This window comes from Pseudomonas sp. zfem001, from assembly GCF_032621725.1.
GTDB classification, from domain to species: Bacteria; Pseudomonadota; Gammaproteobacteria; order Pseudomonadales; family Pseudomonadaceae; genus Aquipseudomonas; species Aquipseudomonas sediminis.
Genome location: NZ_JAVYJI010000001.1, coordinates 1,631,127 through 1,687,460, shown reverse-complemented (window position 1 = coordinate 1,687,460; position 56,334 = coordinate 1,631,127). Strand labels below are relative to the sequence as shown.

Here is a 56,334-nt window from a genome sequence, read left to right as displayed (position 1 = left end):
CTGCATGCGGTGGTGGCATTCGAACCCAAGCCCGACAGCGAATGGCTGCAACTGACTTTCCGATTCGTCGACCGTGACCCGCAAAAACTCGATTACCTCTCGCGGCTGATCGCCCGCGGCACTGCGCAGAAGCATTTCAGCCCCGGCGCGTAGCCGTATGCAATCCGCGGCGCTGTGCCGACCAATGGCGGTGAGCCGGTTCACAGCCTGACGGTCGGTGTCTCGCGCGCTCCGTGCTGCGCTGCTAGTCTTGCTAACCCGGATATCAAAAAGCCATAAGATCCGAGTCGTTATGCTAGGGCGTCTGATTATTCTCTGCAGTCTGCTGGCCTGTTGCAGCCAGGCCGCTGCGCTGACCATCTACAAGTACGTCGACAAGAACGGCGTGGTTACCTATAGCGATCAGGCTGCGCCTGGCGCGCAGGTGTTCGTGTTCAACGATCGCATGGTCGAGCGCTTGGACAACCAGGTGAAACTGGAAACCAAGAAGCACGAAGCCGGTGAAACCCTGCTGATTCGCAATGACCTGTACGCCCCGGTGGAAATCGAACTGAAGCTGGAGCAGGTACAGAACGCCATCGGCGCGCCGGACAAACCGATTCGCTGGGTGTTGCCACCGCGCAGCAATATCCGTCTCGCCACCCTCACCGCGCAGGATGCATCGAAGCCGCTGCGCTACAAACCCAGGTTGCGCTATGCCCTCGGTGATCCGCGTCTGCAGCCGAGCATCCATCGCTATCCGCTGCCCTGGCGTGGCGGTCCGTTCCGTCAGACCCAGGGCGCCAACGGCACCTACAGCCACTTCACGGCCAAGGGCCGCTATGCGGTGGATATCGCCATGCCTGAAGGCACGCCCATCGTCGCTGCACGCGCTGGCATGGTGGTGAAGACCGAGAACCAGCAGAGCGGCCGTGGCAACAACCCGGCCGGCAACTTCGTGCGCATTCTGCATGACGACGGCACCATGGGTGTTTACCTGCACCTGATGAAGGGTTCGGTCGGTGTGCGTGAAGGCCAGCGGGTAGAAACCGGCAGCCTGTTGGCGCGCTCCGGCAACACCGGCAACAGCACCGGCCCGCACCTGCATTTCGTGGTGCAGCGCAACGTGGGTCTGGCGGTCGAGTCCATTCCCTTCAACTTCCGTCAGCCGGTCAACAGCCTGCCGAATTTCGCCGTCGGCGGCGAATAGTTCGACAAGGCCTGTCGGCTACGTTCTTTCCCCGGATATCGTCCCAGCGTTTTTGCGCGCCCCCACATTCCTGGGGGCTTCTTCTGCTGCGCGATGCCGCCGTTGCGCATCGCGCACCCTACGGTACGTGCGTGTACCGCGGACGGGGCTGGTGCCATCGGTAGGGTGCGCTGCGTGCACCGCGTCACCGCTGATGCTGTGGTTTGCCCGCTCTCTGCGGCGTTTTCCTTAAGTCACCCCTCTGTGCTGTCGCCTGTGTAATCGGTACGTCCGCCATCTGCGCGACGCAGGCGGAAGTTGGCCTTCCGCTCGTCGTTCAGCAGTCTGCAAGCGGAAAGGATCTTTCACCTGGCGGAGCGCCTAAAGCCCTCTAGATCAAGGGTTTCAGCTGTTGGCACCGCTATTGCTATCTCACAGGAAAACGGGTGTCCGACTATGGCTATCGATTCAGATTACGTTCAAAGCATGGCGACCCAACTGGCCCAATACGAAATTCAGGGCCAGTTGGCCAAGGCCAATCGCAACCAGGCCGCCTACAAGGCGCAGCTCGGTGCGTTGACCAGCCTGGATACCGCGCTGAAAACCTTCAAGACGGCTGCCAGCGGTCTCAAGCTGGCCGGCAGCAGCATGCTGGTCAACAGCGCCAGCTTCAGCCAGGAGGGTTATGCCAGTGCCACGGTGGGCACCAAGGCCGTGGCCGGCAGTTACGACTTTTTCGTCCAGCAATTAGCCAGCAAGAGCCAGGTTGCCCTGCAAGGGCTGCAGGACGGCGACCTCGGTAGTGGCAGCCTGACCATCGGCAAGGGCGGTGAGGCGTTCAACATCGACCTCGGTGCCGTGGCCACGCTCGACGAGCTGGCCGCAGCCATCAACGGCGCGAGCGACAACAATGGCGTCAAGGCGACCCTGGTTCGCAGCAATGGCCAGGTCAACCTGGTGCTGACCAGTGAGAAGACCGGCGCCGACCAGGCCATCAGCCTGAGTGCCACTGGCAATTCTGCGGTTGCAGGCGCGGTGAGCGGCAGGCAGGAGCTGTCCGTGGCCAAGGATGCCATCGTGCGCCTGGGTGGCGAGACCGGCATTGAACTGAGCAGTACCAGCAACACCTTCGACAACATCATCGATGGCGTCAGCCTGACCTTCAACAAGGCGCACAAGAGCGGTGATACGCCGCTGACCATGGAGGTCGGTCAGGACCAGAAGGCCACCAAGGAGAAGGCGCAAACCTTCGTCAGTGCCTTCAATGCCCTGATGATCAGCTTCGACTCGCTCACCTCCAGCGGTGGCGAGAGTGGCGGTCGTGGACCTCTGGCTGGCGATGCCAGCGTGCGCGCCATCGAGACCATGCTCAACCAGTTGGTACGCACCTCGTTTGGGGGGGTGAGCCTCACCGAGTTCGGCATCGTTGCCGACCGAAACGGCAAGCTGACCATCGACAACGCCCGCTTCGAAAAGGCCGTGGCAGCAAACCCGGAAGGCTTCGAGAAGCTGTTCACCGACAAGGGCAACCTGCTCGATACCCTGGACAAGAACCTGGCGGTCTACACCAGCAGTGCTGGCGGCCTGCTGACCAATCGCAAGGACACCCTCAACACCCAGCTGCGCCGTGTCGATCAGCAGTTCGACACGATCCAGAAGCAGTACGACTCCTACTACAGCCGCTATCTCCGTCAGTACACCGGTCTTATGCAGACCATGGCGGCGATGGAGCAGACCTACGGAATGTTCTGATGAGTGCCTACAACCTCAACGAAAGTTACGACAGCTATCGCACCGTGGACCTTGAGGCGCGTGCTGCTTCGGCCTCGCCCTATGAGCTAGTGCTGGTGCTGTTCGACGGCCTCCTCGACGAGCTGGCGCGTGCCCGTGGCCATATCGAGGCCAAGCGTTACCAGCAGAAGGGCCAATCCCTGGAGAAATGCCTGAACATCCTCGGCGGTCTCAATGGTGCCCTCGACTACGAGAACGGCGGTGAGTTGGTGCAGGGGTTGGCGCGACTCTACGACTACTGCATCTACCGCCTCTCCGATGTCAGCGTCAGCCTGTCGCTGGAGGGGTTGGACGAAGTGGTCGGCTTGCTCGGTGTGTTGCGCGAAGGTTGGGAAGGCGTGAATGCAACGCGCAAGTGAACTGCGCGCGCTGCAGCAACTGCACGCGCAGTTGGCGCAGGCGCTAGAACAGGCTGACTGGACGCGCATCGGTGAGATCGATGCGCTGATCCGTTCCTGCCTGCAGTTACTGGCCGGGCTACCGACGCTGAGCGACGAAGTGCGCGAGGCCAGGCGGCATCTGCAGCAGTTGCACGGACAGGCGCGTATCGCCTGCGCCGAAGAGTGCGAACGGGTGCGTCGGTTGTTGCTGACGCACCTGGAATACGCCGAAGGGCGCAGCGCTTACATGCGCGTCGATCTGTATCAGGGTGGGAGATAAAACGTGCTGCAACTGATCAATGCCAATGCCCAGGTGAGTCTGACGGACTCCGCCGCGCAAACCCTGCCGGCCGGTTTTGCCCAGGCTCGGAGCGCTGGTGGTGAGACGCCGCCGTTCGATCTGCACATGGCCGTACAGGGCTTCACCACCGAGCTGGGGGCACCGCTGAGCGAGGATGCCACTCCCATCAAGGTCACCCTCAGCGAAGCGGATGCCGAGCAGTGGCTGGCCAGCGTGCTGGACCAGCAGGCCGTGCGTATCGAAGCGCGTGAAGCACCCGAGCAGGCGCTGCACGAACCGTTGTCTCAGGACGACCCGGAGCAGATCGAACAGGCTGCCATGTTGCCTGCCGAGCTCCCTGGCCAGGCCCGGATACAGCCGCAGCCGCGTGAGCCGTTGCCCGCTCAGTCACCATACAGCGCCAGTGCTTCAGCGCTCAGCCAGCAATCGTTGTCACCCCAGGTCGCGGCGCCAATACCGCAGATGGCAGTCGAGATAGCGATACAGACAGCGGCGCCGGCAGTGGCGACTGAGGTCATCGAGACGAGCGATCTCGAACGCCTGCCGAGCATCAGCACGGATGCCGACAAATCCATCCCCGCCAGCGCAACCTCCGCCGCCGCGACTACTACGCCGCTGACTGCCGAGCGTCCGCTCAAGCTGCATGCGCCTCAGGCGCAGTGGGGCGAGCAGATGCTGGCCAGCCTGCGCGAGCAGGTGGACGTGCAGATCAACCAGCGCATACAGAACGCCACCATCCGTCTCGACCCGCCGGAGCTGGGCAGCCTGGAAATCTTCCTCAGCCATGAGTCTGGCCGTCTCAGCGTGCAGCTCTCGGCTGCCAATGCCGATGTCGCCCGTCTGCTGCAGCAGACCAGCGAGCGTCTGCGTCAGGAGCTGGTCGGCCAGAACTTCGTGCAGGTCAACGTGCAGGTCTCCGCCGATGCTCAGGGCGGTCGTCAGCAGCAACAGGCGCAAGCGCAGCGCTGGCTCGCCGAGGATGAGGTGGCCGCTGCCGTCGCGCTGCCCGCTGGCGGCGAGCGCAACGCTGGGCTATCGACCAGCGACGTGCTGGTCACCGTTTAATTTCCCGTTAGTGAATCGAGATAAGTCATGACAATGCCGCGCGTCCTCCTGCTGCTGGTTATCTTCAACACCCTGGTGGTGGTTGGCGGCACCATCTTCAATTACGCCACGCTCAATTCCATGCAGACCGGCCAGGCCGTGCTCGGCATTTCTGCTGGCAACGCCGGCAGCGAGGAGCAGGAAGCCAACAGCGAGTACCGCTTCTTTCCGATCGAGAAGGTGATCGTCAGCCTGAAGGGGAAAAGCCGCGAGCATTACTTCGTGCTCGATCTGGTGCTGCAGACCGACCTCGAAACCGATCCGAAGAAGCTCGAGCAAATCGATCCGATGGTGCGCAATTCGGTGGTCGCCCACCTGTCTGCCATGACCTTCGAGACGCTGCGCGGCATGCCCATTCCAGAGCTGCAGAGCACGCTGGAAAGCGCGCTGTTCGATGACTTCGCCAGCAAGAAGCTGGCGATGCCGTTCGCCAACGTGCTGGTCAGCAAACTGATCGTCCAGTAGGTACCGTCGCCATGAACGCCAACTGCGCCATTGACTATCGCTACGCCGCCGAACAGGGCGGGGCTGCGCTGTTCGCCCCAGGGGCCGAGCAGAAGTGGCTGTTGCAGTACCTGCCACTGGTCAAGCGCATCGTCAGTCAGCTGGCGTTGCAGGCCAATCAGGTGCTCGACCGCGAAGACATGGAACAGATCGGCCTGATGGGTTTGCTCGAATGCCTGCGTCGCTATGGCACGCCGGACGAGCAGTTCGGTCGTTTCGCCGCGCTGCGCATCCGTGGTGCGATTCTCGATGAGTTGCGCCGCCAGGACTGGCGCCCGCGCCAGGTGCGTCAGCAGACCCACAAGATTCGCGACGCCATTCGCCAGTTGGCGCGGCAACTGGGTCGTGTGCCGCAGGAGGAAGAGATTCTTCAGGCGGCCGGCATAAACGCCAAGGAATACCAGGAGTTTCTCCAGGCCGATGCCTGTGAGGCCATCGAAAGTCTCGATGAGTTGCTGCAGAACGGTCACGAGGGGTTCGCCTGTGGCAGCAGTGCGGTCGAGGACCGTGTGCTCAAGGAGCGCCTGCTGACTCAGGCGCTGAGCCAGCTCAGCGAGCGTGAACGACTGGTGCTGACCCTTTACTACCAACATGAGCTGAGCCTCAAGGAAATCGCCCTGGTGCTGGAGCTGAGCGACGCGCGCGTCTGCCAGTTGAGCAAGCAGGCGATCGCCAAGGCCAGTCGCTACCTGAACGAGAGAGGCTAGGGTGCAGAAGTTATTAGGTGCATTGATCATCGTCGCCTGCGTGCTCGGTGGCTACGTCATGGCCCATGGCGAACTGGCCATGCTCTGGCAACCGGCCGAGGTGATCATCATCGTCGGGGCGGGCTTTGGTGCTCTGGTAGTGGCCAACCCCAAGGACGTGTTGATCGAGATGCTGCATCAGATCAAAGGCGTGTTCGTCTACAAGAAGCGTGGCGAGGAATTCCAGCGCCAGTTGTTGATGCTGCTTTATGAGCTGCTGGAGATGGTCGATGTCGGCGGCCTCAAGGTGCTCGACGCGCATATCGAGGAGCCGGAGCAGAGCGAACTGTTCGCCAAGTACCCGCTGATCCGTCAGGAGAAGAACCTGATGGCCTTCATCGCCGACAACTTCCGCCTGATGGCCATGGGCAAGATCAGCGCCCACGAACTCGAAGGCTTCCTCGAGCAGGAGCTGGAGGCGATGGAGCATGTGCTGATGCAGCCGTCGCGCTCGCTGCACAAGATCGGCGAAGCCATGCCGGGCTTCGGTATCCTCGCGGCGATCCTCGGCATCGTCATCACCATGGGCAATATCGGCGGCTCGGTAGCCGAGATCGGCGCTCACGTCGCCGCAGCGCTGGTGGGCACCTTCCTTGGCATCTTCATGTGCTATTGCGTGATGGAGCCCTTGTCGAGTGCGATGGGCCAGCGCATCAAAACCGAGATGTCGGCGCTCGAGTGCGTGCGCACCACCCTCGTCGCCCACGTTGCCGGCAAGCCCACGCTGCTGGCGGTGGACGCCGGGCGCAAGCTGATCGAGCAGGACGTCAAGCCGGCGTTCAAGCAGCTGGAGATCTGGGTCAACCGTTACGAAGATGAAAGGGACGCGGCATGAAACCGCGTGCCGGTGAAGGCCATGAAATCATCATCAAACGTCGTGGCAAGAAGGGCGGCCACGACGAGCATGGCGGTGCCTGGAAGGTAGCCTTCGCCGACTTCACCATGGCCATGATGGCGCTGTTCATGGTGCTGTGGATCATCCAGCCACAGACCCAGGACGCCAGCCGCGCCAATGCCGACATGCTGAACAATCCGCTGGTCGACGGCGGTGCCGGCATCTTCGATGGCACCAGTACCACGCCGCTGGACCTCGATGGGGTGCCGGTGCAGGTCAGCCCGCGTCAGGATCGGGAAAATCAGGCGCGTACACCCGAGGAAGATCCCGGCGCTGAACAGGGCGATGGCCAGCCGGGGCCCGCCCGCCGGCCACACTATGCCGAATCGCAGCAGATGCAGGATTTGGCCAAGCTGATGGAGGCGCTGGCGCTGCAACTGGACGCCGAGGCCAACATCGAAGTGCAGGTGGTACCGCAGGGCTTGCGCGTCCTGATCAAGGACGATGCGCAGCGCTTCATGTTCAACCGCGGCAGTTCCCACCTGAATCCGCACTTCGAAAAGCTGCTGCAGCGTCTGGCTGGGATTCTGGCGCGGGTGGAAAACCATCTGATCATCAGCGGCCACACCGATTCCATGCCCTATCGCGGCGTGGTTGGTGGTTACAACAACTGGAACCTCTCCGGCGACCGTGCGCTGCGTGCACGCAACGTGATGGTCGAGGCCGGGCTGCCGCCCAGCACGGTGCTGCAAGTCACCGCTCAAGCAGATGGCATGCCCTTGTTACCGAGTGATCCAGAGAACGGCGCCAATCGCCGCATCGAGCTGCTGTTGCTGACCAGCCAGGCCGAAGGCCTGTACCGCGAGTTGTTCGGCGATACCCAGGTGCGGGTGGAGTACCGTGCCGAGGGTGCTCAGCTCAGCGCACCGGAGTCCTGACCCATGACTTGTTGCGCTCTACAGATTGCGCGCCGGGCAATAGATTTGCCGAGTTTCCAGCGCATAGAGACAGCCATCGACGCTGGTCAGGCGAATGGTCGAGCCCTTATGGCGGCCATAAAGCAGGTTGAACACCAGTTCGTCGTCGATTTCGCTGGCCAGCCCGGTGACCTGACCGTCTTCGACGCGCAGCCGGTAGTTACCGAGAAAGCCGTACTCCACCACGCCCGACGTCTCTAGGATGCTGTCGCCCTGCCGGGTCATGGCATAGAACCGACCATTGTTGACCTGCAGGCTGTGGCTGATTGCCAACACCTGACCGTTGCTCAGGTGGACTTGACCGGTGGACTGATAACGACCGTCGAGCTCGTTGCTGGAGATGAAATTCAGCCACAGCACGAGCATGCTCAACAACATCGCCAAGGCCGTGGCGAGCATGGTCAGCAACCAGCCGCGGCTGATGCCGCACTGCGTTCCCTGGCTCATGGCAGGCACCTGCTCAGTTGGGCATCGGCGACCTGATTCAGCTGGCTTTCGTGCAACATCAGCGAGCGTGCACCACCATTGCTCTGCAGGCACAGCAGTTCGTAGAAACCACCGCGCAGGCTCAGTACCAGGTTGGCCGGTTTGCTGGCCAGTACGGCAAGCCGGCTGGTCAGGCCGTGAGTCTGCAGAATTAGCTGCTGCAGCCTTTGCGGGTCCTGATCGATGTAGCGCACGTGCAGTGAGCCCAGATTCATTTCGCTGCTGTGCAGGTCTTTGGGTTGGCTGATCGTGTACAACGCCATGAACAAGGCGATGCCGATGATGCTGAACAGGCTCAGCAGAATCAGCCAGGATGCCCGCTGACGGCTGTGGCGGCGCAGAAACGCTGGCTGTGGCGTCGGCGTATCGAGTGTTTCGCTGACCGCGCCGATGTCATCGATGCTCGGCGGATAGACCAGATAGTTGGGGTTCAGCAGATAGCCGCGGCGCGGCAGGGTCTGGATGATCTCGCGACTCTTCTCGTCGCCCAGTACCTGGCGCAGGGTATAGATCTGCTGGTTGAGGCTGCCCTGGCCGACAACCCGGTCGGCCCAGGCGTGGCTCATCAATTCCTCGCGCGAAACCACATCGCCAGGCTCGCGCAGCAAGCGCTCGAGCAGGCGGCTGCCGGAATAGCCCAGATCGATCTTCTCTTCGATGCCGCTCTTTACCAGGGTCAGCTGATACAGCGCCGGGTAGAAATGCGCGAAACAATCGCTGCGCCCGGTCCTGATGATCAGGCACGCAATGTTGCTTTCCGGCTCGGCTAGCGGCGTTTCTGGGCTGGTGTTCATGCGGTCCTTGAGGCGAGCGGCAATTCCATGCGGGAAATTTCCCGGCGACAGACGGTCAGCATTCTGGCGTCAGGGAATTGCACTGGCAAGTCTTGTGCCAGCCGCCTACTGCTGGAAGCCATTTGCCGTTCGCTGGGGATGCTTACCCAATACTAGCCAGTCTATGGGTGAAGTCGACGATATCGCCGAGATTCGTCGGCACCGTATCGATCATGTCTCGGTTTGATGACAGCTGATCAACATGCCTGATAAGGCAGGGTGGGGCGGTGGCCGCAGGCCATGAGAAACGCCCCGCAGAGGCGGGGCGTTGGGGGGGGCGGCGCAATCCGTTGCGCCTGGATGACGCGGGATCAGCCCAGCAGGGACATGACCATGCCCGGCATCTGGCCGGCTTGTTTGAGCATGGAGATGCCCGACTGCATCAGCATGGAGTTCTTGCTCATGTTGGCGCTTTCCTTGGCGAAGTCGGCATCCATGATGCGACCTTTGGCCATGTCGGTGTTGTCCTTCATGTTGTTCAGGTTGTTGGCGGTGTGGTTCAGGCGGTTGATGTTGGCGCCGAACTGGGCGCGCAGTTCACCGATGCTGTCCAGGGCGTCGGCCAGGGTGTCGATCATGCCGTTGGCAGCGCTACCGTCGGCGCCAGCGATCTCGGCACCCGGCGTGGTGCTGTCCGGGGTGGCGTACTGAGCGGACAGGCCGTCCAGAGCGGTAGCCAGGTCGCCCAGCGGAGTGCTGACGTCCAGGGTCAGGGTTTCGGCGGCGCTGGCGCCAATCTGGAAGTCCATGCCAGCGCCGAACTTGCCAGCGGTACCGTCGGTGGTGGTGCCGTCGCTGAACAGGTTCTCGCCTGCGTACTTGGTGTTCTTGACGATATTGCCCAGTTCCTGACCCAGTTGGTCGTATTCGGCCTGCAGCGCGTCGCGGTCCTTCTCACTGGCAGTGGCGTTGGCAGCCTGGGTGGCCAGGTCTTTCATGCGCTGGACGATGTCGGTCATCTCGGTCAGCGCGCCTTCGGCGGTCTGCAGCAGGGAGATGGAGTCACCGGTGTTGCGGATGGCGACGTCCATACCACGCGACTGGGCGTTCAGACGGGTAGCGATCTGCAGGCCGGCGGCGTCGTCGGCAGCGGAGTTGATGCGAAAGCCAGTGCCCAGACGCTGCTGGTTGGTGCCCAGGGCGTTGTTGGTCTTGGACAGGTTGGTCTGGGTGATCAGCGAGGAGTAGTTGGTATGAATCGACAGAGCCATGATGGTATTCCTTCAGTTGAGTGAAGCTGGCTGTGATTGCCTGCTGTAAGTGAAGGGCGACCGGCTCTTGGTAGCGATTAAATGGCGCTGGCAGAATTTTTTCTGCATATGCGGCGACGGCGCACCCTACGGGGCGTCACGCGAAACACACCAAACAAAAACGGCGACCCGAGGGTCGCCGTTTTGTGAAAACCAGGCGTGATCAGCCGATTTCGATCATCTCGAAATCCATCTTGCCGACGCCGCAGTCAGGGCATAGCCAGTCTTCCGGCACGTCTTCCCAGCGGGTGCCGGGAGCGATGCCGTCATCCGGCCAGCCCTGGCTCTCGTCGTAAATCAGTCCACAGACCACGCATTGCCACTTTTTCATAAAAACCTCAGGCCAATCTCACGGTGTTGCGCGACGCAAGCTACCGCAATTGCACTGACGCGCCAAGCTGGCTGGCGGCAATCGCCGCCAGCCAGCGACCAACCAAAGTCGGGTCGTGCAGTGCACGGCCCTCCATCAGTCAGCGAGCGGTCATCAGCGGATCGGTCAGTGCCATGCCATACATCGCCACCACCGCGATCAGACCAGCTGCAGCGAGGTAGTAGAGCGTCGGCAGGATGGTCTTGCGCAGGGTGATGCCTTCGCGTCCGAGCAGACCAACGGTAGCCGAGGCCGCCACCACGTTGTGGATGGCAATCATGTTGCCCGCCGCCGCACCCACCGACTGCACAGCGACCATCATCGCCCCGGATACGCCGATCAGCTCGGCAGCATTGAGCTGGAACTGCGACAGCATCAGGTTGGACACGGTGTTGGAGCCGGCGATGAAGGCGCCCAGTGCGCCGACCGCTGGGGCGAAGAACGGATACACGCCGCCAACGCTGTCGGCCACCAGTTGCGCCATGGCCACCGGCATCGACACCAGGTCGCTGCCGTTGACGCCCGAGTTGATCAGAATACGCACCATGGGAATGGTGAAGATCAACACGAAACCAGCACCGAGCAGGGTCTTGCTCGACTCGCTTACCGCCGCCTTGAGCTCGGAGAAGCGCATGCGATGGAGGAAGAAGGTCACCAGTACCACCATGCACAAGATGCCACCCGGCAGGTACAGCGGCTCGATGGTGCCGGACACGCCGGTCTCACCGAGGATGTCCTTCCAGCCGAAGCTCAGGCCCAGCATCGCCGCCTTGAGCTCAGGGAAGGTGCGCGACACCACCAGGAACACCGCCAGCAGCAGGTAGGGCGCCCAGGCCATGGGCACGGAGATTGGTGCCTTGCCGGCCACCTCGTCCAGCTTCATCTCGATCTTGCCCATCCAGTCGGACGGCCAGTCCTTCGGATCAGCGAAGTCCCAGGTGTCCTTCGGCAGCAGGAAGCCGGCCTTGGCGGCCGGTACCACGATGGCCAGGCCGACCAGGGCGCCGATCATCGAGGGGAATTCCGGGCCGAGGAATACGCCGGCTGCCATGTACGGCAGGGAGAAGGCGAAGGCGGTGAAGATGGCGAACGGCGCGACGGCCAGGCCTTCCTTCCAACTCTGATTCTTGCCGAAGAAGCGCGTCATGATCATCACCATGATCAGCGGCATCAGCAGGCCGATAAGGCCGTGGGTGATGGCTACCCGCGAGTAGATCAGGTGGAAGAAGGCTTCCCAGCTGCTGCCGGTGGCAACCAGTTGCTCGGTGATGCCGGTTCTGTCCAGGCCCGAACCGACACCCACCAGGATTGGCGTACCCACTGCGCCGAAGGATACCGGCGTCGATTGCACCATCATGCCCAGCACCACCGCGGCCAGAGCCGGGAAGCCCAGGGCGACCAGCAACGGCGCGGCCACGGCAGCCGGGGTGCCGAAACCGGAGGCGCCCTCGATAAAGCAGCCGAACAGCCAGGCGACGATCAGCGCCTGCACGCGGCGATCCGGACTGATGTTGGAGAAGCCCCGGCGAATTGCCGCGATACCTCCCGAGTGCTTGAGGGTGTTCAGCAGCAGGATCGCGCCGAAGATGATCCACAGGATCGCGGCCGTGAGTATCAGCCCCTGGAGGCTGGAGGCGATGACCCGGTTGAGGGACATGTCCCAGGCCAGCAGGCCGATCAGGGCGGTGAGGACGAACACCAGCGGCATCGCGTACTTGGCCGGCCAGCGAAAGCCGATCAGCAGTACACCCGCTAGCACCAGTGGTACGAAGGCCAGGATGGACAGCAGCGTTTGACTCATGGGTTGGTTCCTTCTTTTTCTTGTGAACCACAGTTTTCCGGGGATACCCGGCGCCACGCATCTGGAAGGGCCGGGCACCACGGCACCGGCCTTTCCGCGAGCCGCGACGGCAGGGATCACCCATCGTCGCGCTCATGCTCGAAAGCCCCGACGGTCAGAAACCGTCAGGGCTTGTTACTGCTCCGTGGAGGCTTTCAGGCCATCCACGGCTGCGAACTCGTTTTGTGTGGGAACGGCTGGGCGGTATCCCGCTTCAGCCGCGACAAGCAAGCGATAGACTGCTCGCGGCTGAAGCCCCTCCCACAGTCGCTCAAACCTCCTCTTTGAAACGCAGCCGCCAGGCATGCAGCAGCGGCTCGGTGTAGCCGGACGGCTGCTCGCGGCCCTTGAACACCAGGTCACTGGCGGCGCGGAAGGCGTGGGATTGCTCGAAGTTCGGCGCCATCGGGCGGTAGGCCGGATCGCCGGCGTTCTGCCCGTCGACCACCTGCGCCATGCGCTGCAGGGTCTCGCGCACCTGGGCCTCGTTGACCACACCGTGGTGCAGCCAGTTGGCGATGTGTTGGGCCGAAATGCGCAGGGTGGCGCGGTCTTCCATCAGGCCGACGTTGTGGATATCCGGCACCTTGGAGCAGCCGACGCCCTGCTCGACCCAGCGCACCACGTAACCGAGGATGCCCTGGCAGTTGTTGTCCAGCTCCTGCTGGATATCGCTGGCGCTCCACGGCCGCTCGGCGCTGACCGGCACGCTGAGCAGATCGTTCAGCAGACTGTCGCGCTGGCTGGCCAGGTCGATCAGTTCCAGCTCGCTCTGCACCGCCTGCACGTCGATCTGGTGATAGTGCAGGGCGTGCAGCACGGCAGCGGTTGGCGACGGCACCCAGGCGGTGTTGGCGCCGGCTTTCGGGTGGCCGATCTTCTGTTCGAGCATGGCGGCCATCAGGTCGGGCATGGCCCACATGCCCTTGCCGATCTGCGCCTTGCCGCGCAGCCCGCAGGCCAGGCCGACCAGCACGTTGTTGCGCTCGTAGGCCTGAATCCAGGCGCTGGATTTCATGTCGCCCTTGCGCAGCATCGCGCCAGCTTCCATGGCGGTGTGCATCTCGTCGCCAGTGCGATCGAGGAAGCCGGTGTTGATGAAGGCCACGCGCGCGCTGGCCGCCTCGATGCAGGCCTTGAGGTTGACGCTGGTACGTCGCTCCTCGTCCATGATGCCCATCTTCAGGGCGTTCGCGGGCATGCCCAGCAGCTGTTCGACACGACCGAACAGCTCGTTGGCGAAGGCCACTTCGAACGGCCCGTGCATCTTCGGTTTGACGATATAGACGCTACCGGTGCGCGAGTTGCCGCGACGCTTGAGGTCGTGCAGGGCGATCAGGCTGGTCACCACCGCATCGAGGATGCCCTCGGGAATTTCACGACCTTCGCCATCGAGAATCGCCGGGTTGCTCATCAGGTGGCCGACGTTGCGGATGAACAGCAATGAACGACCGTGCAGGGTCAGTTCACTGCCATCGGCGGCGGTATAGACACGATCCGCATTGAGGCGGCGGGTGATGCGCTTGCCGCCCTTGTCCAGCTCCTCGGCCAGGTCACCCTTCATCAGGCCCAGCCAGTTGCGGTAGACCACCACCTTGTCGGCGGCGTCGACTGCAGCCACGGAGTCCTCGCAGTCCATGATGGTCGACAGCGCCGCTTCCATCAGCACGTCCTTCACGCCGGCGGCGTCGGTGCGGCCGATGGGGCTACCCGCGTCGATCTGGATCTCGAAGTGCAGGCCGTTGTTCTTCAGCAGCACGGCGCTCGGCGTGGCAGCGTCGCCCTGGAAACCGACGAACTTCTCTGGTTGCGCCAGGGAGGTCTGTGCACCGCCGCTCAGGGTCACCTGTAGCTCGCCGGCGACCACGGCATAGGCACTGGCATCGGCGTGCGAGCCCTTGGCCAGCGGCGCGGCCTGGTCGAGGAAGGCGCGGGCGAAGGCGATCACCTTGGCGCCGCGTACTTCGTTATAGCCGGGACCTTTGCTGGCGCCGCCTTCTTCACTGATCGCGTCGGTGCCATACAGGGCGTCGTACAGCGAGCCCCAGCGGGCGTTGGCGGCGTTGAGCGCGTAACGTGCATTCATCACCGGCACCACCAACTGCGGGCCGGCCTGGGTGGCGATCTCGCTGTCGACATTGGCAGTGGTCGCCTTGACCTGCTTCGGCTGCGGCAGCAAATAGCCGATGGAGCCGAGGAAGGTGCGGTAGGCATTCATGTCACGGATCGGGCCGGGGTTGGTGCGATGCCAGGCATCCAGCTCGGTCTGCAGACGATCGCGCTCGGCCAGCAGGGCGCGGTTGCGCGGCGCCAGGTCGTGCACCAGCGCGTCGAAACCGCTCCAGAAAGCCGCCGCCTCGATACCGCTGCCAGGCAGCACTTCGCTTTCGATGAATTGCTTGAGCTCGGCGGCTACTTGCAGGCGCTGACATTGCACGCGTTCGGTCATGTTGCTGTTCTCCTGTCTGCTTCCGCCCATGGTGGTGCGGGTCAATCAATGTGTTGTAGGAGCCCCGCCCCGGGGCGAAGCTCTTCAGATCCATTTAGCCGCGAGGCGTGGGCGACATCGCTTACAGCGCCGCAATACCTGCTTTGGCCACCTGCGCATCCTGCTCGGCCTTGACCCCGGACACGCCCACGGCGCCGACCACCTGGCCGTCCACCAGCACCGGCACGCCACCCTCCAATGAAGTAATCAGCGGTGCGCTGAGGAAGGCACTGCGGCCGCCGTTGACCATGTCTTCGTAGCCCTTGGTTTCGCGGCGGCCGATGGCGGCGCTGCGCGCCTTCTCGGTGGCGATGTAGGCGCCGATCGGCGCGCAGCCGTCGAGGCGCTCCAAGGCCAGTGGATGACCGCCGTCGTCGACCACGGCGATGGCCACGGCCCAGCCCTGTTGCTGCGCTTCGCTGCGGGCTGCCTGGAGGATCTGGCTGACTTCGCTTTGGCTGAGTACGGCTTTATGTTGCATGGCATACCTCGTGTTCGTGACTTCGTGATCAGTTGTAGGGTGGATGTCGCTTTTCACATCCACCGCTCTGGTGGTCAGGGCCACGCCCTGACCGAGCTGCGTGCTAATCCGTAGGAGCGAGCTCTGCTCGCGAACCATGGCTAACGGCAAAAGCTTCGCGAGCAGAGCTCGCTCCTACCTGTGCAAGACCATTCGAGGTTTGCACCAGGTTACGGGTGATCATTCCATCGCTTCCTCGACGATTTCGATCCAGTGCCGCACCGGCGTACGCCCGGCACCGTCCAGGTGGGTCTGGCAGCCGATATTGGCGGTGACGATGGCGTCCGGTTTGCCTCTTTCCAGGGCGTTCAACTTGTTGTCGCGAAGCTGCCGCGACAACTCCGGCTGGGTCAGCGAATAGGTGCCGGCCGAGCCGCAGCACAGGTGGTTATCCGGTACCGCCGTCAGGCCGAAGCCGAGGCGTGTGAGCACGCCTTCAACCGCGCCGCCGAGCTTCTGCGCATGCTGCAGGGTGCAAGGGCAATGGAAGGCCAGGCGTTGTTCGGCACGTACCTGCAACTGTTCCAGCGCCTCGCCCTGCAGCACCTCGACCAGATCCTTGGCCAGGGCGCTGACCCGCGCTGCCTTGCTTGCATAAGCGGGGTCACCTGCGAGCAGGTGGCCATAGTCCTTGACGAAGGCACCACAGCCGCTGGCGGTCTGCACGATGGCTTCAGTACCGGCTTCGATGGCAGGCCACCAGGCGTCGATGTTCTGCCGCGCGCGTTGCAGCCCTGCTTCTTGGGCGTTGAGGTGATAGTCGACGGCGCCGCAGCAGCCGGCTTCGTGGATCGGCGTGACGCTGATGCCGAGGCGATCGAGCACGCGTGCGGTGGCGGCATTGGTGTTGGGCGACAGCCCCGGCTGCACACAGCCTTCGAGCATCAGCACGCGGCGCGCATGTTGCTCGGTCGGCCGTGGCTTGGCCGGGCGAATTTCACGCGGCAGTTTGGCTTTGAGCGCGGCTGGCAGCAGCGGACGCAGAGCAAGACCGGCCTGGGTCAGCGTCTTGAACAGCGCGGGTCGCGGTACCACGGCGCGCAGGCCCTGGCGCAACAGGCGTTCGTTCAGCGGTCGCGGCACAGCCTGTTCGACCACTTCACGGCCGATATCCAGCAGGTTGTGATACTGCACGCCGGACGGGCAGGTGGTTTCGCAGTTGCGGCAGGTCAGGCAGCGATCCAGATGCTGTTGGGTCTTGGCCGTGACCTCGTTGCCTTCGAGCATCTGCTTGATCAGATAGATGCGCCCGCGCGGGCCGTCCAGCTCGTCGCCGAGCAGCTGATAGGTCGGGCAGGTGGCGTTGCAGAAGCCGCAGTGCACGCAGGAGCGCAGGATGCGTTCGGCTTCTTCGGCGCGCGGCAGGCGTTTGGCCTGTTCACTCAAATTGGTCTGCACGTCTTATACCTCAGCGTACATGCGGCCAGGGTTGAAAATACCCTGGGGGTCGAGCTGGTTCTTCAACTGGCGCTGGTAGCGCAGCAGCGGGGCTGCCAGCGGCTGGAAAGGTTGCGCCTGGCCGGCGGCGAAGCAGGTGGCGTGGCCGCCGAGCTTGGCCGTCACGCGCTGGATCAGCTCGCCGTTGGCGTCGGTCTTCAGCCAGCGCTGTGCGCCGCCCCAGTCGATCATCTGGCGACCGGGCAGGTCGAGCAGACCGCTGTTGGCCGGCAGCGACAGGCGCCACAGCGTGCCGCTGGCGCTGAAGAACGGCAGGCGCTGTTCGCGTAGCTCATGCCAGTAAGCGTTGTCGATCTCTTCGCCACCCAGGCGCTGGCGCGCGGCCAGAACCGAGCCCTCGCCACCTTCCAGGCGCAGGTGCAGCGCGGCACCGTCGTGGCTGGCGGCGCTGATCGGCAGCGGCTGCTGGCCCCATTCGGCGAGCTTGTTCAGGGCGTGCAGGGCGTCCACCTCCAGGCGCAGGCTGAGCACCTGGCGCGGTTTGGGCAGCACCTTGATCGACACCTCGGTGAGCAGGCCGAGGCAGCCGAAGCTGCCGGCCATCAGGCGCGACAGGTCGTAGCCGGCGACGTTCTTCATTACCTCGCCGCCGAAGCGCAGCAGCTTGCCCTGGCCGGTGATCACGCGGGTGCCGAGCACTTGGTCACGCACCGAGCCGGCCCAGGGGCGGCGCGGGCCGGACAGCCCGGCGGCGACCATGCCGCCGAGGGTGGCGCCATCGCCCAGGTGCGGCGGCTCGCACGGCAGCATCTGGTCGTTGGCCTCCAGCGCCGCCTCGATCTCGGCCAGCGGCGTACCGGCGCGGGCACTGAGTACCAGCTCGGTGGGGTCGTAGCTGACGATCCCGCGATGCATGCGGGTGTCCAGCACCTCGCCGGTGCTGGCGCGGCCCAGATGAGCCTTGCTGCCGCTGCCCTGGATGCGCAGCGGTGTGGCGCTGTTCAGCGCGTGGTTGACCTGTTCCAGCAGCGCGGCGCTGGCGTCGAAATCATGCGCCATCAGAAACGCTCCAGTTCCGGGAAGGGCAGTTGGCCGTGATGCACATGCATGGCGCCGAACTCGGCGCAGCGGTGCAGGGTGGGGATGTTCTTACCCGGATTGAGCAGGCCGCTGGGGTCGAACGCCGCCTTCACCGCGTGGAACAGGGTGATCTCGTCGCTGTTGAACTGCGCGCACATCTGGTTGATCTTCTCGCGGCCAACGCCGTGCTCGCCGGTGATGCTGCCGCCGACCTTGACGCAGAGTTCGAGGATCTTGCCGCCGATGGCCTCGGCGCGCTCCAGCTCACCAGGCACGTTGGCATCGAACAGGATCAGCGGGTGCATGTTGCCGTCGCCGGCATGGAACACGTTGGCCACGCGCAGGCCGTACTCCTCGGACAGCTCGGAGATGCCGCGCAGCACGCCTGGCAGCTCACGACGCGGGATGGTGCCGTCCATGCAGTAGTAGTCCGGCGAGATGCGACCGACCGCGGGGAAGGCGTTCTTGCGCCCGGCCCAGAACTTCACCCGCTCGGCTTCGTCGCGCGCCAGGCGTACTTCGGTGGCGCCGGCTTTCTCCAGCACCTCTCGCACGCGCTCGCAGTCGTCGGCGACGTCGGCCTCCACGCCGTCCAGCTCGCAGAGCAGGATGGCTTCGGCCTCCACCGGGTAGCCGGCGTGGATGAAATCTTCGGCGGCGCGAATGGCCAGGCTATCCATCATCTCCAGGCCGCCAGGGATGATGCCGGCGGCGATGATGTCACCCACGGCGCGGCCGGCCTTTTCCACCGAGTCGAAGGCCGCCAGCAGCACCTTGGCCACTTGCGGCTTGGGCAGCAGCTTGACCGTCACCTCGGTGACGATGCCGAGCATGCCTTCGGAGCCGGTGAACAGCGCCAGCAGGTCGAAACCCGGCGCATCGAGGGCATCACTGCCGAGAGTCATGAACTCGCCTTCGACGGTGAGAATGTCGACCTTGAGCAGGTTGTGCACGGTCAGGCCGTACTTCAGGCAATGCACGCCGCCGGCGTTCTCGGCGACGTTGCCGCCGATGGAGCAGGCGATCTGCGAGGACGGATCGGGGGCGTAATACAGGTCGAACGGCGCGGCGGCCTGAGAGATCGCCAGGTTGCGCACACCGGGCTGGACGCGGGCGAAGCGACCTTCGCGGTTGATCTCGAGAATCTGGTTGAAGCGCGCCATCACCAGCAGGATGCCCTTTTCCAGCGGCAGCGCGCCGCCGGACAGGCCGGTGCCGGCGCCGCGTGCTACCACCGGTACGCCACGGGCGTGGCAGAGCTTGAGCAACTGCTGCACCTGCTCGATGCGCTCGGGCAGCACCACCAGCATGGGCGTGGTGCGATAGGCGGAAAGCCCGTCGCACTCATAGGGTTTGAGGTCTTCCTGAGTGTGCAGGATGTCGAGATCGGGCAGGCTCTGGCGCAACTCGGCCAGTAGGGCGGTCTTGTCGACCGCGGGTAGCGCGCCGTCGACGCGCTCGTCGTACAGAATGCTCATGGCAGGCTCAATCTTGGACGTTGTTGTTATTGGCGGTCATGCCGCGACCTTGGCCGCATGTTTAGGCTGCCTGCTTCTTTACGTCCATTCTCTTTAGCGCTGGTAGGACCAGTTTCTTTCATCAGGCTTTCGCCATGGATTGGCCTAAGGTCTCATACACTGTGGCTTGCCTGCCGTAAGGTGCGCGATCTAAGGTGGCCCTTAAAAATTGGTACGACCAGTGCTGTGGAGGTGGCGAATGGACGGGCAACAGGGTGTCGCACGGCGGCAGGTAAGCGATGTGGTGGCCGAGCGCATCGAGCGGCTGATCGTCGACGGCGTGCTCAAGGTCGGGCAGCCACTGCCGTCGGAACGACGCCTGTGCGAAAAACTGGGCATCTCCCGTTCGGCCTTGCGTGAAGGGCTCAAAGTGCTGCGCGGTCGCGGCATCATCGACACCGCGCAGGGACGTGATTCACGGGTGGCCAAGCTCAGTGGTGAGCGCGACGCCAGCCCGCTGATGCATCTGTTCAACTCGCAACCACGCACCCTGTATGACCTGCTGGAGGTGCGCGGCCTGCTTGAAGGCGAGTCGGCGCGCCTGGCGGCGCTGCGCGGTACCGAGGCGGACTTCGTCCTGCTGACCCGGCGTTACGAAGAGATGCTGGCGGCCCATGCGCAGGAAAATCCGGTGGACCCGCGTGAGCATGCGCGCCTCGACCATGCCTTTCACCTGGCTATCTGCGAGGCCTCGCACAACCCGGTGCTGGTGCACACCCTGCAGTCGCTGACGGACCTGATGCTTAGCACCGTGTTCGCCTCGGTGAACAACCTCTACCACCGCCCGGCGCAGAAGCGGCAGATCGACCGTCAGCATTCGCGCCTCTACCACGCGGTGATCGAACGCCTGCCGGAGCAGGCCCAGCGCGCCGCGCGCGATCACATCAACAGCATTCGCGACAACCTGCAGGAGATCGAGCAGGAAGAGCAGCGCCTGGTGCGCGCCACCATGCGCTTGGAGGGTTGGGCGTAGGGCGGGTGAAACCCGCCTGATGACGGTGGCGGGTTGCACCCGCCCTAAATATTTGTGGGAGGGGCTTTAGCCGCGACCCGCTAGACCCGCTCGCCGCTGAAGCGCCTCCCACGTGGCATGACTCCCTACCTGAAGGTGCTGGTCACCACCCCTTCTTCCACCACCTGCGCCTCGATCACCTTCTGGCTGCCGAGGTTGCGCACGCGGATCACCTCGCCTTCACGGCCATTGGCCATGGCTTCGCCGGTGGCCGATGCGGAGATGCCGTCCTGGCTGGCGATGATGGTCACTTGCTGGCCACGACGGATCAGCAGTGGCGCGGCGAGCAGGTTCGGCGCGATCAGCTGGCCGGCACGTACGCGGCGCTTGGCGCCCTGGCCGACCACTTCGTCGAGGTTGTTATAGAAGCCTCGCGTTGCTCTACCAACGTTCACCTCCTGCAGTTGCAGCTGTTCGGCGGCGATGGTCTGGCCGCGTTCGATCACTCGCGCGGCATGCACGGCCGGCAGGAACACGCCGGCCTGCACCAGGGCTGTGACGCTCCAGCCGGGCGTATCTGCGCAGCTCAGGTCCAGGCGTTGCCGTGACAGGGGTGAAGGATCGTCGCTGGCGACCGTCACGCTCAGCGCCTGGGCACAGGCCGGCAGGCGTTCGGCGCTATTGAGCAGGGTGATATTGAGGCTGTGACGCATGCCCTTCCAGGCCTGACGCTCGGCCTCCTCGGCCAGCTTCTGCTGCATATGTGCGGTCACGGCCTGATCGATCTGGCTGGCGGCATCGGTCTCCGCACGCGCAGCGCTCAGCGGCAGCAGGGCAAGGAGGAAAAGCGTCGACGCCCAGGCGGAAAAAGCCTTTCCGCTTTTCCTCCAGGCCGCGCTTCTATGCGGAAGGAGGGCGACGCGGAAGGCGCCTGTCGATCTTGTGAATTCCTTGTAAATCAATGTGATACGGGTCTCTTGGGGGTTGGGCACGCTTTGTGCTGAAGGCACATGGGCACAACCTTGGGTTAAGGGTACCGAGAAATGAGTATACGGATTGATGACGTGGTGGGCGTGCATTCGCGAGCACTCGAGCTGCGCATGCAGCGCAGCGAAATTCTCGCTGCCAACCTCGCCAACGAAGACACGCCAGGCTTTCTCGCCCGTGACATCGATTTCGCTGGCGAGATGCAGCGAGTCGATCCGCAGCAGGCCTTCGCCGCCAGCAGTGCGGATCTCAAGTATCGCGTACCGACCCAGCCGTCGCAGGACGGCAACAGCGTCGAGCTGAGTGTGGAGCAGGCGGCGTTCTCCAAGAACAGCATGGACTTCCAGACCAGCCTGACCTTTCTCAGCATGAAATTTCGCGGCCTGAAACAGGCCATCGAGGGACGCTGATCATGGCTTTCGATTCCATCTACCGCATCGCCGGCTCGTCGATGAACGCGCAGACCGTGCGTCTCAACACCGTGGCCAGCAACCTGGCCAACGCCGATTCGGCTGCGGCCAGCGCCGAGGACGTGTATCAGGCACGCAAGCCGGTCTTCGCTGCCGTCTACAACAACGACCAGCTGACCCGCAGCGTGGGCATGGGCGGCGCCCATGTACAGGTGCTCGATGTGGTCACCGCCGGTCGCGAACCGGTGCGCCGCTACGAGCCGGACAATCCCCTGGCCGACGACCAGGGTTACGTGTTCTACGCCGACATCGATCAGATCGAAGAAATGACCGACATGATGTCGGCCACCCGCAGCTTCGAGACCAGCGTCGAAGTGCTCAATCGCCTGAAGAGCATGCAGCAGGGTCTGCTCAAGCTCGGAGAATCCTGATGGCCACGGTCAGCAATAACAGCCAGAACAATCCCGCCTACAGCATCGACGATGCGGTGAAGCAGTCGGTCAACGTCAGCGACGCGACCCAGCTGGAAAACAACTTCCTCACCCTGATGGTCGCGCAGATCCAGAATCAGGACCCGACCAAACCGGTGGACAGTACCGAGTTCCTCAATCAGTTCGCCGCCATGAGTCAGGTCAAGAGCCTGGAAAACATGGCCTCGCTGAGCAAGAGCAACCTGGTGTTGTTGGACAACCTGCAGACCCTCACCGCTGCCGGCCTGGTCGGCCAGGAAGTGAAGGTGGCGACCGAGCAGCTCGAGCTGGGCGTGGACAAGGTGCGCGGCGAGATCAACCTGGAGCATGCCGCCGGCAAGCTGGCGTTGGTGGTGACCGACAGCAATGGCGTGAAGAAGGAAATCGACCTCGGCTCCCAGGCGCCGGGGCGCGTGCCCTTCGAGCTCGACCCCAAGGCCCTGGGCCTGGCGCCGGGCAGCTACAAGGTCGAGGTCAAAAGCGACAGCGGCGAGTACCCCAAGGTCGAGGTGGCCGGTCGCGTCACCCAGGTGCGTGTCAGCGCCGAGGGGCCAGTGCTGGAAGTCATCGGCGTCGGCTCCGTGCCCTTCTACAACATCACCGAATTCGGCCAGACGCAGACCGCCGGTCTGCTCTGAACCTTCCCATTCGCTCAATTCAAAGGTCCAGTCGCCATGAGTTTCAATATCGCCATGACCGGCCTCAGCGCCGTCAACGAACAGCTCAACACCATCAGCCACAACATCGCCAACGCCGGCACCACCGGCTTCAAGTCCTCGCGTACCGAGTTCGGCAGCATCTACGCCGACAGTCAGGCGATGGGCGTGGAGGTGCTGGCCACCACCCAGAGCATCAGCCAGGGCGGCTCCCTGGTGACCACCGGGCGCAGCCTGGATCTGGCCATCTCCGGCGGCGGTTTCTTCGTCACCCGTGATACCAATGGCGACCTGAGCTACACCCGCGCCGGCGTGTTCGGCGCCGACAAGAACAACAACATCGTCAACGCCGCCGGGCAGACCCTGCAGGGCTATCCAGTGGACGCCGCCGGCAACCTGCTGGTCGGCGCCATGGGCGACCTGCAACTGCAGAACGCCAACCTGCCGGCTCGCGCCACCGACACTCTGGCCTTCGTCATGAACCTGGACTCCAACCAGACCGTGCCGACCACCGCGCCGTTCGACCCGGCGGACGTGAACACCTACAACTCCACCTACACCACCAAGGTGTTCGACTCCCAGGGCAAGGAACACACCCTGACCCAGTACTTCGTCAAGACCGGCGACAACACCTGGGATGCCTATTACTACCAGGGCAACACCGCCGTCGGCGGTCCGCAGGCACTGACCTTCGGCACCAACGGCACGCTCACCGCGCCGGTTGGCCCGGTCAACGTCGGCTTCGCCCTGCCGGGCGTCGACCCGATGGCCGTCGCCATCGACTACAGCAACTCCAGCCAGTACGGCTCCGACTTCGTCGTCACCACCAACCGCGCCAGCGGCTATGCAGCGGGTGAGCAGACCGGCCTGTCGGTGGAGAAGGACGGCATGGTCTACGCCAACTACAGCAACGGCCAGCGCATGCTGCAGGGCCAGGTGGCGCTGGCTACCTTCGCCAACGCCGGCGGCCTGAAGAACATCAGCGGCACCGCCTGGGTGGAAACCGCCGACTCCGGCGCCGCGCTGATCGGTGTGCCCGGTGTCGGCCCGTTCGGCGAGCTGGTAGCCGGTTCGCTGGAGAACTCCAACGTCGACCTGACCCAGCAACTGGTCGGCCTGATGGAGGGCCAGCGAAACTACCAGGCCAACACCAAGGTGCTGACCACCAACAAGGAACTCACCCAAGTGCTGTTCGGCGCGATCTGAGGCTGACCCATGGACCGTCTCGGTTACACCGCAATGACCGCCGCCAGCCGCACCATGAGCTCGCTAACCGTGCGTGCCAACAACCTGGCCAACGTCAACACTCCCGGCTTTCGCGCCGACCTGGAGCAAGCCCAGGCCGTCACCGTGGAAGGTTATGGCTACGACAGCCGGCACCTGGCGCGGGTGAAGAACAACGGCGTCAACCTGGCACCCGGCGCGCTGATGGCCACCGGCCGTGATCTCGACGTGGCGATACAGGGTCGCGGCCTGTTCACCGTCGAAGGTGATGGCGGCGCCGAGCGCTACACGCGCAACGGCGCGCTGCAGGTCGATGCCGAGTTGCGGCTTACACTCAATGGTCGCGCCGTGATGGGCGAGGGTGGCCCCATCGTGCTGCCCGAGTACGACAGCCTGCACATCGGTCGCGACGGCACCGTGTCGGTGATCCCGCGTGGCGACTTCGTCACCGCCGAGGTCGACCGCATCCGCGTGGTGGATGTCGACGCCGCCGATCTGAGCAAGGATGCCAGCGGTCTGCTGGCGCGCACCGACGGCCAACCGGCCGAAGACATGGAAGCGCCGGTACTGGTCTCCGGCTACCTGGAGGCGAGCAACGTCGGCGCCATCGATCAGCTGGTGGCGACCATGAGCTTGAACCGCCTGTTCGAGACCCAGGTGAAGATGATGAAGGCCGCCGAGGATCTGTCCGAAGCCGGCAACCGGATGATTCGCGGTAGTTGAGCAGGAAAGCCGGCGGCCGTGTAGGAGCGAGCTCTGCTCGCGAATCGAGTTTCGCCAGACACAGCTTCGCGAGCAGAGCTCGCTCCCACGAAACACAGGCGCACGTCGTTGATACGGCGTTCGCCACAGCGAAGAGGTAACGCACATGAGTTCCGCACTTTGGGTCAGCAAGACCGGCCTGGCCGCTCAGGACAAGGCCATGAGCGCTGTGGCCAACAACCTGGCCAACGTCAACACCAACGGCTTCAAAAGCGACCGCGTGGTGTTCGAGGACCTGTTTTACGCCATCGAATTGCAGCCGGGTGCGCAGGCCGATGAGGTCAATACCGTGCCGTCGGGCATCCAGCTTGGCAGCGGTGTACGCGTGGCCGGCACGCAGAAGGTATTCACCGAAGGCAGCATCCAGACCACCGGCCAGCCGATGGACCTGGCCATCATCGGAGCCGGCTTCTTCCAGGTGGAAGCGCCCAACGGCGACATCTACTACACCGAGAACGGCCAACTGCAGCTCAATGCCGAAGGCATGATCGTCAATTCCCAGGGCCTGCCACTGACACCGGCCATCGAAGTGCCAGCCGGTAGCAGCCGCTTCACCGTGGGCAGCGATGGCATCGTCACTGCCGTGCTGGCCGGCGATAGCCTGCCCTCGGAGCTGGGCCAGATCACCCTGGTCAACTTCACCAACCCGGGCGGTCTTGAAGCGCTTGGCGGCAACCTCTACCGTGAAACCGTGGCCAGCGGCGAGCCGGTCGAAGGCGTGCCGGGTGAAGAGGGCCTGGGCAATCTCAAGCAAGGCGTGCTGGAAGGCTCCAACGTGCAGGTGGTCGAGGCCATGGTGGCGATGATCTCCATCCAGCGTGCCTACGAGGCCAACGCCAAGGTGCTCGACGCTGCGTCGGGCATGCAGCAGTTCCTCAACCAGACCGTGTGATTGCCATGAAGCGCCTGATCCCGCTCGCTCTGCTGCTGACCCTGGGTGGTTGCGCCAGCTTCAACGAGATGCTGCCCGACGAGGACTCCAGCCACTACGAGCCGCTGGCGCTGGACTACAGCGTGCCGCCGACCACTGGCGGTGGGTTGTTTCGCAGTGGCTACAGCGGCTCGTTGATCGGTGACAAGCGAGCGGTGCGGGTCGGCGACATCCTCACCGTGGTGCTCGACGAGTCCACTCAGTCGAGCAAGAGCGCCGGCACCAGCTTCGGCAAGAGCTCAGGCGTGTCTGTCGGTATTCCCACGGTGCTGGGCAAGACCTACGACCGCCTGGAAAGCTCCGCCGAAGCCGAGCGTGATTTCAACGGCTCGGCGCGCAGTTCGCAGCAGAACACCCTGCGCGGCTCCATCGCCGTGACCGTGCATCAGGTGTTGCCCAACGGCACGCTGCTGATCAAGGGCGAGAAGGCCCTGCGTCTGAATCAGGGCGATGAATACATCCGCCTGGTCGGCTTGGTGCGCATGGACGACATCAACCGCGCCAACCAGGTGTCCTCGCAGAACGTGGCCAACGCGCGCATCTCCTATGCCGGCCGCGGCGTGCTCAGCGACAGCAACTCGGCGGGTTGGCTGACGCGCTTCTTCACCAGCCCGCTGTTCCCGCTCTGAGGCCCAGACCATGATCAAACGTATGCTCGTCGCCTGTGTTCTGGGCTGGCCACTGTCGACCAAGGCCGTGCCACTGATGGACCTGGTGGACATCGAAGGCATTCGCGGTAACCAGCTGATCGGCTACGGCCTCGTGGTCGGCCTCGACGGTACCGGCGACAAGAATCAGGTGCGCTTCACCAGCCAATCGGTGGCGAACATGATCAAGCAGTTCGGCATCAACCTGCCGCCGAACGTCGACCCCAAGCTGAAGAACGTCGCGGCGGTGACCGTGACCGCAGAAATTCCGCCGTCCTACAGCCCGGGACAAACCGTGGATATCACCGTCGCCTCGCTGGGCGATGCCAAGAGCCTGCGCGGCGGCCAACTGCTGCTGACCCCGCTGCAGGGTGTCGATGGCGAGACCTATGCCCTGGCCCAGGGGGCCGTCGTCGTTGGTGGCCTCAATGCCACCGGGCAGAGCGGCTCCAGCGTGGCGATAAACTCTGCCAACAGCGGTCGCGTGCCCAATGGCGCCACCGTCGAACGGATGATCCCCAGCGATTTCAGTACCCGTGACGAGGTCATGCTCAACCTGCGCCAGCCCAGTTTCCAGACTGCTGCCAAGGTGGTCGAGGCGGTCAACGGCCGCTTCGGCAGCGGCACCGCCAGTGCCCTGAACTCAACCAAGATTTCCATTCGCGCGCCCATCACCAGCACCCAGCGCATCGGCTTCATGGCCATGCTCGAGGGCCTCGACGTGGAGGAAGGTCGTGAGCGACCGCGTGTGGTGTTCAACAGCCGCACCGGTACCGTGGTGGTTGGCCAGGGCGTACGCGTCAAGGCCGCTGCCGTGGCCCATGGCACGCTCACCGTGACCATCAGCGAGAACCCGCAGGTCAGCCAGCCCAACGCTTTCTCCGGCGGCCAGACCGCCGTGGTACCGCGCTCCGACGTTGCTGTCAGCCAGGACAAGAACGCCATGTTCAAGTGGCCCGATGGCGCCAGCCTGGACAGCATCATCAACACCGTGAACAGCCTCGGCGCCACCCCGGACGATGTCATGAGCATCCTTCAGGCGCTGGAACAGGCCGGTGCCCTCAACGCTGAACTGATCGTGATCTGAGCCATGAGCATCGTTTCCCTCGCCCAACACATGAACAGCCACCGCGGCAGCGCCGACGGTATCGGTACTGCTCGTGAGCAGCAGTTACAGGCCGCCGCCGAGCAGTTCGAGGCGCTGTTTTTGCAGCAGATCCTCAAGCAGATGCGCAAGGCCAGCGACGTGCTCGCCGAAGGCAATCCGATGCGCAGCCGCGAGATGGACACCATGCGCGACTTCTACGATGAGGTGCTGGCCGAGACCCTGGCCGGGCGCAAGCAGACCGGCATCGCCGACATGCTGGTCAAGCAACTGTCCGGCAGTGGCGATAGCACAGTGGATCCGGATGCGGCCGCAGCTGCTGCCCGCTCGGCCGAGCTGCCACAGCGTTCCGGCAGCAGCCTGCTGGAGCCGCTGCGGGCGACCTGGCAGCGTGGTGTCGACGGGCTGGGCAAGGTCTGGGACAAGGGCTCGGCGGGCTTTCTCGCCCTGGTCGACAAGGTCATCCAGCAGGAGTCGGCCGGGCGTGTCGACGCCGTATCGCCCAAGGGCGCACGTGGCCTGATGCAGCTGATGCCGGACACCGCGCGGGAGATGGCCGCCGAACTCGGTCTGCCGTTCGATGAGGCGCGCCTGACCAGCGATGCCAGTTACAACAAGCGTCTCGGCAGCGCCTATCTGGACAAGATGCTGCAACGTTACGACGGCCATCAGGCGCTGGCGCTGGCCGCCTACAACGCCGGCCCCGGCCGAGTCGATGAGTGGCTCAAGGTCAATGGCGACCCGCGCAGTGGCGAGATCGGCACGGGGGCCTGGATCGAGCGCATCCCCTTCCAGGAGACCCGCGACTACACGCGCAAGATTCTCGGCGACCTGGCCAGCCGCGAGGCGCCGGCCAAGGCCGAAGTGCAGCAGACCTCGCTCAGCGCGCAGACCCGCCAGCAACTGGCCAGCGCCCTGAGTGCCGATAGTGGTCTGCTGCTCGGTGCCGTTGCCGGCAAACAGGTCATGCAACGCGATGAATTTAAGTCCGCCGCTGATTCCGTCGCCCTGTCTTCAGTAACAGCCCAATTCGCTGCCGACGACGCCCGAGCGCCGCGTCTGGCGGCCTTCGCTCAGCCGATGCGCTTCGAGCGTCAGGAGTCCTAAGCCGTGACCATCCTCAACCAGATCGCCTACAGCGGTGTGCGTGCCAGCCAGGTGGCCCTGGCCACTACCGGGCAGAACATTGCCAACGTCAATACGCCCGGTTTCAGCCGTCTGCAGACCATCACCGGCTCGCTGGCCGGGCAGGGCGGCCTGAGCGTCGGCGGCGGCGTCGAGGTGATCAGCATTCGCCGCATGACCAACGAATTCCATAACCAGCAGCTATGGCGCGCGACCACCGAGCAGAATTTCTACGGCGCCTCGCAGCAGTACCTGACCGCGCTGGAAGCGTTGATGTCCGGCACCGGTTCGAGCATCAGTGCTGGCCTCGACCAGTTCTTCGCCGCGCTCAGCGAAGCCAGCGCCACGCCCGGATCGATCGCTCTGCGTCAGCAGATCATCAGCGAGGCCGGCAACCTGGCGCAGCGTTTCAATGGCCTGAGCAGCAACATCGATGCGCAGGTCAAGGCGCTGCAGGAGCAGCGCACGGCCATGGCCACCGAAATCAACGGTCTGACCGAAAACATCGCGCTGCTCAACAAGAAGATCGTCGAGACCGAATCGGTCAAGGGTGACAGCACCGCGTTGCGCGATCACCGTGAAAGTCTGATCGGCCAGCTCAGCCAGTTCGCCAAACTGCGCATCAACGAAGTGCCGGATGGCTCGGTCAGCGTCGCCCTGGCCAACGGTCAGCCACTGGTAGCCGGCCCTACTGCCGGTCAGTTGAAGGTGGCGATGACTGCGACGGGGGAGCAAGAAGTCAGCCTGGCCTTCGCCGGCACCAGCTTCCCGCTGCGTCAGGACGGCTTCGGTGGCGCCTTCGGCGGTCTTTACGATGTCGAGTACAACAGCCTGCGACCAAACCTGGAGGCCCTGCACGACATGGCCGGTCAGCTGGCGCAGATGGTCAACGACGTGTTGGCTACCGGCTTCGACCTCGATGGCAACCCGGGGCAGCCGCTGTTCGCCTACGACCCCACCAGTACCACCGCACTGCTGCGTATCGAGCCGCTGAGCGCCGAGCAGTTGGCGTTCTCCTCGACGGCTGGCGAGACCGGTAACAACGAGGTGCTGCTGGACCTGCTCGGTCTGAAGAACCAGACCATCACCCTGGGTGGCAGCCAGGTCACCCTCAATGATGCCTATGCCGGCTTGCTTGGCCAGGTGGCCAGCGACAGTCGGCAGAACCAGGCTGACTTCAAGTCCGCCACCGCCGTGACCCAGCAGGCGCAGTCGCAGCGCGACAGCGTCAGCGCCGTGAGCCTGGATGAGGAGGCGGTCAACCTGATGACCTACCAGCAGGCCTACCAGGCCAACATGAAGGTGATCAGTACCGCCAACCAGTTGTTCGACGAAATGCTTGCCGCGTTCTGACGCGGCTTCTAGAGAGACTCAGCCATGATGCGCATCACCAACTCGCAGATCACCTCGCTGATGCACAACTCGATGAACGCCAGTTCTGCCGAGTTGGGCAAGCTGATGCAGCAGATGGCTACCAGCAAGCGCATCCTGCTGCCGTCGGACGATCCTATCGCCAGCGTGCGGGTGCTGCGCGTGCAGCGTGAAGAGGCGAGTCTGGAGCAGTTTCGCAAGAACATCGCCAACGTTTCCGGCAGCCTGTCGACCCAGGAAGCCAACCTCAAGTCCACTTCCGACGCCATGCTCAACGTGCGCGATCTGCTGCTGTGGGCGGCCAACGGCTCCAATACCAGCGAAGACCTTTCTGCCATGGCCGGTGAGTTGTCGATCATCGAAGACACGATTTTCAGCTTCGCCAACGTACGCGACGAAGAAGGGCGCTATCTGTTCTCCGGCACCCTCAGTGACACCCCGGCGCTGGCCTTCGACGCTGCCACCCAGACCTACAGCATCACTGGCAACGACAAGCATCGCCAGGCCGCTGTGGCCAACGGCGTGTTGGTCGACGAGAACGTCACGGCGACCAGCGTGTTCGGTGCCGGTGTGGGCATGCTCAATGAGCTGCGTGGCCTGATCAACACCCTGCAGGACCCGGCGCTGGACGTCACCGACCCAGCCGTACGCCAGCAGATCACCGACGCCCTCGGCGCGTTGGATGATGCCCATGGCCGGGTGCTCGGCTCGATCACCGAACTGGGCGGCCGGCAGAATGCCCTGAGCCTGCTCAAGGACAGCAACGAGGATGTGTCCCTGGTCAATCAGAAGATCGAAGGCGAGTTGTCGCAGCTGGACTATGCCGGCGCCACCATTGCCCTGAACAACTACCAGCTGGCTCTTGGCGCGACGCAGAAGACTTATTTGAAGATCAACGAGATGTCGTTGTTCAGCCTGCTGTAAGGAGCCTGCGGTGATCAAGGTCGATAAACAGCTCCCGATCGTCACGGCGCTCGATCCTCAGGCCCGCCGCCCGGTGCAGGGCGAGCAGGCCGTGCAAAGCCAGCGCAAGCAGTTGCCGGCTGAGCCCGCGTCACCGCCGCGCGGCAAGAGTGCCACCTTCAATCTGCAGCTCAACCAGCAGTTGACCTCGATGCAGGCAGCCGACAGTTACCTCGGCGAACTGGCCGGGCGCCTGGGTCAACTCAAGCTCAGCCTCAGTCGCGAGCTGAGCAATGCCCAGGCCGGCGAGCGTGACGGTATCAAGCGCGAGCTGGAACAGGTACGCAAGCTGCTCGCCGAGCGCGGCCAGCGCTCCGGCGAGGCGCTGGATGCCAGCTTCAAACTGCGCCTCAACGAGCCGGTGCGTAGCCGCTTCAGTTTGCAAGGGCTGGACTCCATCGCCGCAGTGCAGCAGGCCGGCAAGGAAACCCTGTTGTTCAGCGCCGGGCGCAAACTGGCCGAGCCGCTGGCGGTGGTGCTCGACGAGGGTTTGAGCGAGCAGCAGATTCTCCGCCGTTTCAATGCCGGCCTGGGGCCGGCGGGCATTCGCGCCGAAATCGATAACGGCGGGGCACTCAAGTTCAGCGCGCGTGAAAGCGAATGGCAGCAGCTCAAGGGCGAGCTACGCGTGCAGGGCGAAGGCAAGCTGGCGAGTCAGGCTCAGGCGGCCGTGGTCAGCCATGAGGAGCAGATGTTGCGCCTGCCCGAGGCGGCGCGCCTCGATGGTGCCCGCGAACTGCGTCGGGCACTGGACGAAGTAGTCGCGGCGCTGGATCGGATCGGCACGCTGCGTGAGCAACTCAGCCATCGTCAGGAAGAAATTCGCGAGTTTCTCGCCCGTCACGCCGATCACAACGAGCGTGAGTGGGCCAAGGATTTTGCCGGTGAAGTGTTCAGCCTGATGCGCCGCAGCCCCAGTAGCTACGCGGCGGTGACTCAGACCGTGGTGGCCCAGGCCAATATCAGCCGCTCCAGCGTGGTCAGCCTGTTGTCCTGATCGCCGGAGCTCCGACTCCTCAGCCGTCAGTCGCTTTCCCCCTTGTTTCATGGCGACTGGCGGCTTTTTTATTCGTGTAGCTGCAGAGCGGCGACCAGTCGTCCGCTTCTTGACTGGTCGCACAGAATGATGGCGTTTTACCAGCTATGATCGCGCCCTTTTCCGCAGCATCTGGGTCTCGTGCCCGTCGAAACTGCCCGCCCATTCCAATAAAAACCCCGCATTCAAGGGTTCAACCCGTTACCGGTAGCGTGCGCTTCCGGTGCATTGCCTCGTTCTCGAATTTTTGGAGTACCGACGTGTTGAAGAAGTACCTGACTTTCCTCCTGCTTGCCTGCACCGCACTGGTCAGCGTGCCCAGCCTGGCGCAGTTGAGCGATTCCGAAGCCATGAACATGACCGGTCTGCAGCGTTCGCTGACCCAGCGCATGGCCAAGAACTACCTGATGCTGGGTGCCGATGTGCGCGTGGATGCCGCCCAGCGCCAGCTGCAGGAAACCATCGAGCGTTTCGATGCCAGCCACAAGGCCTTGACCGCCTATGCGCCGACTGCCGAGATCAAGGCCGCGCTGGCGAGGATCGACGGTACCTGGGCCTCCTACCGCCAGCAACTGGAAGCCAAACCGGAGCAGGCCAAGGCCGTCCAGATGCTCGCCACCAGTGAGGAACTGCTGCAGCAGACACAGACCGTCAGTGACCTGATGGGTAAGCACCTGGGTGCCATGGGCGCATCGGTGCACCGTACCGGCTGGGCGCGGGTGCAAACCCAGCGCATCGCTATGCTCTACATGGCCAAGTCCTGGCATGTGCAGGCGCCGGACCTGGATGCCAAGCTGGATACGGCCGTGAGCGACTTCGAAACCATCCTCAAGGAGCTGGAAGCCCGCGGTACGCCGAACGAGGAAATCGCCAACGCCCAACGCCGCGCCCGTGCCCACTGGGGCTTCACCCTCAAGGGCATCGACCTGCATGCCAGTCAGGACTTCGTGCCGACCGTGATCACCGTCAGTACCGACTCGCTGTTCCGCCAGCTCAACGAGCTGACCCGCCTCTACGCCGGCCTGCAAGCCAAAGAGGCCTGATAGCCATTCGCCAGGTCGTCACCTTACTGACCCGCTTTTGCGCTATAACCAAGCGAAAGTCGGGCAGAGGTGACGGGCATGAGCGAAGCAACTGATCAGGCGGTCTACAAGACTTTGCTGGAGTCCACCCGGGCGATTCCCTGGAAGATCGACTGGAAGAGCATGACCTTTGCCTATATCGGCCCGCAGATCGAAAGTCTGCTGGGCTGGTCGCAGGCCAGCTGGGTCAGCGCCGAGGACTGGGCGACGCGCATGCATCCGGATGATCGCGAGAAAGTGGTGGAATTCTGCATCTCGCAATCGCAGAACGGCGTCGATCACGAAGCCGACTACCGTGCGCTGACCGCCGCCGGTGATTACGTGTGGATTCGCGACGTGGTGCACGTGGTGCGCGACGACAACGGCGAGGTGGACTCGCTGATCGGCTTCATGTTCGACATCAGCGAGCGCAAGAAGACCGAGGAACAGCTGCTGACCCTGCAGAAGCAGCTGGAGGAGTACTCCTACAAGGACGGCCTTACCGGCGTGGCCAACCGGCGCATGTTCGACAGCGTGCTGGCCACCGAATGGGCCAATGCCCAGCGCACTCAGCAGCCGCTGTCGCTGATCCTGCTGGATATCGATCACTTCAAGCAGTTCAACGACCATTACGGGCATATCCAGGGCGACGACTGCCTGAAGAGCGTCGGCCAGGCGCTGAGTCGCGCGGCCAGCCGGCCACGGGATTTTGTCGGCCGCTTCGGTGGCGAGGAGTTCGTGCTGGTGCTGCCGGAGACCGATGAAGCTGCCGCCCGCCATATCGCCGAGCGCTGCCGCCAGCAGGTACGCCAGCAGCGCATTGCCCACGAACGCTCGTCGGTGTCGTCGCTGCTCACCATCAGCCTGGGCGTGGGCACCATCGTGCCTGGCGTCCACGACCGCCCGCTGGACTTCCTCAACAGCGTCGACAAGTTGCTCTACCAGGCCAAGCAACGCGGTCGTGACCGCTTGGAAGTGGCCAAGGCGCCCGCTCGTTCGACGCTGGATGGTGCCGCTGACGCCCGCGCTTGAGCAATCGTTAACCTGAGCGTAACGATAGCGCTGGCTGCTTGATTGATGACCCGAGGGTCACGCTCCTAATGTGCCTCCACGACAGCGGAACTCGTGGAGTCTTCAATGACAACAACAATATCCCCACCGCCGCAGTGGTCGCGTCGTCGCGCTGAAAAAGCCCGGCGACTCGATCAGGTGCGCAACCTCGCCGATGGCGTGGTCCTGCCCAGCGACAAGATCGTCGCGGCCCTCGAAGCTTTGATCGCCCCCGGCGATCGCGTGGTGCTCGAAGGCAACAACCAGAAGCAGGCGGACTTCCTCTCCCGCTCGCTGGCCAAGGCCGACCCCGGCCGCCTGCACGACCTGCACATGATCATGCCCAGCGTCAGCCGCGCCGAGCATCTCGATCTGTTCGAACGCGGCATCGCCCGCAAGCTCGACTTCTCCTTCGCCGGGCCGCAGAGCCTGCGCATCGGCCAACTGCTCGAAGACGGGCAGATGGAAGTCGGCGCCATCCACACCTACATCGAACTGTATTCGCGCCTGCTGGTGGACCTGATCCCCAACGTCGCGCTGGTCGCCGGCTTCCAGGCCGACCGCCACGGCAACATCTACACCGGCCCGAGCACCGAGGACACTCCGGCGCTGGTCGAACCCACCGCCTTCTCCGACGGCATCGTGATCTTCCAGGTCAACGAGATCGTCGACGAGCTGCCGCGCGTGGACATCCCCGCTTCCTGGGTCGACTTCGTGGTGGTGGCCGACAAGCCCTTCTATATCGAGCCGCTGTTCACCCGCGACCCGCGCCACATCACGTCGGTGCACGTGCTGATGGCGATGATGGCGATCCGCGGCATCTACGAAAAGCACAACGTGCAGTCGCTCAACCATGGCATCGGCTTCAACACCGCCGCCATCGAGCTGATCCTGCCAACCTACGGCGAATCCCTGGGGCTGAAGGGCAAGATCTGCCGCAACTGGACGCTCAACCCGCACCCGACGCTGATCCCGGCCATCGAGACCGGCTGGGTCGAGAGCGTGCACTGCTTCGGCACCGAGCTGGGTATGGAGGGCTATATCGCCCAGCGCCCGGACGTGTTCTTCACCGGCCGCGACGGCTCGATGCGCTCCAACCGCATGATGTGCCAGCTGGCCGGGCAGTACGCGGTCGACCTGTTTATCGGCGCCACGCTGCAAGTGGACGGTGATGGCCATTCTTCCACCGTCACCCGTGGGCGCCTGGCCGGCTTCGGCGGCGCGCCGAACATGGGCCATGACCCGCGCGGTCGGCGTCATTCGACGCCTGCCTGGCTGGACATGCGCCCTAGCGACAGCGAAGCGCCGCTGCTCGAGCGCGGCAAGAAGCTGGTGGTGCAGATGGTCGAGACCTTCCAGGAAGGCGGCAAGCCCACCTTCGTCGAGCAGCTAGATGCGGTAGCGATGGCGAAGAAGGTCGGCATGCCGCTGGCGCCGATCATGATCTACGGCGATGACGTCACCCATCTGCTTACCGAGGAAGGCATCGCCTACCTGTACAAGGCGCGCACTGTGGAAGAGCGCCAGGCGATGATCGCCGCGGTGGCCGGCGTCACCTCCATCGGCCTGCGTCATGACCCGAAAGAGACCGCGCGCATGCGCCGTGAAGGGCTGATCGCCCTGCCCGAAGACCTCGGCATTCGCCGCACCGATGCCAGCCGCGAACTGCTCGCGGCCAAGAGCATCGCCGAGCTGGTCGAGTGGTCGGGCGGCCTGTACAACCCGCCCGCCAAGTTCAGGAGCTGGTGATGAATGCACTCACTGCAATTCAGCCGCAGCTCTCGCTAAGCGATTGGCTGGCCGACCTGGCCGTCGATGCGCTGATCGACGAGGCCGACCTGTCGCCCAAGCCGGGGCTGGTCGACCGTCGCGGCAGCGGCGCACACACCGATCTGCACCTGGGCCTGATGCACGCCTCGGCGCTGGCCCTGTGGCCAAGCTTCAAGGCCATGGCCGAGGCCGCGCAGCAACGCGGTGCCATCGACCAGGCACTGCGTGAGGACGTTGGCCGTATCGGTCGAGAAGGTGAGGTGGAGATGATGCGCGTCACCGGCGGCGTCAACACCCATCGTGGCGCGATCTGGGCGCTGGGGCTGCTCAGTGCTGCTGCCGCACTTGAACCACGCGAGTTGGTACCAGAACAGGTCGCCGTGCGCGCCGCCCGCCTGGCCCTGCTCAACGACCGCGCCGCGCCCGTCACAGGCGACAGCCATGGCGCGCAGGTTTGCCGTCTGTACGGCGTGCATGGCGCCCGTGAGGAAGCGCAGCTTGGCTTCCCGTCAGTGATCCAGCAGGCGCTGCCGCAACTGGTGCGCACTCGCGCCGCCGGGGCTGGGGAGCAGAACGCTCGCCTCGATGCGTTGCTGGCGATCATGACCCAGCTGGCTGACACCTGCGTGCTTTACCGCGCCGGCATGGCCGGGCTGACCCGTATGCAGAGCGGCGCCCGCGCAGTGCTCGCCGCCGGTGGTTGCGCCAGCCTCGATGGACGCCGCTGCCTGCGTGATCTGGAGCGCGACATGCTGCACCTGCGTGCCTCGCCTGGCGGCGCTGCCGATTTGCTCGCCGCCACCCTGTTCCTCGACCGCCTGCAGCATGGCCTGCCGGCGCAGCTTGGGAGTCTGTGAAATGGAAACCCTGTCTTTTCAATTCCCCGCCGGGCAGCCGGCCAAGGGCCGCGCGCTGGTGGGTTGCGTCGGTTCCGGCGACCTGGAAGTGCTGCTCGAACCTGGCCAGGCCGGCACCCTGGCGATTCAGGTGGTGACCTCGGTGAACGGTAGCGCGCCGCGCTGGCAACTGCTGTTCGAACGCATGTTCCGCGAGCAGCAGCTGCCCGCGCTGAACATCGCCATTCATGATTTTGGCGCCACGCCCGGCGTGGTGCGCCTACGCCTGGAGCAAGGCCTGGAGGAACTGAACCATGGCTGAGCAAAACATTGCACGCCTGCTGGCGCAGCGCAGCTTCACCGAACTCGGTGCCCGTCAGCGAGCTCGCGCACTGCTCGATGCCGGCAGCTTCCGCGAGCTGCTCGATCCCTTCGCCCGGCTGATGTCGCCCTGGCTGCCCAAGCAGGGCATCGTGCCCCAGGCCGATGACGGCGTGGTGGTGGCCAAGGGGCTGATCGACGGCGCGCCTGCCGTGGTGATCGCCATCGAAGGTGCCTTCCAGGGCGGCAGCCTTGGCGAAGTGGGCGGGGCGAAGATCGCCGGCGCCCTGGAGCTGGCCGCCGAAGACAACCGTAACGGTACGCCGACCCGCGCCGTACTGCTGCTGGAAACCGGCGGCGTGCGCTTACAGGAAGCCAACCTGGGGCTGGCGGCCATCGCCGAGATCCAGGCCGCCATCGTCGATCTGCGCCAATACCAGCCGGTGATCGGCCTGGTCGCTGGCCCGGTCGGCTGCTTCGGTGGCATGTCCATCGCCGCCGGGCTGTGCAGCTACCTGCTGGTCACCCGCGAGGCGCGTCTGGGCCTCAACGGTCCGCAGGTGATCGAGCAGGAAGCCGGGCTCGATGAATACGACTCCCGCGACCGCCCCTTTATCTGGAGCCTGACCGGCGGCGAGCAGCGCCACGCCAGCGGTCTGGTCGATGGCTACGTGAGTGATGACGTCGAGGCCATTCGCAGCGAGCTGCATGGGCTGTTCGCCAATGGTAAACCCGCGTTGGAACGCAGCCGTCGCCACGCCTGGTTCCTTGAACGCCTGCGTGACGTCGACACTTCGATTCAGGCCGATGCCGCTGCTGTGCGCAGCGCCTACCAGGGAGCATGAACATGACAACTGCACAGGAACAACGCGGCCTGCACTGGTTCAACGCCCTGGCCGGCGATGCTCAGTCGCTGCCAGGTTTGCCCGCCTCGCTGCGGGTGGCCGACGGTGAGTTGGCGGGCCAGGCGGTGCGTTATCTCGCCGTGATCGCCGACGCCAACAATCCTTTTCCTCGCGCTCGCAACGGCGAGGTCGGTCTGCTCGAAGGCTGGGGTTTGGCGCAGGCGGTCGACGAGGCCATCGAGGCGGATCGCGACAACCCGCACAAGCGTGCGTTGATCGCCATCGTCGATGTGCCGAGCCAGGCCTATGGTCGTCGTGAGGAAGCCTACGGCATTCATCAGGCGCTGGCCGGCGCGGTGGACGCATACGCTCGTGCTCGTCTGGCCGGGCATGCGGTGATCGGCCTGCTGGTGGGCAAGGCCATGTCCGGCGCCTTCCTCGCCCATGGCTACCAGGCCAACCGCCTGATCGCCCTGCGCGACGCCGGGGTGATGGTGCACGCCATGGGCAAAGCCGCCGCCGCGCGCATCACTCTGCGCAGCGTCGACGAGCTGGAGGCGCTGGCCGCCAGCGTGCCGCCGATGGCCTACGACCTGGACAACTACGCCTCGCTCGGTCTGCTGTCGGAGGTGCTCGACGTGGAGCAGGTGACGCAGCCGACGGCTGCCGACCTGGCCCGCGTGCAGGACGCCCTGAGCCGTGCCCTGAGTGATATCGCCGCCAGCTCGCGTGACCTGCGCAACCGTCTGGGCGCCGCCAATCGTGCGGCCTCCACGCAGGTGCGCGAGGCTTTGCGCGCGCAGTGGTGAACAGGTCGCGCACGGCCACCGTAGGGTGCGCCGTGCGCACCATTAATCGAAACGGTGCGCATGGCGCACCCTACAGAGAACGCATCAATGCACTCCACCCCCCGTCCACATGATCTGCTCTGGGGCCTGCGCCCCGAGCACCTGCCACAGGAGGCGCCGGCCTGGGCTCGTGCCGCTCTGGGCGGGCATGTGCCGGTGGTGGTGCGCCGTGCGCCGGCTGAATCCGGCTGGGTCGCGGTGGGTATCCGTGGCGTGGCGCGTGAACAGCGGCATGCCACCTGGATGCGCGTGAGCGAGATCCGTCGTCTTGTCAGCCCGCAGGCGGTGGCGCGGGCCGGGCGCTGGCGTAGCCACGCTCAGCCGCAGTGGCCAGCGTTGCGCGCGTTGAGCCAGCTGGCGCCGCTTCTCGATGCCCTCGGCCTGGCCTGGGGCGTGACCGGCAGCCTGGGCTTCGAGTTGGCCAGCGGCATCAGCGCCGCGCATCCAGATAGCGATCTCGATCTGTCGCTGCGTGCGCCGCACCACCTGCAGCGCGAATGGGCACGCACGCTTTGCCGCCTGCTGGACGAGGCCCCCGGGCGTATCGACCTGCAGCTGGAAACCCCGTACGGCGCCGTGGCGCTGCGTGAATGGGCCAGCGAGGCGCCGCGCGTGTTGCTGAAAACCCAGGACGGCCCGCTGCTGGTACGTGATCCGTGGCAGTTACAGCAGGTGGCGGCGTGAGCACGCTCTGGGCCTTCCCCGGCCAGGGCGCGCAGCAGCCCGGCATGCTCCAGGCATTGCCCGCCTTGCCGGTGGTGCAGGCTTCTATCGAGCAGGCCAGCGCTGCGCTGGGCGAGGACGTACGCCTGCTGGATTCGGCCGAAGCCTTGCAAAGCACGCGTGCCGTGCAGCTCTGCCTGTTGATTGCCGGTGTGGCCACCGCGCGCCTGCTCGGTGAACGTGGGCATCGTCCGGACTATGCCGCCGGGCTGTCCATCGGCGCCTATGCCGCCGCTGTGGTGGCCGGCGCGCTGGATTTTGCCGATGCCTTACGCCTGGTCGCCCTGCGTGGCGAACTGATGCAGCGCGCCTACCCCAGTGGCTACGGCATGACCGCCATTCTCGGCCTCGACCAGGCCAGCATCGAACGCCTGCTGGCCGAAGCCGAAGGCCCGGTGTACCTGGGCAATATCAACGCGGAAACCCAACTGGTGATCGCCGGCAGCGATGCCGCCATGGCCGCCGTGGCCGAGCGTGCTCGCGCCCTCGGCGCCGGTATGGCCAAACGCCTGGCCATGAGCGTGCCGTCGCACTGCGAACTGCTCGATGCACCGGCTCGCGAGTTGGCCTCGGCATTCGCCAAGGTCGAGCTGCGTACACCGCAGGTGCGCTACCTGAGCAGCAGCTCGGCACGCCTGATCCGTGATCCCGAAACCTTGCGCGACGACCTGGCTTACAACATGAGCCGCCTCGTCGACTGGCAGGCCACGCTCGTCACCGCCTATGAACGCGGCGTGCGCCTGCACCTGGAACTGCCACCCGGCGGCGTGCTGACCGGGCTCGCCCGGCGTGTCTTCGACGCCGGCCAGGCAATCGCCTTCGAGGGCGCACGTCTGGATACACTCGACGCCATGTTGCGTCAGGAGGTAAGCCGCGACCGCTGAGCCGTAGCGTTTACCGAAGCACAAAAACAACAACTTCGATACGAAACGAGGACAACAACAATGATCATCTACGGTGTCGCCTTTCTGGCGTTCTGCACCCTGGCAGGCATCTTCATCGGTGAACTGCTGGGCAAACTCATCGGCGTGCCCGCCAACGTTGGCGGTGTCGGGATCGCCATGATCCTGCTGATCTTCCTGGGCAGTTACCTGAAAAACCGCGGTCTGTTCACCGGCAAGTCGGAACAGGGCGTGGAGTTCTGGAGCGCCATCTACATTCCCATCGTGGTCGCCATGGCCGCCCAGCAGAACGTCTACGGTGCCCTCAAAGGCGGCCCGATGGCGATTCTCGCTGGCACCGCTGCTGTCGCTATCGGTTTTGCGCTGGTCCCCGCACTGAGCCGCATCGGGCAAAAGCAGCCTGAAACCGACGTAGCCCCCTCCCTGAACAAAGCGCCACGGTGACAGCCATGTACGAATCTTTGATGAAGGTCATTACCAGTTACGGCCTGCTCAGCGGCTTCGCCATCATCGGCATCACCATGTGGGTGTCGTACTGGATTTCCGACAAATTCACCAAGGGCCGCCTGCATGGCTCGGCCATCGCTATCCTGCTTGGTCTGCTGCTGTCCTATATCGGCGGCGCCTACACCGGCGGCCAGAAAGGTCTGGTGGATATCCCGCTGTTCGCCGGCATCGGTCTGCTCGGTGGTGCCATGCTGCGTGACTTCGCAATCGTCGCCACCGGTTTTGGCGTCAGTGTCGAGGAACTCAAACGCGCGGGTTTCGCCGGGGTGCTGGCGCTGTTCGTCGGCGTCTTCGCCTCCTTCGTCGCGGGTGTCGGGGTGGCCATGGCCTTTGGTTACACCGATGTAGTTAGCCTGACCACCATCGGCACCGGCGCGGTGACTTACATCGTTGGCCCGGTCACCGGTGCGGCGATCGGCGCCAGCTCCGACGTGATGGCCCTATCGATTGCCGCCGGCCTGATCAAGGCGATTCTGGTGATGGTGGCGACGCCCTTCATCGCGCCCTATATCGGCTTGAACAACCCACGCAGCGCGGTGATCTTCGGCGGTCTGATGGGCACCTCCAGCGGCGTGGCCGGTGGCCTGGCGGCAACCGATCCGAAATTGGTGCCATACGGTTGCCTGACAGCGGCGTTCTACACCGCACTGGGCTGCCTGCTCGGCCCATCGTTGCTCTACTTTCTGATGCGAGGCCTTCTAGGCTGACCTTTGCCCGCCGCCATGGCGGGCTTTTTATTCGGGCTGAACGCGCTGCCCTGTGGGAGGCGCTTCAGCGGCAACGCTTGCGACTAAGAACCTGTTCACGATCTCGCGAGCTAGAGCCATACAAGGCAAAAACAGGCGAGGACGTGGAGTTTACGAGCTGTAAATGAGCAGTCCGAGCCTGTTTTTAACGTAGTAGGGCCGACGCGCAGCAGATCGTGAACAGGTTCTAAGACTGCCGGCTATACATCCGGCACTCGGCCAATAGCGCCAGCAGGTTCGGGTCGCGCTCCTTGGCCTTGAGAAAGACCACGCCGATATGCTGCTGCAGGTGGTACTTGGCCTGTAGCGGAATCAGCTTCACCCGGTTCTCGTACACCGCCGCCACGCGTCCTGGCAGCAGTGCATAGCCAACCCCGGAGCTGACCATGCTGAGCAGGGTGAAGATGTCCTTCACCTGCATCGCCACCTTGGGTTCGAAGCCGGCCTGCTGGAACACCCGCTCGCCGTCACGGAAGGTGGCGTAGCCCTGGGTCAGGGTGATGAAGGTCGAGTCGCGCAGATCGGCCAGGTCCACCTCGGCGTGATCGGCGAAGGGCGAGTCGTTCGGTGCGGCGAGGAAAATGTCGTCGGAGAACAGCGCCAGCTGCTCGCAGTCCGGGTCGCTGACGCTGTCGTCGAGGGCGATCAGGATGGCGTCCAGCTCCATGTTCTTCAGCTTGTATAGCAGGTCGACGTTGGAGCCGAGCACCAGGTCGATGTTCAGCTCGCTGCGCCGCAGCTTCAGGCCCATGATCAGTTGCGGCACGGTCTTCACCGTCAGCGAGTAAAGCGCACCGAGCTTGAAACGCTCGGCGCCGAAGCCCGCTGCCTCGCGGGTCAGGCGCACCATCTCCTGGGCGTCCTGGATCAGTTTCTGGGCTTTCTCTTCCAGCACATAGGCACTCTCCAGCGGAATCAGGTTGCGCCCCTCGTGCTTGAACAGCGGGCAGCGCAACGCGCTTTCCAGCGAATGGATGGCGCGGTGCACGCTGACATTGCTGGTCTGCAGCTCGCTGGCCGCGCGCGCCAGGTTGCCGCTGCGCATGAAGGCGAGAAAGACCTCCAGCTTCTTCAGGGTCAGTTCTTCATCGATCAGCATCGGCCTGTCCTTTTCCAGCGATAGGCGATTGTGCCGTATCCGCGTGGGGGAGCGGTGATTGGTAGGTGCGACTTTGGTTGCAGACGGCAATGTCTGGAATGCCCCCTTGTTTGTTATTTCAATAGTGTTGATGTGAGTGGTGGGCAGGGGCTACCGTACGGGCAGTCTTGCATCGGTACAGGTCAACGCCTGCGCCCTGCGCCGTTCCTGTTTGAGGAGTACCGCCATGAACGATTTCGCGTCGCTATCCGCGACCTCCGGCCTGAAGGCCCTGCAAGCCCTGATTCGCGGCGAACTGCCGGCGCCTTCCATCGGCGAGACCATGGGTATCCATGCGGTGCAGGTGGAGGCGGGCAGCATCACTCTGGAGGGCCGTCCGGATCAGCGTCACCTGAACCCAGCCGGGGCCGTGCATGGCGGTTTCGCGGCCACCTGCCTGGACGGCGCTGCGGCGCTGGCACTGTTCTCCACCCTGGAGGCGGACGTGCCGCACTCGACGGTGGACCTCAACGTCAAGTACGTGCGTCCGTTACGCCCTGGCGAGGTCTACCGGGTGCGCGGCTGGGTGGTCGAGCGCACGCGTAGCCTGGCGATCTGCGACGCGCACATCCTCGATGCACAGGGCAAGCTGTGCGCCAAGGCCACCACCACCTTCGTCATCGGAGCGGCCAAGGCATGAAGGAACTCATGGTTCAGGGCCCTGGCCAACTGGCCTGGGTCGAGGCGCCCGATCCACAACTTGCTACTGCGGCCAGTGCACTGGTCAGGCCCATCGCCTCGGCCTCCTGTGATCTGGATCGCCGTCTGATCGCTGGCACCACGCCGTTCAAGCCGCCCTTCGCGCTGGGTCACGAATGCGTGGCCGAGGTGCTGGAAGTCGGGTCGGCCGTGCGCAACCTGCGCCGTGGCGATCTGGTTTCGGTGCCCTGGAAGATCGCCTGCGGCAGCTGTGCCCAATGCCTGGTCGGGCGCTCCAGCGCCTGCACGGCAGTGCCGCGCATGGCCGCCTATGGTGTGCCTGCTGGCGGTCACTGGGGTGGGCTGTTCTCCGAGTTGGTGATGGTGCCGTTTGCCGACGCCATGCTGGTGCCATTGCCGGAGGGACTCGACCCCGTGGCGGTGTCCAGCGCCAGTGACAACCTCACCGATGCCTGGGTGGCCGCCAGCCGGCCGCTGGCCACCCGTAAGGATGCCCGTGTGCTGGTGGTCGGCGGCACGGAAAGCCTCGGCGTGCTCGCCGTGCAGATGGCACGGGCCGCCGGTGCGGCCAGCGTGGATTACCTCGACGATCATCCGTTGCGCCAGCAGCTTGCCGCGCGCAGTGGCGCCGGTGTCGACCTGGCAGGGCGCGACCTCGACCGCAGCTATGACCTGGTGATCTCCGCCACCCGTGATCATCAGGCGTTGCGTCGTGGTCTGCTGGCGCTGGCACCGGGCGGGCATTGCTCGTGCATCGGCATCATCTTCGATGATCCGAAGATTCCGCTGTTCGACATGTATCTGCGCGACGTCACCTTTTCGGTCGGTGCCTGCAGCGTGCAGCAGCACATCCCCAAGGTGCTGGATCTGGTGCACAGCGGCTGCTGCGACCCGCTGCTGGTCAATCCGCAGGTGGTGGGCTGGGAGGACGCGCCACAGGCGCTGATTCAGCCGCTGACCAAGTGCATCGTGGTGCGCGAGCGCATCACCTGAAACGGATCAATTCAGATGCTCGGCAAGCGCCAGCATCACCCGGCGCCAGGCGTCCTGACCGTCGGTGTCTATGGTGGCGAAGGCATCGCGTAGGGTGCGCCGCTCGAGCTCGGTGGCTTCGGCTTCCAGCGCCGTGCCTGCCTCGCTCAGGGCCAGCAGCTTGAAGCGATGCCGACCTGGTTCGCGGGTGTACTGCACCAGGGCCTGCTCGAACAGGTGCGACAGCGGACGATGCAACGCCTGATTACTGACGCCCAGGGTGATGGCCAGTTCTCCGATGCTGATTGCATCGGAGCGGGCGATCACATACAGAATGCGGTGGTGAACACGAGACAGCCCGCGCGCCTCGAGAAAGCGGTCGGCCTCCACCGTCAGGCCGCGGAAACCGAAATGCAGCAGCTCGAGGCTATGGTCCAGTGGGTCCAGAGATTTCAGGTTCACGGACGCCGTATTGATCTTTTTCTCGATGACCATGGGATATTCACGCCGCTTGAGGTAGCGAACAGCCTAAGGCCTCCACCCGCTTCATCACAACACGACACAGGAACATGCACATGCAGCTGATCTACGCAGCGGCTTCACCCTTCGCCCGCAAGGTGCGCGTGCTGGCCGCAGAAACCGGCCTGCTGGATCGAATCGAACTGCTCGACACTGCCGTACTGCCGACCACGCTCAACGAGCGGGTCAACAGCCTCAATCCGCTAGGCAAGATTCCGGTGCTGCTGACCGATGACGATGAGGCGCTATACGACAGCCGGGTGATCTGCGAATACCTCGACACCCTGCATCCGGGGGCGAAGCTGCTGCCTAGCGGCACGGCGCGCTGGCAGGTGCTGCGTCTGGCTGCACTGGCCGACGGCCTGATGGATGCGGCCCTGCTGGCGCGTTACGAGCGTGCAGCGCGGCCAGCCGAGCTGCAATGGCCAGCCTGGCTGGATGGCCAACTGGGCAAGGTGCAGCGTGCGCTGACGGAGCTGGAGCGCCAGGTCGAACGACTACAGGGCCCGCTCGACTTGGCGCAGATTGGCGTGGCCTGCGCGCTGGGCTACCTGGACTTCCGCTTCGCCGACCTCGACTGGCGCGCCGCCCATCCGGGTCTGGCCGCCTTTCAGCAGGCCTTCGCCCAGCGCGCCTCAATGCAGGCCAGTGTGCCGGTGTGAGCAGCGGTACGAAAGGCGTGTGATTTGCCTCTCCGTCATGAAAAGTCAAAGAGGTGTGGGCTCTCGTGCAAGGCTTCCTGAATCGATATTGATAAGCCAGTATTGCGGCGGACTCGCCCTCTTTGACTGGACATTTAATTGACGCTCTATGAGGGCGTAGTGCCATCTGTCTGGGATTTTTATCGGAAAATTGACAGTCTGTTGGTTGGGCTGATTCAATGCCGATACATATAAGTGTCACGATTGTGCTCAAAGCCCAGGGGTCGACTAGAGTTTCAGCACGTGACGGGGGGAGGCCTCACCGGAGGTTTCCGAGAGAAGTAGGCGTGCCAACGCTTTCCAGTTCAGTGGGTTGATCAGTTGAAATTCTCAAATGGAATAGCTGGGCTTTTCAGCCTGGCCGTTGCGTTTTTCGCTAGCACAGCACTTGCCCAGCCCTCCAGCGTAGCTTTCTGGTACGCCGATGAGCCACCGCTTCCCGAACTTTCACAGTTCGAGTGGGTGGTTGTTGAGCCCGGACATGTCTCCGCTTCCGACCTCGCTTATCTCAAGGCCCAGGGGCGCACGGTGTTCGCTTACCTGTCGGTCGGTGAATACCATGGCGATATCGCTGCGGCTGGCTTGGCGAGCGCTGCCAGCAGCATCAGAAACAATGCCTGGAACAGTCAGGTCATGGATCTCGATGCGTCTGCCTGGCGCGACTATCTCCTTGGCCGAGCCAGTGCTCTGAAAGGGCAAGGTTACGACGGTGTTTTTCTCGATACACTGGACAGCTTTCACCTCCAACCCAAAGCTTTTCAGGAGCCTCAGCGCGTTGCTCTGCAAAGTCTTCTGCAGCAAATGCATCGTCGCGAGCCCGAGCTCAAGTTGTTCTTCAATCGCGGCTTCGATGTTCTACCCGAGCTGCCGGGCGTGGCTTCTGCCGTAGCCGTAGAGTCCCTCTATGCAGGGTGGGACGCCGCAAGTGGCGGTTATCGCCAGGTGCCGCAAAGTGATCGCGACTGGTTGCTGCCGCACCTCGATGACGCGCGGTCAAAAGGCATCCCGGTCGTGGCGATCGAATACCTGCCCCCAGAGCGGCGCAAGGAGTCACGCGAACTTGCTGCTCGCCTGGTTCGTGAGGGCTTCATTCCCTACATCACGTCGCCTGAATTGAATGCGTTGGGGATGAGTTCCATCGAGGTGCAGCCACGCCGCATCGGTCTGGTCTATGACCCTCGGGAAGGCGAGGTCGAAGACAACCCCGGCCATATCTATCTTGGTGGGTTGCTCGAGTACCTGGGCTATCGCGTCGACTACTGGCCTGCCGACGCCTCGTTGCCGCAGCGTTCGCTCAAGGGACTGTATGCCGGCGTCGTGGTCTGGATGACCAGTGGCGCCCCGGAGAAGCGCGACATCTTCGAGGATTGGCTGAACAAACGGCTCGATGAACAGGTACCGCTGGCTTTCTTTTCCGGTCTGCCGCTGGACAACGACAGCCTGCTCAGCCGTCTTGGTATTCGCACCCTATCGCAGCCAATTGCCGATGACGCCGTGCTGGAATCGCATGATGCCGCGCTGGTCGGTGGGTTCGAGGCGCCCATGCGCTTGCGTACCCGGGAGCTGCCGGCGCTGACGGTTACCAATCCTGATGTGAGCCAGGCCGCTGTGGCTCTGCGTAGCGGTGAGAGGCGCTATGTACCTGTCGCTACGGGCAGTTGGGGCGGATACGTGCTGACTCCCTATGTATTCGAGGAAGGGCTGGATCACCGTCGCTGGATTGTCGACCCCTTCGCTTTCCTCCAGCGTGCCTTTGCCTTGCCTTCCATCCCCAGACCCGACACGACGACGGAAAACGGTCGACGTATCGCCACCGTTCACCTCGATGGTGATGGTTTCGTTTCGCGCGCTGAAGTAACCGGTACTCCCTACTCCGGTATCCAGGTACTGGATGATTTCATTACCCCCTATCCGTTGCTGACTTCGGTGTCGGTGATCGAAGGCGAGGTCGGCCCCAAGGGCATGTATCCGCACCTGGCTCGTGAGCTGGAGCCGATCGCCCGCAAGATCTTTGCCGATCCCAAGGTCGAGGTTGCCAGCCATACCTTCAGTCACCCGTTCTTCTGGCAGCCGGAGAAGTCATCGCAACGTGAAGACTTCGAGGCGCAGTACGGCTACATGATGGCCATTCCGGGCTACAAGACGCTGGACATGCAGCGCGAGGTCGTGGGCGCGCGCGACTACATCAACCAGCGCCTGACCACGCCTGAAAAGCCGGTGAAGATGATCTTCTGGTCGGGTGATGCCATGCCCAGTGCAGAGACGCTCAAGCTGGCGTATGACAGCGGTCTGCCCAACGTCAATGGCGGCAATACGGTTCTGACCAATGCCTACCCTTCGCTGACCGGCCTCTATCCTTTGATTCGTCCGACCTCCGGAGGCCTGCACTTCTACGCGCCGGTAATCAACGAGAACGTCTATACGAATCTATGGACAGGTCCCTACTACGGTTTCCGTGGTGTACAGGAAACCTTCGCGTTGACCGACAGCCCACGCCGCCTGCGAGGCTTTCACCTGTATTACCACTTCTACTCGGGGACCAAGCAGGCCTCCATTCGGGTGATGAAGCAGACCTATCAGGCCATGGTCGACAGCCAGCCCCTGTCGCTGTGGATGAGCGATTACATCAAGCGGGTAGAGGGCCTCTACCGAGCGAGCCTGGCCAAACGTAGCGATGGCGCGTGGTTGGTCAGGGGGCTCATGGGCATGCGCACGCTGCGTCTCGACCCGGCTCTGGGCTGGCCCGACCTGTCGCGCTCCGAGGGCGTTGCGGGTGTGCGAGATCTGCCGCAGGGGCGGTACGTGCACCTCAGTGGATCTGAGGCCGTGCTGGCGCTGCGCGAAACGCGTGATCCGCGTCCGTCTCTTGAGGAGGCCAACATCCCGCTGACTGACTGGCGTTACAGCGATGACAGAAACGTCACGTTTTCCTTCGAGGGAGAGTTTCCGCTGACGTTCAGCGTTCGCTCGGACAGGGCGTGTCAGGTTCAGGTGGGGAGCAGTCGCTTTCAGGCGAAGGCTGACAAGGGTATCTGGCACTTCGAGTTGCCAATGAAGCGGGTGAGAGATGGAAAGCTTATCTGCAACTAATAAACGTGAGCGCCAGACGCGCCTGCTCAACCCATGGATGATCGTGCTTGTCGCGCTCTTCGTGATTGCGCTGCTGGCCCTGTCCTACAAGAGCGAGGATGTATTCCTTCCGGCCGCCGATTCGGCGCCTGATGCTGTGGCCATCAGCTATACCGAGCTGCTGATCAAGGCACACCCCGAGGATGACCAACTGCGGCTGAGGCTGATCGATCAGTTGATTCAGGTCGGTGACTTCAAGCGTGCCCGCGAGTACCTCGAACAGCTGCAAGGCCGCCTTTCGGCCATTACCCCATTCTATGTGGTGATGCTGGATATCCTCAGGGCTCAGGCCGATCCGGACGGTATCAGCGACGCGCAGCGTACGCAGCTGATCGATGAACTGCGGGCGCTGAACATCGCTGACCTGGATAACTCCATGCTGGAGCGCACTGCGCGTTATGCGCTGGAGATCGGTGGTCTGGATGTGGCCGTGAAATCCTACAAGGCGCTCGCCGAGCGTGATGCCGAGCGACGCACCCACTGGCTGGGCGAGGCTGCCCTGTGGAGCCTGGCGAACAATGACCAAAGTGGGGCTGCGCAGCTCTACTTGCAACTAGCTGCTGCAGAGCCGGATGCGCAAAAGCGAGTCGAACACTTGCGTGAGGCATTCAACGCTTTGCGTGCTGCAGACCACTCTGCGCAGGCCGCGGAGCTTCTGGCTGAGCATCTTGGTGAGCTGGATGCCGAGCAGGAATCGCTGGATTGGCTTGCCGAAGGTGTGGACGCTGCACAGGCGGCGCAGCGCTTCGATCTTGCCGAGACCTTCGTTCAGCACTGGTTGAACCTGAAGTCCGATGATCATCGGGCACTCAATGCCGATTTCCGCCTCAGTCTGGCATCCGGTGCCATTGAGCGTGCCTGGCAGCTCGGGCCGCAACTGCTGGCGCAGGCTCCCGATGACTTCGAGTTGATGGCTGAACTGGCACGCCTGGCTGAGTGGACCGGGCATACCCAGCAGGCATTGAATTACTGGGTTCAGATGCTGGCTCATCAGGAAGACCCGGCCATGCGTGAGCGTGTCTGGCGCTACGCATTGCAGCTGTTCGATTTTGATCAGGTGGTCAGTACGCTCTCGGCCATCGACCGTCAGCGGCAGATGACGGATCAGGAAGTGGACACGCTGGTATACAGCCATGAGGTCCGCGGCACTCCTGAAGACGCAGAGTCCTGGCTACGGGCTTATCTGCAGCGCTACCCCAATCATCTGTTTGCCCGCAAGCGCCTGCGCATGCTGCTGGAGAATACCCAGCAGCTCGACAAGGAAGCTGAGCTCTGGGCCAGCATGGCTGAGCGCACGAGCCTCACCACCGAAGATCGTATCCGCTGGGCCAAGGTGTATTGGAACCTCTTTCAGCCTGAGAAGGCCTGGGCGGTATTGACCGCCGTGGACGACAGCGCGGTGGATGACCCGCAGTACTGGCAGTTACGCGCTGACCTAGCCTGGAAACTTGAGCGGGATGCCGATGTTCGTGCGGCTTACGAGCGTCTTGTCAGCCTCGACGTGCCGTTGGGCAGGGATGATGAAGATCGTCTGATAAGGATCTATTGGGACAAAGAGCCGCGCCGTGCCCTGCAGGTCCTTGTTGAAAGTTGGCGGCGCACCGGCAGGGTGGCGCGGTTGACAGTGGCATTGCAACTGGCCGAGACCTTGCGTGACTGGGATACGCTCAGAGCGCTCCTGGCTGAAGCGGAGCAGTCGCCGGCGGGCCGTAGCAGTTCGCAGTACTGGCTCGCCCGTGCTGCGCTCGCCGCCCAGGATGGGCAATACGAACAGGCCAACGCGTTCTACAAGCAGGCTCTGGCCCAGTTCCCGGAAGACAACCTGGTACGTCAGCGCATGCTCTGGTTCTACATCGACAATGCCCAGCGCGATGTCCTTGCAGCGCTGCTGCCGCAATGGCGCTCACGGGCTGTGGCTGACAGTCGTCTGTGGTTGCCCTATGCGACCGGCCATATGATGCTCAACAACACTCGCGAGGCCTTGCTCTGGTTCCGTCAGCACCTCAAGTCCAATCCATCTGATCGTTTGGCGCTGGCTGCTTACGCCGATGCTGCCGAGGCTGCTGGTTATGCCGACCTGGCCTGGCGCCTGCGTCGCCAATTGCTCAAGGATATGGACCGTTCGCGCATCATCGCTACACCGGAAGGTTATGCCATGTATCTGCGCCTGCTCGCCGGTAGCCAGGGCTCGTTGGTATCGCTGTCGCAAGCCAAGCAGTTGTGGAACGGCGAACAGGCGACGTTGCAACTCTGGTTCGAACATTTCCTCGAGCGGCTGGACGCGGGCAACCAGGCGGCACTCAAGGACGACTGGCTGGCGTGGGGTGCTGCGCGTGGCCTTGAGCCAGGTAACTACGATCAGATTCAGCAGGCGCTGCGCAGCGATAACCGTGAGCAGATGCAGCGTCTTCTGCAGCGCGGCGGCCTGGACGTAGCACATCAGGTCGAGGTTCTCGCTCGCCTTGGGCATGACGGCGAGGCATTGGCCACTGCGCTCAGCGCCCAGGGCGATGAGCAACCGGTATCCATTCGCCAGCAACTGCTCTATCAGGCCACCGGTATGCTGGAGCGCTCACCGCAGGGTATTCAGCTGGGATGGCAGAAGATGGACTTCGGCGACCTGGATATCTCCGGACCTCGCTTGCGCGTTGCGCGCAATCTGGGCGACGACTGGTATGCCGATCTGCAGCTCGACCAGATGCGCTACGACAGCGCCAACCTGGACAGCGCGGTGATGGGTAATGAGCGCAATCTCAAGCTGCATACCCGTCGAGAGCTTTCCGATGGCGATCTCAGTCTGTACCTCGACAGCAGTCTGCGCGATGACGATGACCGCCATGGCCTGGGCTTTGAGCGGACCTGGCGTCTGAGTTCGCGAGATGAGCTGGGCATCGCAGTGGATTGGCACCGGCAGGCCGATGACACCGGGCTATTGCGCGCCCTGGGTATGCGTGACGGCCTGGGCCTGAGAGGTCAGCACGGCTTTTCCGCGCGTGACCAGCTGAGCTGGTCGATCACTCACAGCCGCTACAGCTCGAGAAGCGGCGATGCGCTCGGCACTGGCAATGGCGTATCCGTCGAGTGGGGGCACATGCTGTTCTTCGACGACCCTTCCTGGCTGCTGCGTACCGGCCTCGATTACCAGAAGAACAGTGTCGAGAGCGAGGTTCCCAGTGAACTTCTGAGCGCCAACGGAGGCGCCTACATACCCTTCGATACCACGCCGGGGGCGACGATCCTGGGCGAGGAGCTCATGCAGGATCGTTACGGCCAGGTTTACGTCGCCAGCACCTGGCGCCGAGGCTTCCCCGGCGCACTGAATCGAACCCGTCCACAGTTCACCTGGATGGTCGACACCATTGCCGGCTGGCAGTGGACGGAAAAGCAGTTCAACTACGGCATCAACCTGGGGGTTGGCGTCGAGTTGTTCGGTGATGACGAGTTGGCTGTGACCCTCGGCTATCAATCCGCTCCCCGTGGTGGAGAGGGTGATGCCGGCGGGTCCATGGGTATTACCTACAGCACCCGTTTTGGGCGCTAAGCAAGGATTCTCAAAGGAGGAATGACGATGCAAATCATCCGTTGCCTGACCCTGGTGGTCATTGCAGCACTCGCGACCGGGTGCTCGAGCTTCACCCGTGAAAGTGGCCAGACGCTGCCGCGCAACGCTGCCTGGGGCGTCGCGCCACTGGTCAACTACGCCCAGACTCCGCAGGCCGGTGAGCGCGCAGAGCAGATCCTGATCAGCATCCTGGCCGAAGAGGGCGTGCGTCCGCTGATGTATCCTCAGGCGCCGCGTCAGGACCTGTTGCTGCAGGACGACCGTGAGCGCCAGATACAGGCGCTCGACTGGGCGCGCCAACAGCGTCTGGCTTACGTGATCACCGGTAGCGTCGAGGAGTGGCAGTACAAGAATGGCCTCGATGGCGAACCCGCTGTGGGCGTCAGCCTGCAGGTGCTGGAGCCGGCTACCGGGCGCGTGGTCTGGAGCTCGAGCGGCGCCCGTGCGGGTTGGTCGCGCGAGAGTCTGGCGGGGGCGGCGCAGAAGGTGCTGCGTGAGCTGGTCGGTAACCTCGACTTCGAGTAATGACGATGCAGTCTGCCCACAAGGATTTCATTCTTGCGCCGAGGGCCAGTGGCCGTGTTTCCTGGTGGGAAACCTGTCTGCTGAGCCTCCTCGCCCTAGGTTTCGGCTACTGGCTATCGCCGGACGACCCCCTGCTCGTGGTGGCGTCGTTCCCCTGGATGATTCTCGTACCGATCCTGCTCGGCGTTCGTTACGGATTCCTGCAGGGGCTGTTCAGCGCCGCACTGCTGATTGCTGCGCTGTTCGTGTTTCGGCTGTCAGGCTGGGAGCTCTATCTGGACATCCCGGCGTCCTTCATCGTCGGCATGTTGCTCTGCAGCATGCTGGTCGGTGAATTCCGCGACATCTGGGAGCGCCGCCTCGAGCGACTCAGTCTGGCCAACGAGTATCGCCAGCTGCGGCTCGATGAGTTCACCCGCTCCCACCATATCCTGCGCATCTCGCATGATCGCCTGGAGCAACGTGTAGCGGGCAACGACCAGAGTCTGCGCAGCTCACTCCTGAGCTTGCGCGAACAGTTGCGTGCCTTGCCGGGTGATCGAGACGCCCTGAAGACCCTGGCCGATACGGTCATCTCCCTGCTTGCCCAATACGGCTCGTTGCGAGTGGCGGGGCTCTATCGGGTCACGGACAACGCTCAAGTCGACCCCCGAGCGCTGGCCACGCTGGGGGAAATGGGCGAGCTGAACGGCAACGATGTGCTGTTGCGCCAGTGCCTGCAGCGCGGCGAGCTGGTCAGTGTGCGTTCCGAGGTGCTGGATCGTGGCGAAGGCGTCCGGCATTCCGCGTTGCAGGTCTGTGTGCCGTTGATCGATACCGAAGACCGCATTCTGGCAGTGCTGGCGATTCAGCAGATGCCGTTCTTCATGTTCCATGAGCGCAGTTTCAGCCTGCTGGCGATTCTCGCCGGGCATATCGCCGATCTGTTGATGAGCGATGCGCAGGCGCTGCAACTGCCAGATGCCGATGCCCAGCACTACTCGCAACTGCTCAAGCGCTCGCTGTCCGATGCGCGCGACCATGACCTGCCGGCCAGCCTATATGCGTTCGAACTCTCCGAGGAAAACGGAGAAGAGGTTCAGCGTCTTCTGGAAGGCAGCCAGCGCGGTCTTGATGTCCAGCTCAAGGTCATCAACGGTCGCGGCAGTCGCCTGGTGCTGGTGCTGCTGCCGCTGACCTCGGGTGAGGGCGCGCAGGGATATCTGGTGCGTATCCGCCAGCTTTTTGCAGAGCGCTTTGGCCAGGGCCGAGATTTTGATTCGCTCGGTGTACAGACGCATCAATTCCTGTTCGAGGGCGGTGATGAGCGGGATGCCTTGAGACACTTCCTCTTCAACGAGTGCGCATTGAATGATCAGCAAGTGGCTGTTTAGCGGCGCTGCGCTGCTTGAGGTCGGGAGCTGGGCCAGTGCGGTCAGCGATCTCCCGATTCATCAGGCTGCGTTGCTCTATGCCTCCGCGCATGGCCTGGGAAGCGCCATGCTGGCTGCCGGGATCTGGCTGCTGCTGCCGCGCCGCTATCGCTACCCCTTGCCTTGGAGCCTGCTGTTCATTTTCAGCGTCTCATTCTTCATCCCTTTGATTGGCATGATCGGCGTAGCGCTGGCGCTGTTTCCGGCCCTCTACTTGCCGCGCAAGCGCAAGGTTCAGTCCTGGGAGGCGACTGCCGTTCCCGAGCTGCCTTTCCGGCCGCGCGAGCGCAAGCAGGAGTTGATGTTCAGCGATGGCGGCCTTCAGGACGTGTTGCGTCACGCGCGTGACCCCGATCAGCGCCTGACGGCGATCTTCGCCACACGACGCATGCGTAGCAAGGAAGCCATTCCAATCCTGAAGCTAGCGCTGCGTGATCCATCTGACGACGTGCGTCTGCTTGCCTACTCGATGCTCGATCAGCGTGAAAGCCGAATCAACCAGCGTATCGAACACGCCTTGGCAGACATGGAAAGCGCCAGCACGGACCGCAAGTTCGCCCTGCATGGGCAACTGGCGCGTTGGTACTGGGAGCTCGCCTATGTCGGCCTGGCTCAGGGCAGTGTTCTGGAGCACGTGTTGCAGCAAGCCTGGAGCCATGTGATGGCGGCGCTGCAAGGCAACTCGGGTGGCGAACTGCACTTGCTGGCCGGGCGTATCGCCATGGAACAGGGCAATCTCGATGAGGCGTTGGCGCAGTTCGACCAGTCGGGGCAGGCCGGGATGGATGCGGTGCAGCTGGCGCCTTATCGGGCCGAGATCGCATTCCTGCGGCAACGCTATGCGGACATCCCGCAAATGCTGGCGACTATGCCGGCCGAGCTGTTGCAACGTCCTCCCTTCGCGGCATTGGCAAGATACTGGTTATGAGTGAGAAATCCGCTGTTCCCGACGTGCAGAGCGTCGATGTCTGCCTGTTGCTCGAGGGAACCTGGCCCTATGTGCGCGGGGGCGTGTCGAGCTGGATCAACCAGCTGATCCTGGGGCTGCCTGAGCTGACCTTCTCGGTGTTGTTCATCGGCGGTCAGAAGGAGGCCTACGGCAAGCGCCATTACGCCATCCCGGACAACGTGGTGCACATTCAGGAGCATTTCCTCGAAGACTCCTGGAGTTCGATTCCCACCACCAGTACCCGTGCGAGCGCAGAGCTGGCCGAGCTGATGCTGGATGTGCATCGATTCCTGCACAACCCGGAGGAGCCTAGCGCCGAGCAGGGTGATGCATTCGTCGATACTCTGGCTGCCGGACGCATCGGCCGTGAGGTCTTCCTGCAAAGTCGTGCCAGCTGGGATGCCATCGTCGACGGCTATACCCAGCACTGCGCCGATCCGTCATTCGTCAATTACTTCTGGACGCTGCGCTCCATGCAGGCGCCGCTATTCATGCTCGCGGAGGTATCTAGAACGCTACCGCGCGCACGCATGCTGCACTCGATCTCCACCGGTTACGCGGGGATGTTGGGCAGCGTCCTGCAGCGCCGTTGGGGTTGTTACTACCTGCTCAGCGAGCACGGCATCTATACCAAGGAGCGCAAGATCGATCTGGCGCAGGCGGGTTGGATCGCCGAAAGTCCCGACGAACGCCTGAGCACCGGCCTCGATGCGGAGGTCAGCTACATCCGCAGACTGTGGATCCGCTTCTTCGAGCGTATCGGGCTGATCACCTACCGATCTGCACACTCCATCATCGCGCTGTACGAAGGCAACAGGCGGCGTCAGGTTCTCGATGGCGCTCCCGAGGAGCGCACGCGGGTGATCCCCAATGGCATCGATCTGGCCAGTTGGGATCAGGCGCTGCTTAGCCGACCAGAAGGCGTACCACC

Annotated in this window: 56 protein-coding genes (2 of these 56 running past the window's edge); 43 read left to right on the top strand and 13 right to left on the bottom strand. The window is 63.6% G+C overall.

Features of this window, described 5'->3' with window-relative positions:
• From RTH74_RS07915 to RTH74_RS07870, 10 genes are all read left to right on the top strand, one after another.
• Positions 1-153, top strand: the final stretch of a protein-coding gene (locus tag RTH74_RS07915; protein WP_099524910.1) for a response regulator. The gene continues 753 nt to the left of window position 1, outside the view; the window shows 153 of its 906 coding nt (coding positions 754-906); its start codon lies off the left edge, out of view; it ends in the stop codon at positions 151-153.
• Positions 154-292: 139 nt separating this feature from the next.
• A complete protein-coding gene (locus tag RTH74_RS07910) occupies positions 293-1,189 on the top strand; it encodes a peptidoglycan DD-metalloendopeptidase family protein (protein WP_099524909.1) in 897 nt (298 codons plus the stop codon).
• Positions 1,190-1,624: 435 nt separating this feature from the next.
• Positions 1,625-2,920 (top strand): flagellar filament capping protein FliD, encoded by a 1,296-nt coding sequence (gene fliD / locus RTH74_RS07905; protein ID WP_316914294.1) that lies wholly within the window; start codon positions 1,625-1,627, stop codon positions 2,918-2,920.
• Complete coding sequence (fliS, locus tag RTH74_RS07900; RefSeq protein ID WP_099524907.1) at positions 2,920-3,318, top strand: flagellar export chaperone FliS; 399 nt, start codon at positions 2,920-2,922, stop codon at positions 3,316-3,318. The genes fliD and fliS overlap by 1 nt, the downstream gene beginning before the upstream one ends.
• Complete coding sequence (locus tag RTH74_RS07895; RefSeq protein ID WP_099524906.1) at positions 3,302-3,619, top strand: hypothetical protein; 318 nt, start codon at positions 3,302-3,304, stop codon at positions 3,617-3,619. The genes fliS and RTH74_RS07895 overlap by 17 nt, the downstream gene beginning before the upstream one ends.
• Positions 3,620-3,622: 3 nt before the next feature.
• Entirely contained in the window at positions 3,623-4,705 is a 1,083-nt protein-coding gene (locus RTH74_RS07890) for a flagellar hook-length control protein FliK (protein WP_316914293.1), read from the top strand.
• A 27-nt stretch (positions 4,706-4,732) separates the two neighbouring features.
• Positions 4,733-5,209 carry a flagellar basal body-associated FliL family protein gene (locus RTH74_RS07885; RefSeq protein WP_316914292.1) on the top strand — a complete coding sequence of 159 codons (477 nt, stop codon included), beginning with the start codon at positions 4,733-4,735 and terminating at the stop codon, positions 5,207-5,209.
• Positions 5,210-5,220: 11 nt separating this feature from the next.
• On the top strand, positions 5,221-5,955 hold the full coding sequence (locus RTH74_RS07880; RefSeq protein WP_099524904.1) for a FliA/WhiG family RNA polymerase sigma factor: 735 nt from the start codon (positions 5,221-5,223) through the stop codon (positions 5,953-5,955).
• Between the two features lies 1 nt (position 5,956).
• A complete protein-coding gene (gene motA / locus RTH74_RS07875; RefSeq protein ID WP_099524903.1) occupies positions 5,957-6,829 on the top strand; it encodes a flagellar motor stator protein MotA in 873 nt (290 codons plus the stop codon).
• On the top strand, positions 6,826-7,767 hold the full coding sequence (locus tag RTH74_RS07870) for a flagellar motor protein MotB (RefSeq protein ID WP_179543354.1): 942 nt from the start codon (positions 6,826-6,828) through the stop codon (positions 7,765-7,767). Before motA ends, RTH74_RS07870 begins: the two co-directional genes overlap by 4 nt.
• An 18-nt stretch (positions 7,768-7,785) precedes the next feature.
• On the opposite strand, the gene RTH74_RS07865 is transcribed toward RTH74_RS07870, so the two are convergent.
• From RTH74_RS07865 to glcD, 10 genes are all read right to left on the bottom strand, one after another.
• Positions 7,786-8,253 carry a hypothetical protein gene (locus tag RTH74_RS07865; protein WP_316914291.1) on the bottom strand — a complete coding sequence of 156 codons (468 nt, stop codon included), beginning with the start codon at positions 8,251-8,253 and terminating at the stop codon, positions 7,786-7,788.
• The gene (locus RTH74_RS07860; RefSeq protein WP_316914290.1) at positions 8,250-9,086 is read right to left on the bottom strand and encodes a winged helix-turn-helix domain-containing protein; all 837 of its coding nucleotides are present in this window, start codon (positions 9,084-9,086) and stop codon (positions 8,250-8,252) included. The genes RTH74_RS07865 and RTH74_RS07860 overlap by 4 nt, the downstream gene beginning before the upstream one ends.
• A gap of 350 nt (positions 9,087-9,436) precedes the next feature.
• Entirely contained in the window at positions 9,437-10,336 is a 900-nt protein-coding gene (lafA, locus tag RTH74_RS07855) for a lateral flagellin LafA (RefSeq protein WP_316914289.1), read from the bottom strand.
• Between the two features lie 202 nt (positions 10,337-10,538).
• Positions 10,539-10,706, bottom strand: coding sequence for a rubredoxin (locus RTH74_RS07850; RefSeq protein WP_003242223.1), 168 nt, complete (start codon positions 10,704-10,706; stop codon positions 10,539-10,541).
• A 139-nt stretch (positions 10,707-10,845) separates the two neighbouring features.
• Positions 10,846-12,546, bottom strand: coding sequence for an L-lactate permease (locus RTH74_RS07845; protein ID WP_125880900.1), 1,701 nt, complete (start codon positions 12,544-12,546; stop codon positions 10,846-10,848).
• Between the two features lie 310 nt (positions 12,547-12,856).
• Entirely contained in the window at positions 12,857-15,034 is a 2,178-nt protein-coding gene (locus tag RTH74_RS07840) for a malate synthase G (RefSeq protein ID WP_316914288.1), read from the bottom strand.
• Between the two features lie 121 nt (positions 15,035-15,155).
• A complete protein-coding gene (locus RTH74_RS07835; protein WP_106734700.1) occupies positions 15,156-15,554 on the bottom strand; it encodes a heme-binding protein in 399 nt (132 codons plus the stop codon).
• 219 nt (positions 15,555-15,773) lie between these two features.
• The gene (gene glcF, locus RTH74_RS07830) at positions 15,774-16,991 is read right to left on the bottom strand and encodes a glycolate oxidase subunit GlcF (RefSeq protein WP_316914287.1); all 1,218 of its coding nucleotides are present in this window, start codon (positions 16,989-16,991) and stop codon (positions 15,774-15,776) included.
• 3 nt (positions 16,992-16,994) lie between these two features.
• Positions 16,995-18,050: a glycolate oxidase subunit GlcE gene (glcE, locus tag RTH74_RS07825; RefSeq protein WP_316914286.1), complete on the bottom strand. Its 1,056-nt coding sequence runs from the start codon at positions 18,048-18,050 to the stop codon at positions 16,995-16,997.
• Positions 18,050-19,549, bottom strand: coding sequence for a glycolate oxidase subunit GlcD (gene glcD, locus RTH74_RS07820; RefSeq protein WP_316914285.1), 1,500 nt, complete (start codon positions 19,547-19,549; stop codon positions 18,050-18,052). The genes glcE and glcD overlap by 1 nt, the downstream gene beginning before the upstream one ends.
• A 238-nt stretch (positions 19,550-19,787) precedes the next feature.
• On the opposite strand from glcD, the gene glcC reads away from it, so the two are divergent.
• Positions 19,788-20,561, top strand: coding sequence for a transcriptional regulator GlcC (glcC, locus tag RTH74_RS07815; protein ID WP_072423634.1), 774 nt, complete (start codon positions 19,788-19,790; stop codon positions 20,559-20,561).
• 125 nt (positions 20,562-20,686) lie between these two features.
• Here the strand turns inward: glcC and flgA are convergent, their stop codons facing one another.
• Positions 20,687-21,502, bottom strand: a complete 816-nt coding sequence (gene flgA / locus RTH74_RS07810) for a flagellar basal body P-ring formation chaperone FlgA (protein WP_420713142.1) — start codon at positions 21,500-21,502, stop codon at positions 20,687-20,689.
• Between the two features lie 81 nt (positions 21,503-21,583).
• Between flgA and RTH74_RS07805 the strand changes: the two genes are divergently transcribed.
• The 23 genes from RTH74_RS07805 to madM all read left to right on the top strand — a co-directional run bounded on the left by RTH74_RS07805 (position 21,584) and on the right by madM (position 41,797).
• Positions 21,584-21,937 carry a flagellar basal body protein gene (locus tag RTH74_RS07805; protein WP_072423633.1) on the top strand — a complete coding sequence of 118 codons (354 nt, stop codon included), beginning with the start codon at positions 21,584-21,586 and terminating at the stop codon, positions 21,935-21,937.
• A gap of 2 nt (positions 21,938-21,939) precedes the next feature.
• Entirely contained in the window at positions 21,940-22,368 is a 429-nt protein-coding gene (flgC, locus tag RTH74_RS07800; protein WP_179543345.1) for a flagellar basal body rod protein FlgC, read from the top strand.
• Entirely contained in the window at positions 22,368-23,045 is a 678-nt protein-coding gene (flgD, locus tag RTH74_RS07795) for a flagellar hook assembly protein FlgD (protein WP_179543344.1), read from the top strand. The genes flgC and flgD overlap by 1 nt, the downstream gene beginning before the upstream one ends.
• Positions 23,046-23,081: 36 nt before the next feature.
• Positions 23,082-24,269, top strand: coding sequence for a flagellar hook protein FlgE (gene flgE, locus RTH74_RS07790; protein ID WP_316914283.1), 1,188 nt, complete (start codon positions 23,082-23,084; stop codon positions 24,267-24,269).
• Positions 24,270-24,278: 9 nt separating this feature from the next.
• Complete coding sequence (locus RTH74_RS07785) at positions 24,279-25,010, top strand: flagellar basal body rod protein FlgF (RefSeq protein ID WP_021487579.1); 732 nt, start codon at positions 24,279-24,281, stop codon at positions 25,008-25,010.
• 145 nt (positions 25,011-25,155) lie between these two features.
• Entirely contained in the window at positions 25,156-25,941 is a 786-nt protein-coding gene (gene flgG / locus RTH74_RS07780; RefSeq protein ID WP_316914282.1) for a flagellar basal-body rod protein FlgG, read from the top strand.
• 5 nt (positions 25,942-25,946) lie between these two features.
• A complete protein-coding gene (gene flgH / locus RTH74_RS07775) occupies positions 25,947-26,609 on the top strand; it encodes a flagellar basal body L-ring protein FlgH (protein ID WP_316914281.1) in 663 nt (220 codons plus the stop codon).
• A gap of 10 nt (positions 26,610-26,619) precedes the next feature.
• Positions 26,620-27,714, top strand: coding sequence for a flagellar basal body P-ring protein FlgI (locus RTH74_RS07770; protein WP_316914280.1), 1,095 nt, complete (start codon positions 26,620-26,622; stop codon positions 27,712-27,714).
• Positions 27,715-27,717: 3 nt separating this feature from the next.
• Positions 27,718-28,839, top strand: a complete 1,122-nt coding sequence (locus RTH74_RS07765; RefSeq protein ID WP_316914279.1) for a transglycosylase SLT domain-containing protein — start codon at positions 27,718-27,720, stop codon at positions 28,837-28,839.
• A gap of 3 nt (positions 28,840-28,842) precedes the next feature.
• Positions 28,843-30,210 (top strand): flagellar hook-associated protein FlgK, encoded by a 1,368-nt coding sequence (gene flgK, locus RTH74_RS07760; protein WP_316914278.1) that lies wholly within the window; start codon positions 28,843-28,845, stop codon positions 30,208-30,210.
• A 24-nt stretch (positions 30,211-30,234) separates the two neighbouring features.
• A complete protein-coding gene (flgL, locus tag RTH74_RS07755) occupies positions 30,235-31,152 on the top strand; it encodes a flagellar hook-associated protein FlgL (protein ID WP_099524885.1) in 918 nt (305 codons plus the stop codon).
• A 13-nt stretch (positions 31,153-31,165) separates the two neighbouring features.
• Entirely contained in the window at positions 31,166-32,188 is a 1,023-nt protein-coding gene (locus RTH74_RS07750; RefSeq protein WP_316914320.1) for a hypothetical protein, read from the top strand.
• A gap of 299 nt (positions 32,189-32,487) precedes the next feature.
• Complete coding sequence (locus RTH74_RS07745; RefSeq protein WP_099524881.1) at positions 32,488-33,270, top strand: type IV pili methyl-accepting chemotaxis transducer N-terminal domain-containing protein; 783 nt, start codon at positions 32,488-32,490, stop codon at positions 33,268-33,270.
• 78 nt (positions 33,271-33,348) lie between these two features.
• A complete protein-coding gene (locus RTH74_RS07740) occupies positions 33,349-34,320 on the top strand; it encodes a sensor domain-containing diguanylate cyclase (protein ID WP_125880894.1) in 972 nt (323 codons plus the stop codon).
• Positions 34,321-34,425: 105 nt separating this feature from the next.
• A complete protein-coding gene (mdcA, locus tag RTH74_RS07735; protein ID WP_316914277.1) occupies positions 34,426-36,087 on the top strand; it encodes a malonate decarboxylase subunit alpha in 1,662 nt (553 codons plus the stop codon).
• Positions 36,087-36,965 (top strand): triphosphoribosyl-dephospho-CoA synthase, encoded by an 879-nt coding sequence (locus tag RTH74_RS07730; protein ID WP_316914276.1) that lies wholly within the window; start codon positions 36,087-36,089, stop codon positions 36,963-36,965. The genes mdcA and RTH74_RS07730 overlap by 1 nt, the downstream gene beginning before the upstream one ends.
• A gap of 1 nt (position 36,966) precedes the next feature.
• On the top strand, positions 36,967-37,266 hold the full coding sequence (locus tag RTH74_RS07725) for a malonate decarboxylase subunit delta (RefSeq protein WP_037005700.1): 300 nt from the start codon (positions 36,967-36,969) through the stop codon (positions 37,264-37,266).
• Complete coding sequence (locus tag RTH74_RS07720; protein ID WP_316914275.1) at positions 37,259-38,110, top strand: biotin-independent malonate decarboxylase subunit beta; 852 nt, start codon at positions 37,259-37,261, stop codon at positions 38,108-38,110. Before RTH74_RS07725 ends, RTH74_RS07720 begins: the two co-directional genes overlap by 8 nt.
• 2 nt (positions 38,111-38,112) lie before the next feature.
• Positions 38,113-38,919, top strand: coding sequence for a biotin-independent malonate decarboxylase subunit gamma (mdcE, locus tag RTH74_RS07715; protein WP_316914274.1), 807 nt, complete (start codon positions 38,113-38,115; stop codon positions 38,917-38,919).
• Positions 38,920-39,006: 87 nt separating this feature from the next.
• Entirely contained in the window at positions 39,007-39,642 is a 636-nt protein-coding gene (locus tag RTH74_RS07710) for a malonate decarboxylase holo-ACP synthase (protein ID WP_316914273.1), read from the top strand.
• Positions 39,639-40,565, top strand: coding sequence for a malonate decarboxylase subunit epsilon (gene mdcH / locus RTH74_RS07705; RefSeq protein ID WP_316914272.1), 927 nt, complete (start codon positions 39,639-39,641; stop codon positions 40,563-40,565). Before RTH74_RS07710 ends, mdcH begins: the two co-directional genes overlap by 4 nt.
• A 60-nt stretch (positions 40,566-40,625) precedes the next feature.
• Positions 40,626-41,027: a malonate transporter subunit MadL gene (gene madL, locus RTH74_RS07700; protein WP_179543331.1), complete on the top strand. Its 402-nt coding sequence runs from the start codon at positions 40,626-40,628 to the stop codon at positions 41,025-41,027.
• A 5-nt stretch (positions 41,028-41,032) separates the two neighbouring features.
• Positions 41,033-41,797 carry a malonate transporter subunit MadM gene (madM, locus tag RTH74_RS07695; protein WP_316914271.1) on the top strand — a complete coding sequence of 255 codons (765 nt, stop codon included), beginning with the start codon at positions 41,033-41,035 and terminating at the stop codon, positions 41,795-41,797.
• Between the two features lie 226 nt (positions 41,798-42,023).
• Here madM and RTH74_RS07690 read toward each other — a convergent pair whose 3' ends face one another.
• The gene (locus tag RTH74_RS07690) at positions 42,024-42,935 is read right to left on the bottom strand and encodes a LysR substrate-binding domain-containing protein (protein WP_316914270.1); all 912 of its coding nucleotides are present in this window, start codon (positions 42,933-42,935) and stop codon (positions 42,024-42,026) included.
• 226 nt (positions 42,936-43,161) lie between these two features.
• Here RTH74_RS07690 and RTH74_RS07685 point away from each other — a divergent pair, with 226 nt between their 5' ends.
• Positions 43,162-43,614, top strand: a complete 453-nt coding sequence (locus tag RTH74_RS07685) for a PaaI family thioesterase (RefSeq protein ID WP_316914269.1) — start codon at positions 43,162-43,164, stop codon at positions 43,612-43,614.
• Positions 43,611-44,627: an alcohol dehydrogenase catalytic domain-containing protein gene (locus RTH74_RS07680; RefSeq protein ID WP_316914268.1), complete on the top strand. Its 1,017-nt coding sequence runs from the start codon at positions 43,611-43,613 to the stop codon at positions 44,625-44,627. Before RTH74_RS07685 ends, RTH74_RS07680 begins: the two co-directional genes overlap by 4 nt.
• Positions 44,628-44,633: 6 nt before the next feature.
• Here the strand turns inward: RTH74_RS07680 and RTH74_RS07675 are convergent, their stop codons facing one another.
• A complete protein-coding gene (locus RTH74_RS07675; protein WP_316914267.1) occupies positions 44,634-45,101 on the bottom strand; it encodes a MarR family transcriptional regulator in 468 nt (155 codons plus the stop codon).
• A gap of 80 nt (positions 45,102-45,181) precedes the next feature.
• Between RTH74_RS07675 and RTH74_RS07670 the strand changes: the two genes are divergently transcribed.
• The 7 genes from RTH74_RS07670 to pelF form a co-directional block, all read left to right on the top strand.
• Positions 45,182-45,787, top strand: coding sequence for a glutathione S-transferase (locus tag RTH74_RS07670; RefSeq protein WP_316914266.1), 606 nt, complete (start codon positions 45,182-45,184; stop codon positions 45,785-45,787).
• Between the two features lie 360 nt (positions 45,788-46,147).
• On the top strand, positions 46,148-48,916 hold the full coding sequence (locus RTH74_RS07665; protein ID WP_420713127.1) for a bifunctional glycoside hydrolase 114/ polysaccharide deacetylase family protein: 2,769 nt from the start codon (positions 46,148-46,150) through the stop codon (positions 48,914-48,916).
• Positions 48,894-52,496 carry a tetratricopeptide repeat protein gene (locus RTH74_RS07660; protein WP_316914265.1) on the top strand — a complete coding sequence of 1,201 codons (3,603 nt, stop codon included), beginning with the start codon at positions 48,894-48,896 and terminating at the stop codon, positions 52,494-52,496. The genes RTH74_RS07665 and RTH74_RS07660 overlap by 23 nt, the downstream gene beginning before the upstream one ends.
• A 27-nt stretch (positions 52,497-52,523) precedes the next feature.
• Entirely contained in the window at positions 52,524-53,042 is a 519-nt protein-coding gene (locus RTH74_RS07655; RefSeq protein WP_045733695.1) for a hypothetical protein, read from the top strand.
• 5 nt (positions 53,043-53,047) lie between these two features.
• The gene (locus RTH74_RS07650) at positions 53,048-54,415 is read left to right on the top strand and encodes a PelD GGDEF domain-containing protein (protein WP_316914264.1); all 1,368 of its coding nucleotides are present in this window, start codon (positions 53,048-53,050) and stop codon (positions 54,413-54,415) included.
• On the top strand, positions 54,393-55,382 hold the full coding sequence (locus RTH74_RS07645) for a HEAT repeat domain-containing protein (RefSeq protein WP_316914263.1): 990 nt from the start codon (positions 54,393-54,395) through the stop codon (positions 55,380-55,382). The genes RTH74_RS07650 and RTH74_RS07645 overlap by 23 nt, the downstream gene beginning before the upstream one ends.
• A protein-coding gene (gene pelF, locus RTH74_RS07640) for a GT4 family glycosyltransferase PelF (protein ID WP_316914262.1) crosses the window boundary here: on the top strand, positions 55,379-56,334 show its 5' portion. 571 nt of this gene lie beyond the right edge of the window; only the first 956 of its 1,527 coding nucleotides appear in the window; its start codon is at positions 55,379-55,381; its stop codon lies beyond the right edge, outside the window. Before RTH74_RS07645 ends, pelF begins: the two co-directional genes overlap by 4 nt.

Excerpts from the sequence above, each read along its gene's own strand:
- RTH74_RS07910 (WP_099524909.1), top strand. The coding sequence starts at position 293 with ATGCTAGGGCGTCTGATTATTCTCTGCAGTCTGCTGGCCTGTTGCAGC.
- fliD (WP_316914294.1), top strand. The coding sequence starts at position 1,625 with ATGGCTATCGATTCAGATTACGTTCAAAGCATGGCGACCCAACTGGCC.
- fliS (WP_099524907.1), top strand. The coding sequence starts at position 2,920 with ATGAGTGCCTACAACCTCAACGAAAGTTACGACAGCTATCGCACCGTG.
- RTH74_RS07895 (WP_099524906.1), top strand. The coding sequence starts at position 3,302 with ATGCAACGCGCAAGTGAACTGCGCGCGCTGCAGCAACTGCACGCGCAG.
- RTH74_RS07885 (WP_316914292.1), top strand. The coding sequence starts at position 4,733 with ATGACAATGCCGCGCGTCCTCCTGCTGCTGGTTATCTTCAACACCCTG.
- RTH74_RS07880 (WP_099524904.1), top strand. The coding sequence starts at position 5,221 with ATGAACGCCAACTGCGCCATTGACTATCGCTACGCCGCCGAACAGGGC.
- RTH74_RS07870 (WP_179543354.1), top strand. The coding sequence starts at position 6,826 with ATGAAACCGCGTGCCGGTGAAGGCCATGAAATCATCATCAAACGTCGT.
- RTH74_RS07865 (WP_316914291.1), bottom strand. The coding sequence starts at position 8,253 with ATGAGCCAGGGAACGCAGTGCGGCATCAGCCGCGGCTGGTTGCTGACC.
- RTH74_RS07860 (WP_316914290.1), bottom strand. The coding sequence starts at position 9,086 with ATGAACACCAGCCCAGAAACGCCGCTAGCCGAGCCGGAAAGCAACATT.
- lafA (WP_316914289.1), bottom strand. The coding sequence starts at position 10,336 with ATGGCTCTGTCGATTCATACCAACTACTCCTCGCTGATCACCCAGACC.
- RTH74_RS07850 (WP_003242223.1), bottom strand. The coding sequence starts at position 10,706 with ATGAAAAAGTGGCAATGCGTGGTCTGTGGACTGATTTACGACGAGAGC.
- RTH74_RS07845 (WP_125880900.1), bottom strand. The coding sequence starts at position 12,546 with ATGAGTCAAACGCTGCTGTCCATCCTGGCCTTCGTACCACTGGTGCTA.
- RTH74_RS07840 (WP_316914288.1), bottom strand. The coding sequence starts at position 15,034 with ATGACCGAACGCGTGCAATGTCAGCGCCTGCAAGTAGCCGCCGAGCTC.
- RTH74_RS07835 (WP_106734700.1), bottom strand. The coding sequence starts at position 15,554 with ATGCAACATAAAGCCGTACTCAGCCAAAGCGAAGTCAGCCAGATCCTC.
- glcE (WP_316914286.1), bottom strand. The coding sequence starts at position 18,050 with ATGGCGCATGATTTCGACGCCAGCGCCGCGCTGCTGGAACAGGTCAAC.
- glcD (WP_316914285.1), bottom strand. The coding sequence starts at position 19,549 with ATGAGCATTCTGTACGACGAGCGCGTCGACGGCGCGCTACCCGCGGTC.
- glcC (WP_072423634.1), top strand. The coding sequence starts at position 19,788 with ATGGACGGGCAACAGGGTGTCGCACGGCGGCAGGTAAGCGATGTGGTG.
- RTH74_RS07805 (WP_072423633.1), top strand. The coding sequence starts at position 21,584 with ATGAGTATACGGATTGATGACGTGGTGGGCGTGCATTCGCGAGCACTC.
- flgC (WP_179543345.1), top strand. The coding sequence starts at position 21,940 with ATGGCTTTCGATTCCATCTACCGCATCGCCGGCTCGTCGATGAACGCG.
- flgD (WP_179543344.1), top strand. The coding sequence starts at position 22,368 with ATGGCCACGGTCAGCAATAACAGCCAGAACAATCCCGCCTACAGCATC.
- flgE (WP_316914283.1), top strand. The coding sequence starts at position 23,082 with ATGAGTTTCAATATCGCCATGACCGGCCTCAGCGCCGTCAACGAACAG.
- RTH74_RS07785 (WP_021487579.1), top strand. The coding sequence starts at position 24,279 with ATGGACCGTCTCGGTTACACCGCAATGACCGCCGCCAGCCGCACCATG.
- flgG (WP_316914282.1), top strand. The coding sequence starts at position 25,156 with ATGAGTTCCGCACTTTGGGTCAGCAAGACCGGCCTGGCCGCTCAGGAC.
- flgH (WP_316914281.1), top strand. The coding sequence starts at position 25,947 with ATGAAGCGCCTGATCCCGCTCGCTCTGCTGCTGACCCTGGGTGGTTGC.
- RTH74_RS07770 (WP_316914280.1), top strand. The coding sequence starts at position 26,620 with ATGATCAAACGTATGCTCGTCGCCTGTGTTCTGGGCTGGCCACTGTCG.
- RTH74_RS07765 (WP_316914279.1), top strand. The coding sequence starts at position 27,718 with ATGAGCATCGTTTCCCTCGCCCAACACATGAACAGCCACCGCGGCAGC.
- flgL (WP_099524885.1), top strand. The coding sequence starts at position 30,235 with ATGATGCGCATCACCAACTCGCAGATCACCTCGCTGATGCACAACTCG.
- RTH74_RS07740 (WP_125880894.1), top strand. The coding sequence starts at position 33,349 with ATGAGCGAAGCAACTGATCAGGCGGTCTACAAGACTTTGCTGGAGTCC.
- mdcA (WP_316914277.1), top strand. The coding sequence starts at position 34,426 with ATGACAACAACAATATCCCCACCGCCGCAGTGGTCGCGTCGTCGCGCT.
- RTH74_RS07730 (WP_316914276.1), top strand. The coding sequence starts at position 36,087 with ATGAATGCACTCACTGCAATTCAGCCGCAGCTCTCGCTAAGCGATTGG.
- RTH74_RS07725 (WP_037005700.1), top strand. The coding sequence starts at position 36,967 with ATGGAAACCCTGTCTTTTCAATTCCCCGCCGGGCAGCCGGCCAAGGGC.
- RTH74_RS07720 (WP_316914275.1), top strand. The coding sequence starts at position 37,259 with ATGGCTGAGCAAAACATTGCACGCCTGCTGGCGCAGCGCAGCTTCACC.
- mdcE (WP_316914274.1), top strand. The coding sequence starts at position 38,113 with ATGACAACTGCACAGGAACAACGCGGCCTGCACTGGTTCAACGCCCTG.
- RTH74_RS07710 (WP_316914273.1), top strand. The coding sequence starts at position 39,007 with ATGCACTCCACCCCCCGTCCACATGATCTGCTCTGGGGCCTGCGCCCC.
- madL (WP_179543331.1), top strand. The coding sequence starts at position 40,626 with ATGATCATCTACGGTGTCGCCTTTCTGGCGTTCTGCACCCTGGCAGGC.
- madM (WP_316914271.1), top strand. The coding sequence starts at position 41,033 with ATGTACGAATCTTTGATGAAGGTCATTACCAGTTACGGCCTGCTCAGC.
- RTH74_RS07690 (WP_316914270.1), bottom strand. The coding sequence starts at position 42,935 with ATGCTGATCGATGAAGAACTGACCCTGAAGAAGCTGGAGGTCTTTCTC.
- RTH74_RS07685 (WP_316914269.1), top strand. The coding sequence starts at position 43,162 with ATGAACGATTTCGCGTCGCTATCCGCGACCTCCGGCCTGAAGGCCCTG.
- RTH74_RS07680 (WP_316914268.1), top strand. The coding sequence starts at position 43,611 with ATGAAGGAACTCATGGTTCAGGGCCCTGGCCAACTGGCCTGGGTCGAG.
- RTH74_RS07675 (WP_316914267.1), bottom strand. The coding sequence starts at position 45,101 with ATGGTCATCGAGAAAAAGATCAATACGGCGTCCGTGAACCTGAAATCT.
- RTH74_RS07670 (WP_316914266.1), top strand. The coding sequence starts at position 45,182 with ATGCAGCTGATCTACGCAGCGGCTTCACCCTTCGCCCGCAAGGTGCGC.
- RTH74_RS07660 (WP_316914265.1), top strand. The coding sequence starts at position 48,894 with ATGGAAAGCTTATCTGCAACTAATAAACGTGAGCGCCAGACGCGCCTG.
- RTH74_RS07655 (WP_045733695.1), top strand. The coding sequence starts at position 52,524 with ATGCAAATCATCCGTTGCCTGACCCTGGTGGTCATTGCAGCACTCGCG.
- RTH74_RS07650 (WP_316914264.1), top strand. The coding sequence starts at position 53,048 with ATGCAGTCTGCCCACAAGGATTTCATTCTTGCGCCGAGGGCCAGTGGC.
- RTH74_RS07645 (WP_316914263.1), top strand. The coding sequence starts at position 54,393 with ATGATCAGCAAGTGGCTGTTTAGCGGCGCTGCGCTGCTTGAGGTCGGG.